General features: G+C 49.6%; 42 protein-coding genes, 1 tRNA gene and 1 riboswitch (1 of these 44 running past the window's edge). Of the genes, 25 read left to right on the top strand and 18 right to left on the bottom strand.

Translation table 11 applies throughout. From position 1 onward, the window contains the following. The 4 genes from uvrC to deoC all read left to right on the top strand — a co-directional run. Positions 1–350 carry the 3' portion of an excinuclease ABC subunit UvrC gene (gene uvrC, locus ABLA33_RS01370; protein ID WP_347718942.1) on the top strand. It extends 1,492 nt beyond the left edge of the window, so 350 of the gene's 1,842 nt are visible here — the last part of the coding sequence; the start codon falls outside the window, past its left edge; the stop codon is at positions 348–350. Positions 351–374: 24 nt separating this feature from the next. Then, a complete protein-coding gene (gene dtd / locus ABLA33_RS01365) occupies positions 375–827 on the top strand; it encodes a D-aminoacyl-tRNA deacylase (RefSeq protein ID WP_347718941.1) in 453 nt (150 codons plus the stop codon). Between the two features lie 90 nt (positions 828–917). Then, positions 918–1,250: a nucleotide pyrophosphohydrolase gene (locus tag ABLA33_RS01360; protein WP_347718940.1), complete on the top strand. Its 333-nt coding sequence runs from the start codon at positions 918–920 to the stop codon at positions 1,248–1,250. Between the two features lie 12 nt (positions 1,251–1,262). Next, positions 1,263–2,195 carry a deoxyribose-phosphate aldolase gene (gene deoC / locus ABLA33_RS01355; protein ID WP_311489827.1) on the top strand — a complete coding sequence of 311 codons (933 nt, stop codon included), beginning with the start codon at positions 1,263–1,265 and terminating at the stop codon, positions 2,193–2,195. A gap of 337 nt (positions 2,196–2,532) precedes the next feature. Here the strand turns inward: deoC and ABLA33_RS01350 are convergent, their stop codons facing one another. Continuing rightward, positions 2,533–3,507: a polyprenyl synthetase family protein gene (locus ABLA33_RS01350; RefSeq protein ID WP_347718939.1), complete on the bottom strand. Its 975-nt coding sequence runs from the start codon at positions 3,505–3,507 to the stop codon at positions 2,533–2,535. A 231-nt stretch (positions 3,508–3,738) separates the two neighbouring features. On the opposite strand from ABLA33_RS01350, the gene polA reads away from it, so the two are divergent. Continuing rightward, positions 3,739–6,504: a DNA polymerase I gene (gene polA / locus ABLA33_RS01345; protein ID WP_347718938.1), complete on the top strand. Its 2,766-nt coding sequence runs from the start codon at positions 3,739–3,741 to the stop codon at positions 6,502–6,504. A gap of 135 nt (positions 6,505–6,639) precedes the next feature. On the opposite strand, the gene ABLA33_RS01340 is transcribed toward polA, so the two are convergent. Beyond that, the gene (locus ABLA33_RS01340) at positions 6,640–7,821 is read right to left on the bottom strand and encodes an FprA family A-type flavoprotein (RefSeq protein WP_347718937.1); all 1,182 of its coding nucleotides are present in this window, start codon (positions 7,819–7,821) and stop codon (positions 6,640–6,642) included. A gap of 260 nt (positions 7,822–8,081) precedes the next feature. Between ABLA33_RS01340 and ABLA33_RS01335 the strand changes: the two genes are divergently transcribed. The 6 genes from ABLA33_RS01335 (at position 8,082) to ABLA33_RS01310 (ending at position 16,643) form a co-directional block, all read left to right on the top strand. Next, positions 8,082–8,216 (top strand): hypothetical protein, encoded by a 135-nt coding sequence (locus ABLA33_RS01335; RefSeq protein WP_347718936.1) that lies wholly within the window; start codon positions 8,082–8,084, stop codon positions 8,214–8,216. 348 nt (positions 8,217–8,564) lie between these two features. After that, on the top strand, positions 8,565–10,178 hold the full coding sequence (locus ABLA33_RS01330; protein ID WP_347718935.1) for a DNA/RNA non-specific endonuclease: 1,614 nt from the start codon (positions 8,565–8,567) through the stop codon (positions 10,176–10,178). Between the two features lie 33 nt (positions 10,179–10,211). Then, positions 10,212–11,609: a fimbrillin family protein gene (locus ABLA33_RS01325; protein WP_347718934.1), complete on the top strand. Its 1,398-nt coding sequence runs from the start codon at positions 10,212–10,214 to the stop codon at positions 11,607–11,609. Between the two features lie 11 nt (positions 11,610–11,620). After that, positions 11,621–14,170, top strand: a complete 2,550-nt coding sequence (locus ABLA33_RS01320; protein ID WP_347718933.1) for a TonB-dependent receptor — start codon at positions 11,621–11,623, stop codon at positions 14,168–14,170. 31 nt (positions 14,171–14,201) lie between these two features. Beyond that, on the top strand, positions 14,202–15,539 hold the full coding sequence (locus tag ABLA33_RS01315; RefSeq protein ID WP_347718932.1) for a DUF5689 domain-containing protein: 1,338 nt from the start codon (positions 14,202–14,204) through the stop codon (positions 15,537–15,539). A 69-nt stretch (positions 15,540–15,608) separates the two neighbouring features. Next, positions 15,609–16,643: an endonuclease/exonuclease/phosphatase family protein gene (locus ABLA33_RS01310; protein ID WP_311489818.1), complete on the top strand. Its 1,035-nt coding sequence runs from the start codon at positions 15,609–15,611 to the stop codon at positions 16,641–16,643. A gap of 684 nt (positions 16,644–17,327) precedes the next feature. Here the strand turns inward: ABLA33_RS01310 and ABLA33_RS01305 are convergent. Continuing rightward, positions 17,328–17,402: transfer RNA gene (locus ABLA33_RS01305), tRNA-Arg, on the bottom strand. A gap of 125 nt (positions 17,403–17,527) precedes the next feature. Between ABLA33_RS01305 and nhaD the strand changes: the two genes are divergently transcribed. From nhaD to ABLA33_RS01285, 4 genes are all read left to right on the top strand, one after another. Further along, positions 17,528–18,889 (top strand): sodium:proton antiporter NhaD, encoded by a 1,362-nt coding sequence (nhaD, locus tag ABLA33_RS01300; protein ID WP_347718931.1) that lies wholly within the window; start codon positions 17,528–17,530, stop codon positions 18,887–18,889. 18 nt (positions 18,890–18,907) lie between these two features. Next, on the top strand, positions 18,908–19,540 hold the full coding sequence (locus ABLA33_RS01295; protein WP_347718930.1) for a porin family protein: 633 nt from the start codon (positions 18,908–18,910) through the stop codon (positions 19,538–19,540). 81 nt (positions 19,541–19,621) lie between these two features. Further along, entirely contained in the window at positions 19,622–19,897 is a 276-nt protein-coding gene (locus tag ABLA33_RS01290; protein WP_311489815.1) for a putative quinol monooxygenase, read from the top strand. 225 nt (positions 19,898–20,122) lie between these two features. Next, positions 20,123–20,539, top strand: coding sequence for a hypothetical protein (locus ABLA33_RS01285; protein ID WP_347718929.1), 417 nt, complete (start codon positions 20,123–20,125; stop codon positions 20,537–20,539). A 243-nt stretch (positions 20,540–20,782) separates the two neighbouring features. On the opposite strand, the gene ABLA33_RS01280 is transcribed toward ABLA33_RS01285, so the two are convergent. After that, positions 20,783–21,490 carry a YetF domain-containing protein gene (locus ABLA33_RS01280; protein WP_315090419.1) on the bottom strand — a complete coding sequence of 236 codons (708 nt, stop codon included), beginning with the start codon at positions 21,488–21,490 and terminating at the stop codon, positions 20,783–20,785. Positions 21,491–21,741: 251 nt separating this feature from the next. On the opposite strand from ABLA33_RS01280, the gene ABLA33_RS01275 reads away from it, so the two are divergent. The 7 genes from ABLA33_RS01275 to rnc all read left to right on the top strand — a co-directional run bounded on the left by ABLA33_RS01275 (position 21,742) and on the right by rnc (position 32,347). Next, positions 21,742–22,680: a rhomboid family intramembrane serine protease gene (locus ABLA33_RS01275; protein ID WP_347718928.1), complete on the top strand. Its 939-nt coding sequence runs from the start codon at positions 21,742–21,744 to the stop codon at positions 22,678–22,680. Between the two features lie 8 nt (positions 22,681–22,688). Next, complete coding sequence (locus tag ABLA33_RS01270; RefSeq protein ID WP_347718927.1) at positions 22,689–23,789, top strand: endonuclease/exonuclease/phosphatase family protein; 1,101 nt, start codon at positions 22,689–22,691, stop codon at positions 23,787–23,789. A 174-nt stretch (positions 23,790–23,963) separates the two neighbouring features. After that, positions 23,964–26,030, top strand: a complete 2,067-nt coding sequence (locus tag ABLA33_RS01265; RefSeq protein WP_347718926.1) for a cytochrome c biogenesis protein CcdA — start codon at positions 23,964–23,966, stop codon at positions 26,028–26,030. Between the two features lie 854 nt (positions 26,031–26,884). Next, positions 26,885–29,368 (top strand): DUF4982 domain-containing protein, encoded by a 2,484-nt coding sequence (locus ABLA33_RS01260; RefSeq protein WP_347718925.1) that lies wholly within the window; start codon positions 26,885–26,887, stop codon positions 29,366–29,368. Positions 29,369–29,721: 353 nt separating this feature from the next. Next, complete coding sequence (locus ABLA33_RS01255; RefSeq protein ID WP_009347569.1) at positions 29,722–29,958, top strand: acyl carrier protein; 237 nt, start codon at positions 29,722–29,724, stop codon at positions 29,956–29,958. A gap of 119 nt (positions 29,959–30,077) precedes the next feature. Further along, positions 30,078–31,337 (top strand): beta-ketoacyl-ACP synthase II, encoded by a 1,260-nt coding sequence (gene fabF, locus ABLA33_RS01250; protein WP_311489807.1) that lies wholly within the window; start codon positions 30,078–30,080, stop codon positions 31,335–31,337. A 155-nt stretch (positions 31,338–31,492) separates the two neighbouring features. After that, entirely contained in the window at positions 31,493–32,347 is an 855-nt protein-coding gene (gene rnc / locus ABLA33_RS01245) for a ribonuclease III (protein WP_311489806.1), read from the top strand. A 115-nt stretch (positions 32,348–32,462) separates the two neighbouring features. Here the strand turns inward: rnc and ABLA33_RS01240 are convergent, their stop codons facing one another. Further along, positions 32,463–33,137 (bottom strand): hypothetical protein, encoded by a 675-nt coding sequence (locus ABLA33_RS01240; RefSeq protein ID WP_347718924.1) that lies wholly within the window; start codon positions 33,135–33,137, stop codon positions 32,463–32,465. Positions 33,138–33,344: 207 nt separating this feature from the next. After that, complete coding sequence (gene floA, locus ABLA33_RS01235; RefSeq protein WP_311489804.1) at positions 33,345–34,367, bottom strand: flotillin-like protein FloA; 1,023 nt, start codon at positions 34,365–34,367, stop codon at positions 33,345–33,347. 398 nt (positions 34,368–34,765) lie between these two features. On the opposite strand from floA, the gene ABLA33_RS01230 reads away from it, so the two are divergent. After that, a complete protein-coding gene (locus ABLA33_RS01230) occupies positions 34,766–34,984 on the top strand; it encodes a hypothetical protein (protein ID WP_347718923.1) in 219 nt (72 codons plus the stop codon). Positions 34,985–35,246: 262 nt separating this feature from the next. On the opposite strand, the gene ABLA33_RS01225 is transcribed toward ABLA33_RS01230, so the two are convergent. Further along, complete coding sequence (locus ABLA33_RS01225; protein ID WP_347718922.1) at positions 35,247–39,326, bottom strand: glycoside hydrolase family 2 TIM barrel-domain containing protein; 4,080 nt, start codon at positions 39,324–39,326, stop codon at positions 35,247–35,249. A 248-nt stretch (positions 39,327–39,574) separates the two neighbouring features. Between ABLA33_RS01225 and ABLA33_RS01220 the strand changes: the two genes are divergently transcribed. Next, the gene (locus tag ABLA33_RS01220; RefSeq protein ID WP_347718921.1) at positions 39,575–40,285 is read left to right on the top strand and encodes a glycosyltransferase family 2 protein; all 711 of its coding nucleotides are present in this window, start codon (positions 39,575–39,577) and stop codon (positions 40,283–40,285) included. Between the two features lie 151 nt (positions 40,286–40,436). Here ABLA33_RS01220 and ABLA33_RS01215 read toward each other — a convergent pair whose 3' ends face one another. The 11 genes from ABLA33_RS01215 to rpoN form a co-directional block, all read right to left on the bottom strand. Further along, positions 40,437–42,002: a YifB family Mg chelatase-like AAA ATPase gene (locus tag ABLA33_RS01215; protein WP_311489800.1), complete on the bottom strand. Its 1,566-nt coding sequence runs from the start codon at positions 42,000–42,002 to the stop codon at positions 40,437–40,439. A 71-nt stretch (positions 42,003–42,073) separates the two neighbouring features. Further along, a complete protein-coding gene (locus ABLA33_RS01210) occupies positions 42,074–43,087 on the bottom strand; it encodes a TlpA disulfide reductase family protein (protein WP_347718920.1) in 1,014 nt (337 codons plus the stop codon). After that, positions 43,088–44,788 (bottom strand): hypothetical protein, encoded by a 1,701-nt coding sequence (locus ABLA33_RS01205; RefSeq protein WP_347718966.1) that lies wholly within the window; start codon positions 44,786–44,788, stop codon positions 43,088–43,090. A gap of 561 nt (positions 44,789–45,349) precedes the next feature. After that, a complete protein-coding gene (gene lgt, locus ABLA33_RS01200) occupies positions 45,350–46,252 on the bottom strand; it encodes a prolipoprotein diacylglyceryl transferase (protein ID WP_347718965.1) in 903 nt (300 codons plus the stop codon). A 131-nt stretch (positions 46,253–46,383) separates the two neighbouring features. Then, complete coding sequence (gene ychF, locus ABLA33_RS01195; RefSeq protein WP_311489797.1) at positions 46,384–47,487, bottom strand: redox-regulated ATPase YchF; 1,104 nt, start codon at positions 47,485–47,487, stop codon at positions 46,384–46,386. A gap of 195 nt (positions 47,488–47,682) precedes the next feature. Then, on the bottom strand, positions 47,683–48,798 hold the full coding sequence (locus ABLA33_RS01190; RefSeq protein ID WP_347718919.1) for a hypothetical protein: 1,116 nt from the start codon (positions 48,796–48,798) through the stop codon (positions 47,683–47,685). A gap of 39 nt (positions 48,799–48,837) precedes the next feature. Beyond that, entirely contained in the window at positions 48,838–50,790 is a 1,953-nt protein-coding gene (locus tag ABLA33_RS01185; protein ID WP_347718918.1) for a TonB-dependent receptor plug domain-containing protein, read from the bottom strand. A gap of 91 nt (positions 50,791–50,881) precedes the next feature. After that, positions 50,882–51,079, bottom strand: a riboswitch (cobalamin riboswitch). Between the two features lie 166 nt (positions 51,080–51,245). Continuing rightward, positions 51,246–53,123, bottom strand: coding sequence for a 4-hydroxy-3-methylbut-2-en-1-yl diphosphate synthase (locus tag ABLA33_RS01180; protein WP_347718917.1), 1,878 nt, complete (start codon positions 53,121–53,123; stop codon positions 51,246–51,248). A 74-nt stretch (positions 53,124–53,197) separates the two neighbouring features. Beyond that, entirely contained in the window at positions 53,198–53,704 is a 507-nt protein-coding gene (purE, locus tag ABLA33_RS01175) for a 5-(carboxyamino)imidazole ribonucleotide mutase (RefSeq protein ID WP_315090379.1), read from the bottom strand. A gap of 35 nt (positions 53,705–53,739) precedes the next feature. After that, positions 53,740–54,357, bottom strand: coding sequence for a phosphatase PAP2 family protein (locus ABLA33_RS01170; protein ID WP_315090377.1), 618 nt, complete (start codon positions 54,355–54,357; stop codon positions 53,740–53,742). Positions 54,358–54,370: 13 nt separating this feature from the next. Further along, entirely contained in the window at positions 54,371–55,855 is a 1,485-nt protein-coding gene (gene rpoN / locus ABLA33_RS01165) for an RNA polymerase factor sigma-54 (RefSeq protein WP_347718916.1), read from the bottom strand. A 347-nt stretch (positions 55,856–56,202) separates the two neighbouring features. Here rpoN and ABLA33_RS01160 point away from each other — a divergent pair, with 347 nt between their 5' ends. Further along, a complete protein-coding gene (locus tag ABLA33_RS01160) occupies positions 56,203–57,327 on the top strand; it encodes a BspA family leucine-rich repeat surface protein (RefSeq protein ID WP_347718915.1) in 1,125 nt (374 codons plus the stop codon). Positions 57,328–57,671: the final 344 nt, after the last annotated feature.

The following is a 57,671-nucleotide window of genomic DNA, read 5'->3' as shown; positions in this document are numbered from 1 at the left end:
CCAAAGACAATCACCACCGCACGCGCGAGCTCCTTTTTGGATTTCCTCCCAAGAGCGTAGGGATGAAAGCCAATAGCGAGCTTTTCCGCCTGCTCACACGCATGCAGGATGAAGTACACCGCTTTGCCATCACCTTCCATAGGCAAAAACGCTCGAAACGTCAAACAAAATCAGAACTTGATACTATCCCAGGAGTAGGTGCAAAGACCAAAGAGCTCCTCATCAAGACTTTCGGCTCTGTAAAACGTATCAAAGAAGCCAGCTTGCAGCAACTGCAAGTGGTTGTAGGGCGCGCAAAAGGGCAGAAACTATTTGAAAACCTCCACTCCAATAAGGAAAATCACGAATAAGTTTGTACATTTGCTAACAGTATTATGCGAACAGTTATTCAAAGAGTTTCTCACGCCTCCGTAACCATAGATGGTTGCGTACACGGTAGCATCCAACAAGGATTTCTTATACTCCTCGGCATTGAGCCTTCAGACACCGAAGCAGACGCCGACTGGTTGACGAAAAAAGCAGCAGGGTTGCGCATCTTCGATGATGAGGAAGGCGTCATGAACCGCGACATCGTCAGCATCGGAGGTAACGCGCTCGTTGTGAGCCAGTTCACACTGATGGCAAGCTACAAGAAAGGCAACCGTCCCTCCTATCTGCGCGCTGCTGGCCATGATATCGCCGTGCCTCTCTACGAATATTTCTGTCAACGCCTTTCGGAAGCCATTGGAAATCAAGTAGAAACAGGAGTTTTTGGGGCAGATATGAAAGTAGAACTCCTAAATGATGGGCCAGTAACTATTTGTATGGATTCAAAGAACAAAGAATAAAACAGAAGAAAAGAATCTAAAATAAGAGAAAATCACTCTCAACAATCTGTTAATCAAACTCTTTTCTAAACATCTCCAAGCAAAGAATATATGACATTAGAAGAAGCACAGGCAACTGTGGACAAATGGATCAAAGAGTATGGCGTGTGCTATTTCTCCGAACTTACGAATATGGCATGCCTTACGGAAGAAGTGGGTGAACTGGCTCGCATCATCAGCCGCAAGTATGGCGATCAAAGTTTCAAAGAAGGCGAATCACAAGACCCTGCCGATGAGATGGCCGATGTCCTATGGGTATTGCTCTGCTTAGCCAATCAGACAGGGGTGAACCTCACAGAGGCTTTTGAGCGCAATATGGAAAAGAAAACACGCCGCGATGCTACGCGACACAAGAATAATCCCAAACTAACATCTAATCATTAAAATCAAAAAAATATGCCCGAAAAAAATTTGCATATCCAGAAAGATGCAAGCCAAACTGCAAACATGAGCAAGTACGAACAAGCATTTCAGAAATACGACCTACAGCTCAACGACGATGCGGTAAAAGCTGCCGTAGAGAAGCTCCTCGAGGAGAAATCAGCTCAGTACAACACCCCAGAAGTGCTCCGCTATTTGTTGAGCACTATTGAGCTAACCACGCTCACCTGCAACGACTCCGACGAGAGCGTACTGGCCATGGTAGAGAAGTATAATAAAGTGGCCGAAAACCACCCTGACCTCCCACCCTTCTCTGCACTCGTCACCTATCCTCGCTTTGTGGACATCGTGTCCAAGAGTCTTGAAGTGGAAGGCACCAAAGCAGCCTGCGTTGTAGGCGGTTTCCCATCCTCACAAACGTTTATAGAAATCAAGACCACCGAAACTGCTCTCTCTATCAAAGACGGTGCAGAAGAGTGCGACATGGTGCTCTCTGTAGGTCCCTTCCTTCAAGGCGACTACGAGACTTGTGTCGACGAGATTGAAGAAATCAAGGCCGTGTGCGGCGAAGTGCCTCTCAAGGTTATCCTTGAGACGGGCGAACTCAAAACAGCTGCCAACATCAAGCGCGCAAGCATCCTGTCCATGTACGCTGGTGCAGACCTCATCAAGACCAGCACGGGCAAGACTCCCGTATCGGCAACTCCCGAGGCAGCTTACGTTATGTGTCAAGCCATTAAGGAATACTATAATGAAACAGGCCGTATGGTCGGTTTTAAGGCTTCTGGCGGCGTTTCTACCCCTAAAGATGCAGTTCTCTACTATACCATCGTTCGTGAGGTCTTAGGCGAAGAATGGATAAAGGCCGGCCTTTTCCGCATCGGAACAAGCTCTCTGGCATCACGCCTATTAACGGCTGTAACGGGTGAAGAATTCGAGAAATTCTAAACTTCTGTCAAAATTATAGCTTAAAAAGTATCCGCAACCTCCTAAAGGAGAGGTTGCGGATACTTTATTTTTGCGAGAATCAAAGCCTGCCACCACGTAGCAAAACAAGGAAAGACACACATTGCAAAAGGCTATATTTCAACATCTTAAAGATGGGAAAAAATATCCTTATTGTGTCAGCTGACGCAATAAGGATGCCAGTTCACACAATAAGGATGTCAGCTGACATCCTTATTGTATTTTTAGAGAGTATAAGAGTATTGTAGAGGAGAATGGAGCAAGGTTGTGGCAAAGCTTTTTGCCGCCTTACAAGTCCTTTAAAAAGTCAAGAAATAACTTATAAATCGCGACCTATTGTAAAGTCGAGATAGCGCAGAAGGGCTTCGCGAACCTCCACATTCTGAAAATTGTCCAAGATACCCAAGGCTTCTGTGCGCATACGTTCCATAGTGTCCCGCGCATAGTCGATGCCGCCAGCTTGCTTGGTATATTCCACGAGATTCGATATTTCTTCGCGCGTGGCTGTCCCCGCCTTCACCTTTGCGGCCCAATCGCGAACATCTTGACGCTCGGTGTGATTGACAGCATAAATAGCCGGTAGTGTGAGCTTCCCCTCGGCCATGTCATTTCCCGTAGGTTTCCCTATATTAGAATCCTCGTAATAGTCGAAAATATCGTCGCGGATTTGGAAACAAACGCCCACGATTTCAGCAAATTTGGAAATCTCCTCGGCAAGCGATTCGGGTGCTCCGGCACTCAGTGCTCCCAGGCGCGCACAAGCCGTAAAGAGAGCCGCTGTCTTGCGCTGAATAATATGAAAATAAGCTTCTTCCGTGCTCACCTCGCTGCGGATATTGGCCAACTGGCGCACTTCTCCCTCGGAGAGCGTCCCGCCCAAGAGAGCTATAATATCCACAATGCGCACATCCTTTGTCAGTGCAGCTTGATGAAGCGTTGCGGCCAAGATATAGTCGCCCACTAACACTGCCACTTTGTTGCCATAAATGGCATTCGCACTGGCGTGTCCGCGGCGTTTACCGCTTTCATCAACAACATCATCGTGAATCAAACTGGAAGTGTGTAGCAACTCAAGGGCTACGGCCGAACGAAGTGTAGCTTCACGAACAGGACCAAATTCGCGGGCTACAAGCAAAACGAGAATGGGACGCATCATCTTCCCCTGCCTACTGCCTACATACTGCAAGGCGGCGTTAAGATATTCGTCCTCGTGAGTGAAACAGCTGTCAAATAAAGCTTTATATTCCTTCAGCTCGTTTTCAATCGGTTTGCGGATAAGTGATAGTTGGTCCATTAGTATGCACATTTTGAATCGCAAAAATACTAATTTAATCGTGATTGCGAACGATATTATATCTGCAATCGGCACAGATACGTTAAATTAAAAACTTTTTATGATAAAGAAAAAGAAACAAAAAGCGTGCGGGGAAAGCTATAAAGCAGAGAGGGAGGTGTGATTTAGGCAGGTGGGAAAAGAGGTGAGTAGGGCCGAAATTGCTATATTTGCAACAAACAAAGCACAGCAATGAAGAAATTCTATCTCCTCGACGCCTACGCGCTGATTTATCGCGCCTACTATGGTCTCATCCGTAGTCCGCGCATCAATTCCAAAGGCCAAAACACGAGTGCCATCTTCGGATTCCTGACCACCCTCAACGAGGTGCTGCAAAAGGAGCAACCCGATCTCTTGGCCATCGGTTTCGACCCCGCAGGACATACGTTCCGCCACGAACTCTTCCCCGAATACAAGGCACAACGTGAGGCCACGCCGGAGGACATCAAAAAGGCTGTACCCATCATCAAGGACCTCATCAAGGCCTACCGTATTCCCATCTTGGAAGTGCCTGGTTTCGAAGCCGACGACGTCATCGGAACGATGGCGAAAGCCGCAGTGCGGGAGGGCTACGAGGTGCGCATGATTACGCCCGATAAGGACTATGCCCAACTTGTAGAACCCAACTTGCTGATGCAACGCCCGGGCCACGGCAATGCTCCGTGGGAAATTCTTGGCCCTCAAGAGGTCTGTGAGAAATATGGCTTGCAGTCGCCACTACAAGTCATCGACTATCTCGCACTAATGGGTGATGCTGCCGACAACATACCGGGCTGCCCTGGCGTTGGCCCAAAAACAGCCACTACCCTACTCCAGCAATTCGGATCTTGCGAGGACATCATCGCACATAGTTCGGAACTGAAAGGAGCAGTAAGAAAAAAAATAGAAGAACACGTCGACGAAATCAAACTCTCGAAAGTTCTGACGACAATCAAGACCGACGTACCACTCCAATACGACTTTGAACAATTCAAAATAGAAGAGCCGGACAAAGAGGCCTTGCGCCAAATTTTTACTGAGCTCGAATTTCGCTCTTTCCTCACAAAACTCGACGGACCTCAAAAATCCTCAAAATCTGCTCCCGTTGAGCTCTCTCTCTTTGGCTCAGAATCGACCGAAGATAAAGGAGATGATTCTGAACGCCTCTTTTCGCGATTAGAAAACCTATCTTACGAATACAAACTAGTTGATAATGAAACGGAAGCAAAGGAATTAGCCAACTTTTTATTGACAAATGAAATTTTTAGTCTAGACACGGAGACCACTTCCATAGAGGCATTGGACGCCAAATTAGTGGGATTGAGCTTTTCAACAGAGGATTTCCGCGCTTGGTACGTTCCCGTTTCACGTGAAACAGAGAAAGCTAAAAAAATCCTTGATATTTTCCGTCCGGTGTATGAGAACCCGAAAATTTTGAAAGTCGGGCAAAACCTCAAGTATGATCTTACGGTACTAGCCAATTATGGCATCCACCTCTCCGGCCCTCTTTTCGACACGATGCTGGCTCACTATCTCATACAGCCCGAACTTCGCCACAATATGGATTATCTGGCTGAGATATACCTCAACTATAAAACCATACACATTGAAGAACTGATTGGCCCTAAAGGGCGCAGTCAGAAAAACATGGGAGACCTCGAGCCGAAGGATATTTATAAATACGCCTGCGAGGACGCTGACGTAACACTACGCTTGATGAAACCATTGGCGGAAGAGTTGCGCAAAAATAGCCTTGAGGAAGTGTTCCAGAACATAGAGATGCCACTGATGCCCGTCTTAGCGCGAATGGAGCGCAACGGGGTTGTGCTCGACACCGATACCTTGAAGGAAGTGGAAAATGACTTTACGGCGCGCCTTCAGACTTTAGAAAAAGACATCTACGAATTAGCGGGACACGAATTCACTATCAACTCTCCACGACAGGTGGGAGAAGTGCTTTTCGGCGAACTGAAACTCTCTGAAAAGGTCAAGAAAACCAAGAGCGGGCAGTATTCCACCAGTGAGGAGGTGCTGCGCGATCTCCATTCGAAGCATCCTATCGTGCAGAAGATACTGGATTATCGCGGACTCAAGAAGCTTCTTTCCACCTATGTTGAAGCCCTTCCAAAACTCATCAATTCTGCCACAGGACACATTCATACCTCTTTCAATCAGGCCGTTACGGCCACGGGGCGCCTCAGTTCTTCCAATCCGAACTTGCAGAATATCCCTGTGCGCGGCGAAGATGGCCGCGAAATTCGTAAGGCCTTTATCCCCGAGGCGGGAGAAATCTTTTTCTCTGCCGACTACTCCCAGATAGAGCTTAGAATTATGGCTCATTTGAGTGGAGATGAGCACATGATTGAGGCTTTCAATGCTGGCCATGACGTACATGCAGCCACGGCCGCCCGTATCTTCCACAAGGACATTAAAGACATCAGCAAAGACGAACGCCGGAAGGCCAAAACAGCTAATTTTGGTATCATCTACGGTATTAGTGCTTTCGGTTTGGCTGAACGTATGGACGTATCGCGTACAGAGGCCAAGGAACTCATCGACTCCTATTTTGAGATGTATCCGAAGATAAAGGACTATATCTCAAAGGCCGTGGACACTGCACGGGAGAAAGGCTACATCGAGACAGAGTTCGGCCGTCGCCGCTACCTCCCCGACATCAATAGCCGCAATGCCGTGGTGCGCGGCTACGCGGAGCGAAACGCCGTGAATGCACCCATCCAAGGGACAGCTGCAGACATCATCAAAATTGCTATGATTCGCGTGCAGCAGCGTTTAGATGCCGAAGGCTGCAAGGCACGCATGATGTTGCAGGTGCATGACGAATTGAACTTCAGCGTTCCTACCGATGAGTTTGATAAGGTGAAACGCATCGTCATTGAAGAAATGCAAGGAGCTTATAAGATGAGCGTTCCCCTCGAGGCGGATTGCGGCGAGGGCAAGAATTGGCTCGAAGCCCACTAACAGACACAACGAAGCGCGGAAGGATGCTACTGGCTGGTCCAGTACTCCCCTTCCGCGCTTTGCCTATAAAAGCAACTGCCACCTATAAGGAAAACCTCCATAGGTGGCAGTTGTTATTATATAGAAATAGTTCGTTTATGCCTTAACAGCAGCTGCCAAACGGCGGCCCAATTCGCGTGCGCGCTCCAATACGTCGGGGTTTGCGCCCTGCTTCCATTCCACAGGCGCATCCACCATCTCCATTTTCATACGTTCGTTGTATTTCTCCAGAATCTTAACGGCCTGACCAGCCCAAGAGAAACCGCCGAAAGCCGCCAGCACATGATTGCTGACTTTACGGCCGCAGAGACGTTCCATCATATCGTTGACAACGGGGAAAAGTTCGCCGTTGTAAGTAGGTCCGCCAATGGCCAAACCTTTATAGCGGAAGATGTCGCGGAGAACATAGGAAGGCTGCGACACACTCAGATTGTGAACCACAATCTTGCGTACGCCTGCTTCCGCTGCTCCTTCGGCAATAGCCTCAGCCACGCGTTGCGTGTTGCCATACATAGACCCATAAGCCACCACGATACCTTCTTCGGTCTCGCCAGCCCCCAGACGGCGGTACAGCTCAATGATAGTGGAGATATGCTCCGTCCAAACTGGGCCGTGAGTAGAGCAAATCATCTCTATCTCCAGAGGTGCCAGTTTCTTGAGTCCTGCCAACACTTGTGTGCCATATTTTCCCAAGATAGCAGCATAGTAGCGTTCCATTTCTGGAAGGTAGGATTCCGTGTCCATATTGCGATCGACAATGTTTCCATTCAGCGCACCGAAGCAACCGAATACATCGCCAGAGAACAGCACCTTATCTTCCTTCAGATAACTTACCATGGTTTCCGGCCAGTGCAGCATCGGCACAAGATGGAACTGGAGCGTCGTGCTTCCCAAGCTCAATTCTGTTCCCTCTGTTACCACTACATCATCGGCTGTCGGTACACCGTAGAAACCTTCCACCATATCGAACGTCTTTTTATTGCCCACTAATTTGACATCGGGGTAATACTTTTTAAGAAGACTGATGGAGCCGCTATGGTCTGGTTCCATGTGATTGATGACAAGGTAATCGATCTTACGGTCGCCAAGGACAGCGTGCAGCTTATCAAGGAACTCGAGGAAGAAATCGGCCTCAACGGTATCTATGAGGGCAACTTTTTCGTCGACAACTAAATAGCTATTATAGGACACGCCTTGTGGTAAATGCCACTGGCCTTCGAAGCGATGTTTTGTGCGGTCGTTCACACCAACATAGTAAATCTTATCTGTGAGTTGCATATCTTTGGATAATTTCTAACATATATCTTTTTCTCAGAAAGAAGACTTTAGAAATTCGCAAGAGGTTAGAAATCAACGACATATCACTCTTGCCGTCCCCTATCCCATTTGGTTCGTTTTCCGTCTCTTTCTTACAGTGTGCAAAGATACAAAGAAAACAAGTATGCAACAAGATAGTAACTGCAAGATACCAAGAACGAGGTAGGAGCTTAAGGAAAACACAGAACAACTCAAACCTATACTTCACCAACTCCCAGAAAATGAGCTATACAGCTTATTCTGTCTACTCCAAAGACTACCAAATCGCCTCCTCTCATAAGGGTATTCATCTATGCAATAAGGATACCCATGGATACAATAAGGCTATCAGCCGACAGAATAAGGATGTCAGCTGACAGAATAAGGCTATCAGCTGACACAATAAGGAAAACCACGCACGCAATAAGGAAGCCTACGCGCCGAGAATGGCGTATTTCGGGCCGGCGGTAGGCACGATGGATTTCAAGCCATTCTCAGGGCTACAGACTGCGAATTATGTTTACAAAACATACTCTTATCAAACCATAAAAGAAGGAAGAAAAACGAGAAAAAAGGAAATAGAGAAAGATAAAATTGCTATGTCGAAGTGTTAAATCTCACCCATTGAGCCGCTTTTTAATGGCTTTCGATGGGCAGATATTCTAAAAAATCCTTTACCTTTGAATCCCTTTACACTGATTACTAACTGTTTTTCTGACTTAAGGATGAAAATAAGACATATAGGTTTGCTTCTCTTGCTCGCTGCTGGAATGCTGATTGCGGGGTGCTCTCCATCGGAAAATGTGGTCGATGTAAGTACCGATGCGCTTAGTTTCAACTCCGAATATGCAGGCAACACAAGCAGCCTGACTTGGGCACAGAACAGCAAGATAGGAATCTTCGAGAAAAAGAGTGGACAAACGCTCTCGGAAAGCAGCATAGTTGATGGTTTTTCCAACATTCCGTACCAAACCATCGGTAACGGCATTTTCACACACACCACGCGCCCGCTGACCTATCCGCAAGATGGGTCGGCCGTCGACTTCATAGCTTATGCGCCCTTTAGCGACACGCTGCGGAGCTACCAAATCAGCGTGGATGTGAGCCAGCAAGCGGACAATCCGTGGCTCAACCTGCTCGCCTCCAACAACCTCGTGGCGCGCACAAACACAAAACACCCCACGCTGCGCTTCAAACGCGCACTGGGTAAGGTGACGCTCACCATCAACTCCACCGACGGCGGCGACATTAGTGGCTTGACGGCCACACTCTTTGATATGCCCACAAGCGGCACTTTCGACCTCCGCAACAACACGATGACGGTTACAGCTCCACGCAACGGCACTATCCCCATGACCATGACGGGTAGCAAATTCACCCGTACGGCCACGGCCTATGTCCTACCTCAGCAACTGCAAGCCTTGAAGGTACGCTTCACAGCTGCCAACGGACTGGTGCGCGAAGTGACGCTATCGCCCAGCGTGACCGTGAACAGCGACAACGCCTTGAAGCAAGACGTCACCATCTCGGGCTTAGGCTCTACCACCACCGTTGTGGCGGGCAAACAGCACTGGACGGAAACGCCTCTCATCACTTCCCAACAGAGCAGTAATGTGAGCCTGCGCTACATAGAGCACTTCTTCGCTCGCAATGGCCAGAACTATCGCAACTACGCTATGCTCTACGATACGGACCTCAAGATGGCTTATTGGGTGGCTTATCCGCTCTGCACTTTCTATACGCAGCGCAACACAGGGCGTACGGATGCTTGGGACTACGATCCCTTGCTCTCAACGGAACAACAGCCCACGATGAAAAACGCAATAGAGCGGTATCAGCGTGGCCACCAGATACCGAGCGCCGACCGCTATGTGACGAAAGAAGCCAATAAGCAAACGTTCTACTACTCCAATATGACGCCGCAAGCAGGTGCTTTGAACGGAGAGGTATGGGCGCGGTTGGAAAGCGCGGTCCGCGGTTGGTCGTCAAACATCGATACGCTGTACGTCGTTACGGGGGCTATGCCCACCACGGCAAGTAACAGTTCCGTGACTTACGTTAGCGACAATAGCGGCAAAAAGATTGCCGTGCCCAAATACTACTTCAAAGCTCTCTGCCGCATTGATCGCTCAACGGGTGCGGCCTACACGATTGCCTTCAAGTTTGACCAAGGTAGCCGCGGCACTACAAATGCGGGAACTTCCGTGAGCTACTATTCGGCCAATTATATGGACTTCGCGCTCAGCGTGAGCGAGCTGGAAGAGCTCACGGGCTTCACTTTCTTCCCCAGCATCCGACAGCAGTACAAACTGACCTATGATGCAGGAAAATGGCAATAAGACAATAAAATTATAAACTAAATATCTACAAAAATGAGATTAAAGACCTTTATCCTGACAACAGGTGCAATGGCTCTGACTCTGGCTTCTTGTACGGAAATAGAGGATCATAGCAATTGGGGTTATGGCACTGAGCCTAACTTTACTGCCTACGTGAGTGGAGGCACCTCTATCGGTAAGGCCGATTCCTGGACTACGGGAATCACCGCTGGCGTATTTATGAAAGCAGCCGGCAGCAAACTCTCCGAAGCCACTTCATGCAACCGCGAATACCAACTTTCCGATCGCGGAAAACTGACTGCTGCCAACACAGATGCTACCATCCATTTCCCATTAGATGGTTCAAAGGTGGACTTTATTGCCTATGCGCCCTACAACGCATCGGCTGCAACGGGCGCTTTCTCTGTGTCGCTCAACGATCAGCAGGATCAATCGAAGCTCTACCTCATCCAATCGGATGATGCCACCAACTGTAGCGGTTTGAACACCGACCTAAAACTCGGCTTTAAGCACAAACTTGCCAAAGTATTTGTAGTGGCAACGGCCGACAACGGTGTGACACTTAACAACATGTCAGTGACGCTGACAAATGCAGCTGTGGAAGGCACATACAACTTAGCCAACGGGGCTTTCAAGAGCGTTTCAAAGACGGCCGATATTACGATGCCTGTCACTGGCAACCGTGCAGAGGGCACCGTGATACCCATGTCGACGACGAAGAGTAAGATTGTTGTCAATGTGAACGGAATGACAAAGGAATTCTCTATCAACAAAACGGCTTTCCTTGCTGGCAAGACCTACGCCCTCCCCGTAAAGGTGACGGCAAGCAATCTCACTGCTGATACCATACTATCAGGCAACTGGACAGAGAACCCAGGCGCCACTGTGGCTACTCCAACGCCCAACGTAGACGTACATTTTCAGAATGAGAAGGTGCTGTTCGAAGAAAACTTTGGCACAGCAGCCGTCACAAAAGTGGACAACAGATGGCCGTTTGTGAGCAGCTTCACTGCATGGTCTAACCCAACGCTCACCTTTAAGGATGCCAATAACACTCTCTCACTGCGTAACCACAGCAATACAAATGTGATTTGGTTCCCCAGTGGTAAGGATTCCGACTTCAGCATCAGCGGATTCGACACACAAGGCTATAAAAAGTTAATATTGACCTACGAGCTCAATGCTAACCTCTACAACGCGGGAGAAGAGATGGACCTCGCGGCCATGACGGGAACGTTCAACGGTCAAGCCTTTGCTACACCATCGAAGATAGTAAAGAATCCCGATGACAAGAACACATTCACCACGATTACTATCGAACTCCCCGTTAGTGCTGCAAATGCTACCTCAGAACTGCATTTCCTCAGCTCGGCAAATGCCAACACAAAGGGACTCCGCTTAGCAAAGATCAAACTTGTTGGAACAAAATAAAAAAAGATATTATGAATAGACGGAATATCCTTATTGGCGCACTGCTTTTCCCGTGTCTTATCTACGCACAGAAACCTGCGGAGAAAGCAGACTCCACCACTCAGGAAGACCTATCCTTAGTGGGAGTGGTCGACGCGAGTGTCTTCGACGCTGATGGAGAGGACGGCTCCAACGATGCCTCACAGGACATCAACACGACAGTACTCACCGCGCACGACATCTACCTCAATACCGCGGCTTACCAGCTCTCGCCCATGCGCTTCCGCAACAGAGGCTACAGCAACATCTATGAAGAGACATACATCAATGGTATGCCGTTCAACGATCAGCTCCGAGGCGTGTTCAACTACGCTTCAATCGGTGCGATGAATATCCTGACGCGCTATGGAGACCAGACAAACAACGCTATGCCTGGTGCGTTCACCTTCGGAACTATCGGTGGTGCGAATAACATTCTGATGCGCGCTGGCGACTTTGGTCGAGGTGGCCAAGCTACAGCTTCATTCACCAATCGCAACTACTACTGGCGCGGCATGGCACAGCTATCCACCGGCATGATGAACAACGGCTGGGCTGTGACAGGACTCATCGGCGGACGCTATTCGGGCGAAGGAAACATACAAGGAACTTTCTATCGCAACATTGCCTATGCGCTGCTCATCGAGAAGCAGTTGGCCGGCGGTCGTCACCGTTTCAACTTCACCACAATGGGTTCGCCCGTGGTTCGTGGCCAGCAAAGCGGTTCTCTGCAAGAGGTGTACGACCTCACAGGTAACAACCTCTACAACGCAAACTGGGGCTACCAGAATGGAAAGAAGCGCAACGCGAAAGTCGTTAAGGCTTTCGATCCCACGGCCATACTTAGCTACGAAGGTAAGCTATCCGACAAACTCACACTCAATACTGGCTTGAGCTTCCACTTTGGGAAGTACGGCAACACAGCCCTCAACTGGTTTGACGGAGCCGATCCTCGCCCCGACTATTACCGCTATCTTCCTTCTTACTTTGCCGCTAATGGCAACACAGAAGCAGCAGCGTACTACGAGCAACTATGGAGAAGCGGCGACACAAGCTTTACGCAGGTGAATTGGGACCACATGATTGCGGCCAACCGCCAGAACGTGATGAACGGAGACGGACAGGCCATTTATTTAGTGAATGAGCACCGCAGCGACCTTTATGAGACCACGCTCAACGCTACGCTCACTGCTCAGCTCACTAAGCACAACAAACTGACGGCGGGCTTGCTCGGTCGAAACACCGTGAGCCACCAGTTTGTGAAAGTGGACGACTTGCTCGGTGCAAACTATGTGCTCGACATTGATAAGTACTCCGACACAGATTATCCAGGTGATAACGACCAACGTCAGAAGGACCTCCGCCACCCGAATCGTCGTGTTTACGAAGGCGGTATTATCGACTACGACTTCAAACTTCATGTCAACAGCCTTCGCGGTTGGATCAACAATCAGTATTCAAAAGGCCATTGGGATGCTTATTATGGCGTTCAGCTGACTTATACGGATTTCTTCCGCGACGGTAAGATGCAGAACGGCCACCATGCTAACAATTCCTACGGCGTAGGTGCTCGTCACAACTTTACTGATATTATGCTGAAAGGTGGTCTGACTTACAAACTCAACGGACGTCACCTCTTCCAGGTCAATACAATGTACGGAACCATTGCTCCTCTGGCCAACGACGCTTATATCTCTGCTCGCTACAGCGATGAAACGCCACAAGGTCTCAAGAGTAGCCGTATCTTCCATATTGATGCCAGCTATCTTTTCTCAACGTCGAAAGTACAGGGCCGTATTAGCGTGTTCAACACAAGCTTCTTCGACCTGACAGAACGCTCCACTTACTACTACGATGGGGTTACGATGGTCAACCAAGTACTGACGGGCGTCCACAAAGTACACCGCGGCGTAGAAGCAGCAGCTTCTTACAAGCTCGACGACCATTGGACGCTGAGTGCAGCAGGAACTGTTTCTCAGTACTACTATGCTAACAATCCAGAAGGCCAGTTCTCCACCGACAACGGTAAGAGCCTTTCCGACTACGCCGTATCTGAGACCGAAAAGGTCTATATGCGCCACGTCATGGTGGGAGGTGTTCCTCAGTTGGCAGGAACTATCGGTGCACGCTACTTCATCAATTATTGGTTCCTCGGCGCAAACATCAATATGTTTGGGCGCAACTTTATCAGCGCAAGCCCCGCGCGCCGCGTTTCCTCTCGTTACAATGGTAACTCGCAGGCAAATACGCCCGCAGTGACGCCTAACAATCAATACTATGATGCCTACCGCCAATTCACACATCAGGAGATGTTCGACGGTGGCTGTACTGTAGATCTCTCTATCGGTAAGATGATTTATGTGGGTCGGTCTAAATCGATCAACGTGAACCTCTCGTTCAACAACATCTTCAACAAGAAAGACGTGAAGACTGGTGGATTCGAGCAGGGACGTATCAACCTGACGAAACCCTCCCTCTTCGCCAACAAGTACTTCTACATGCAAGGCTTCAACTGCTTCTTCAACGTGAGCTACAAGTTCTAAATCAGTAACAACAATAAAACAACAAAAGAATATGAAACTTATTAGCAAACTTTTGTGCCTCTCGGCAATGCTCTTCGCCTTTGCGTCCTGCGACAAAGACTATGAGCTCCCCCCTCTCTCTGAGCCGACATACACTCTGCCCGCTGACGCTAAGACCGTCACTATTGCAGAATTGCGCACCCTTACGAAGGCTGCCACCAAAGACGCTCCCGTGACCATCACAGATAGTCTCTGGCTGAAAGCCCGCGTGAGCGCGGACGACCGTTCAGGCAACGTCTACAAGCAGATCCTGCTGCAGGACGAAACGGGCGGCATCAGCTTCCTCGTAGACCAAAGTAGCGTTTACACAGACTATGCTGCCGGACAGGAAGTATATGTATCGCTCAAGGGCCTTTGCGTAAGCGTTTACGGCGATGAGCAGCAAATCGGTCATCCCTCAGGCTATCTCTATCGCACGCCTTATGAAGCCTTCAAGAAGCACGTCTTCAAGAATGGCTGGGCCGATGAAAGCCTCATCAACATCAAGGATTTCTCTGATTTCTCCAAACTCTCCGATAACGCCGAAGCAAACAAGTTCACGCTTGTTCGTCTGACGGGCGTACACTTCGCAGATGGCGGTAAACTCAACTATGCTGAGGCCAGCGGCTACGGCTCTCGCAACCTCGTAGATGCCAAGGGCAACACCATCGTTGTGCGCACATCCAACTTCGCCGACTTTGCAGCCACGAAGCTCCCCGTTGGAACAGGCACTGTTGTAGCTATCTTGGGCCGCTTCAACGGTGCATGGCAGCTCACAATTAGCAACATCAAGGACGTTTATGGCTTTGATGGTGTTCAACCCAGCACCACTCCAGGCACGGGCGGCACTACTGGCGGCGGCGGTACTACACAGCCGGCTGGCACAGAGACAACAGCGTTCACCGAGACCTTTGCACAGAGCCAAGGCCAGTTCACAATCGAGGACAAGGTTACAGACCCTGCCGTTAGCAATGTTTGGCAGTGGAGCGACAAGTATGGCATGAAAGCTACTGCCTATATCAGCGGCAACAACCATGCTGTAGAGAGCTGGCTTATCTCTCCTGTCATCGACTTGACGGGCTACCAGAACGCAAAACTTACTTTCGATCACGCAGGCAAGTATTTCGGCACTGTTGCTGACGAAGCTATGGTAATGGTGAAAGGAACGAGCGGTGCTTGGACGAAAGTTGCCATCGACCAATATCCCTCTGGTTGGGACTACATCACAGCCACCGCAGATCTCACGGCATATAAAGGTCAGAAGATTCAGGTTGCCTTTGCTTACAAGAGCACAGCTACTAAAGCCGGTACATGGGAGCTGAAGAATGTAAAAGTTTCTGGTGCGAAATAATCAATAATGCTTACAGCTCCTCAGTTCGTCCCACGCGGCACGACTGAGGAGCTTAACACTCTATAGTTTATGACACGGAAAATTCTGTTCATACTCCTCGCCCTCTTCACGGCAACGAGCATCACGGCACAGAAGCGCTACGGTATCTACTCCGTTGCCTTCTACAACCTTGAGAACCTCTTCGACACAGAGGACGATCCCAACAATCCAGGCGATAACGATTTTCTGCCAACAGGGCCCTATCAGTGGACACCTGAGAAATATCAGCAGAAGCTCCACAACATCGCCAAGGTCATCGGAGAGATGGCGCGCGAGCACTGCCCCGGAGGCCCCGCCCTCATAGGGGTGGCCGAGGTGGAGAACACACGCGTTCTCGAAGACCTTTGTAACACCGAGCCGGTGAAGGCTATGGGACTGAAAGTGGTGCATTATGAAAGTCCCGACCATCGAGGTATTGACACGGGCCTCCTTTACAATCCTCGCTTGTTCCGTCTCACAGGCAGCAATGCCCATCACACAATGCGCGAAGGCCGTGTGAGCCACACGCGCGATATTCTGGAAGTGGACGGCATCTTAGCTGGCGAACCCGTAAGTATTCTTGTCAACCACTGGCCCTCAAAATATGGTGGAGCAGCTGTATCTGTGCCGCTCCGCGCCAATTCTGCTCGCCAAACTCTGGCCGTTGCCGACAGCATTCGCAAGGCGAATCCGATGGCAAAAGTTATCGTAGTGGGCGACCTCAACGACAACCCCAACGACAAGAGCTGTGCGGAGGTTTTTGGAGCGAAGCGCACGCAGAAAGAAACGCCTACTGACGGTTATTTCAATGCTACTTGGCCGCTCTTCGATAAAGGTATTGGTACACTCTGCTATCAAGATGTTTGGGGCCTCTACGACCAGCAAATCATTTCGGGCAACTTCCTCGGAAAAGACTACTCCTCACTGAAGTTCTGGAAGGCACAAGTGTTCAACCCCTCCTATATGATTACGCCCACAGGTAAGAAGAAGGGTTATCCGCTACGTTCGTTCGACGGCTCCCGCTGGCAGAATGGTTTTGCGGACCACTTCCCCACCATTACCTACTACATGAAGGAGCTCAAATAAGAGACTTCCTCCTGAAGATTAAAAGCACCCGCCAACGTGGGTGCTTTTTTGTTGGGTGGAAAGCTTCCGCAGACCAAGGGGAAGCCCCTTCCATCTCCCCCATGAGGGGGAGTGCTCGGCTGCCACTTGAGATTCTTGAGAGGCTTTATTGGAGCTCGGAAGAGTCCGACGGGTCGGACCAGTCCGATAAGCAGATCTCTCAACAGAATCTCGGACTTGTCCGACCAGTCCGACTTGTCCGAGAACACCTAAAACCTCCTGAAAAATTGACAGGAGCTTTTCTTCTAAAAGATGGAGAAATTCTTTGGGTTGTGCTTTCTGCCAAAATCTCTGCGGTATTTTTTCTCTTTCGAGAAAGGAAAATCAGTCGAAATCCTGCGGAAAGTGAATCTTTCGAGGGATTTTCTCACTTTTTTGGTCTATTTCGATGAATTTTCTCCCTATCCTCTTCGTTAGTCTCCTTATTGTGTCGGCGGACGCAATAAGGATGTCAGCCGACAGCCTTATTGTGCTGACAAATACAATAAGGAAAACCGCGCACAGGAAGGGAATCTTTTTCGCTCTCTCCATTGAACGCGCAGTTTCGAGCCATTCTCAGAGGCGGAAAATAAGAATTGTATTGACAAAGAACAAAGAAAGCGACCAGCCAGAAGCAGAAGGTGCTCGATGGCTGGTCGCTACGCGTGGTACCCCCACTGAGAATCGAACTCAGATCTAATCTTTAGGAGAGATTTGTTCTATCCATTGAACTATGAAGGCAGAGCTTTTGTGTTTCGAGCGCGAAGTTAAGGAATTTCAATTATAATATTTGTCGTAATGCTTTTTTTTTCTTTTCTTTGCCCCCGCAAAAATCATATTATAAACCATCTAAACACATTTACAGTATGTCAACTCTGACACTTGTCATTGTTATCACTTTCGTACTGGGCTATCTCGGCATCGCCCTCGAAAGCTCGCTCAAAGTGAATAAGGCAGCCCTCGCACTCCTCATGTGTGTGCTCTGCTGGACACTCTTCTCTCTCGCTCCCGAAACGTTTATCAGTGGTTTCCACGGGCTCGACTTCTTGAAAGAAGCAGGCAGCGCCACGGCAGCTATGGGCAACCTGCTGAAAGAACATCTTGGCGAAACGAGCGAAACGCTCTTTTTCTTGATGGGTGCTATGACCATTGTGGAAATCGTTGATACCAACGGCGGTTTCAACTTTGTGCGCGACACGCTCAGTACGCGTTCTAAACACAAACTACTCTGGCGCATCGCTCTGATGACTTTTGTGCTGAGTGCCATACTCGACAATCTGACCACGAGCATTGTAATGGTGATGGTATTACGCAAACTGGTCAACGATCCAAAGGACCGTTTGATTTACGCTTCGCTCATCATCATTGCAGCCAATTCGGGTGGCGCCTTCTCCCCTATCGGCGATGTCACCACTATCATGCTCTGGGTGGGCAACTACATCACCACAGCTGGTGTTATGAAGGAAATCTTCATCTGCTCACTCACTTCGATGGTTGTCCCTGCTCTCATCTTGCAGTTCCGCTTGAAAGGCGAATTGGCGCCTGCTGAATATGCCACAGAAGGCGACACGCTCGATTTCAGCCATACAGAGCGCAAGATTGTGTTCTTCTTGGGTGTGGGCGGACTTATGTTTGTTCCCGTGTTCCGCTATCTGACAGATTTGCCTCCCTATATGGGTATTTTCCTCGTACTGAGCTTGCTATGGTTCACAACAGAGATGTTCTACCGCTCTAAGCACCACATCGAAGACAACATGAAGAAACGCGTGACCAAATTGCTCACAAAAATCGACTTCGCCACAATCCTTTTCTTCCTCGGTATCTTGATGGCCGTTAGCTGCTTGCAAGAAGTGGGCGTCTTAACGGGCTTGGGACAGTGGCTCAACGACGCGAGTGGCAACAACCACTACTTGGTGACGGGCGTTATCGGCGTGATCAGTTCGATTGTCGACAACGTGCCTCTCGTGGCTGGCTGTATGCACATGTACCCCATCGCGCCAACTGGAGATATGGCGGTGGACGGCATCTTCTGGCAACTTCTGGCCTACTGCGCTGGCGTGGGTGGTTCGATGCTCATCATCGGGTCGGCAGCAGGCGTAGTGGTGATGGGATTAGAGAAAATCAGCTTTGGCTGGTATCTGAAGAACATCACCTGGATTGCCTTCGTGGGCTACCTTGCTGGTATCCTCGAATACTGGGTGGAGCGCACCTTCATCTTTGTGAACTAACACAAACACAACAACGTTATGAAAAAAAGTTTCTTTTCGCTCGTTCTGCTCCTTTTGATGGCAGCAGCACCCGCCAAGGCCGGTATCGAATTTGGTGTGCTGACAGGCATGAACATGAGTAAGGTAAACTTCCATAACTTCAACAAGAACTTCGATTCGGCCAATCGCTATGGTTGGTTCTTCGGTCCGAAGATCAACTTCTGCCAGTTGGGCTTCGGCGGCGATGCAGCTGTTGTTTATAGTCAGCTTCGCATGAACTTGGACGATAACTACAGCAAAACTTTCTGCTCGATCGAGATTCCAATAAATGCCCGCTACACCGTTGGTTTAGGCCATCTGGCCAGCATTTATGTGGCTTCAGGTCCTCAGCTTGGCTTTAATGTTGGCGGCAAAGAATGGAATTGGAAAAGCTTTACTACGCCCGAGAACAACGTGCTGAGTAGCACATTCACCCGCAAGAATATGAACGTGAGCTGGAACTTTGGTGCAGGCGTGAAAGTCTTCAAACATCTCGAAGCAGGCCTCAACTACAACCTCATGTTGTCCAGATATGCCAACCCTATCAAGGAGATAACGGGGCAAAACGTTAATGCTTCAGACTATCATTTCCACACCAACACAATCTCTTTTCGCGTGGCCTATCTCTTTTGATAATAATAACGCCGGCTCGGAGAATTGCCATCACCGCTCGCAGTGGTAGTAAAGCTCCGCGCCTCTTATATGAAAAAAAATATGATACGAGTAAACTGTTTCTTCAAGGCTAATGAGGGAAAATACAACGATGCCCTCGAAGCCGCTATTGCTCTTGTTGCCGCATCGCAACAAGATGAAGGCGTAGTGTCTTACGACTGTTTCGAAAGTGCCACACGTGGCGAAATCTTTCTGATTTGTGAAACATGGAAAGACAAAGCTGCTCTCGAAGCCCATATGCAAACTCCTCACTTCAAGGAATATGTGGGTCAGCTGGAGGCAGCTGGTATGCTGAAAATCGAACAATTCGAATTCTAAGTACTGCCGAGCCAGCAACCAGCAGGTTGCAGTGGCCAGCCAGTATAAACAAAGAAGAGCGCGCGTCCATTGTGGCGTTCGCTCTCTTTTTTATACAATCTCACGTCCCAAGGCTGTACACTCGCAGCTCTATAAAGTAGACTTTTATCATAAAAAAAGCAAAAGCTTTGCATATCATTATCTTATTCACTACTTTTGCCGCACAATTTTTAAACAATCATAGATATGAAAAAGATTTTAGTATTTTGTCTCATGGTACTCTCTACCATGACAGTCTTTGCTCAAACCGCAACTAAAGTAGAAGATCTGAAACAAAAGCAAAAGGTATTAGCACTGACAGCTAAACTGAATAAAATGCAGATCGATTATGCGAAAGAACAAGCTCGTTATGCTGACATCAGCAATAAAGCTAACACTATCAACAGTTCAGCAAACACCATGACAACCGACTTTAATACTTCAAATGCTTCAAGCACCGTTAAAGATGCCAAGAAGGTTGTTAAGGTTCTCAAAGAAACAAAAGCAATCAATAAGAAGCTCGCTAAGAGCCAAAAGACTTTGCAGAAAATGGAAAAGAAGATTGCAAAGATGAAGGCTCGTCTGGAAAAAATGAATAAGAAAATACGTTTTGTAAATCAGTAAGATTTTCTTCAAGAACTATTAAAAGGGAGGCCAGAACAGAGCTGCTGCGCAGCATGTGGGCCTCCCTTTCTCTTTTCTCTATGGGATGTAACGACCGCTTAATATAAGCCCCTCGGAGAAAAGTGATGGATAAAAGCAGAACCAGCCTACACAAAAACAGACGCTACAATACCTATCGTTAAGTACTGTAGCGTCTGTCTTTAGATGTAAACGCAGCAATTTAGAAATCCTGCCTATCAGAAATCAAGAGCGCACTACGGTTTCAATTTCATCAGCCGCAACTTCCTCAGTTCCTCTCTTGACATCGCCTTCGTAGGTCACAAAATAGAATCCCTTGCTCGGAGTCCACTCCATACAAAAGAGCTCAGCAGGACTCTCAAAGCCGTTGTTTTTTATGTTACGAATCACCCATGCACGAGTCTTACCGCACTGACCAAGAGTATGCTCCACGATTTCGCCGTTATTAACAAGCAGATGAGAGAGATCGGTCTTGCTGGGAGAACTAACAGTGACAGCACCATTGGTCTCAAACAAAACGTTCTCCACATCAAACATCGAGAAAACTCCCTTCTGACGGAGCATCAAACGGAATTGTTCCATCTCAAGACTGTTGCGCTTGAATGTTTTGAAATTTATAATGCCGTCCTTCACTAAGTATACACTTTCACCCTTGATAAGGTGACGTAGGCGAGCAGAGCGCATAGCAAATCGTACAAGCATATTGAATACTGTCCAGACCACCAAAGCAAAGAGAATGTGCCATAAGGTCATGTCAGGATTGTAGAGCACACCGCCGACAAGCGCACCTATCACAAATGCGCTCACAGTATCAAGCGGCGTGACTTGTGCCATCTGCGCCTTGCCCGTTATGCGCAAAAACGCCAAAATGCCAATCATACCCGTGATTAGTTTCAGAGCAATTCCAATGTAGGGTTCGATAAATTCTATCATAGGTTCTATTCTAAAAATTGATATTTATTTTGCGGCGCAAAAATACCTTAAAGAACGGAGATACACAAAAGAGACAGGGACAAACGCGCTTATAGGAGGAAAGAAAAGAGAAAAGGAATAGGACAACATCTTGGACGTTTTGTTCACTACATATAGTGGCAAAGATGGTCAAAACTGCACTAAGACAAGCAACGGACCATACTTGTTGGCACTTTAATTGTATCTTTGCAGCGAAAAAATAAGAAACGATTATGGCAAACCCTATGAGCGCGATGCCGCCCGCTACTAAAAACTTGCTCATCATCAATTGTATCGTTCTGCTGGCGCAGACGGTGCTTCAACAGGCAGGAATTGTCGATCTCTCCAATTGGTTCGGCCTTCATTTTGTGCTGGCTGATAATTTCTACCTTTGGCAGCCTCTCACTTATATGTTCCTCCACGGCGGACTGAGCCACCTTTTCTTCAATATGTTTGCACTCTGGATGTTTGGTGGCATTATCGAACGCACCATTGGCACCCGCCGATTCCTCACCTACTACTTCGTGTGCGGTCTTGGAGCGGCTTTGAGCCAAGAAGTGTGGCAGCTGGCGCAGTATTTCATTGAGGGAATGCAAAATCATCACTTTGTAGAGGTCGGCGGAACACTCATACCCATGGGACAACTACTGAACGCGTGGACCACCATTGGTGCATCGGGTGCAATCTATGGCATACTGCTCGCCTTCGGCTATCTCTACCCCAACGAACGTATCATGCTGCTCATCCCGCCTATCCCGCTCAAGGCCAAGTACCTCGTGATGGGTTACATTGTCATAGAAGCTCTCTCGCTCGGTATGTCCGACAATATCGCACACTTTGCGCATCTCGGCGGAATGCTATTCGGCTGGTTGCTACTCCTATACTGGCGCAAGCAGAGCAACCGTACGAGCAATTTTAGAGGCTGGGACAATTACACGCCTGCCAAACCTACGCTTTGGCAACGTCTGAAGAAACGATTCGGGAAACAACCGGACATACATATTAGTGGTGGGCGAGCGTTCAACAGTCATACATCTGACTACGACTACAACCTACGAAAAAAACAACAAGAGGCAGAAATCGACCGCATTCTTGATAAAATCAATCGGTCGGGGTATGATAGTCTGACACGCGAAGAAAAAGATTTCCTCTTCCGTAATTCTCAATCGTAATAACTCCCATGGCCAGAAAGACACAAAAAGGAAAAGAAACGGGCACCTTTGCTAAAATCATCATCGGTGCTTCATGGACGAGCGTACTCTTATTGTGGGCATGCTCAGCCTCGGTCATGGTCAACCCTACTCACTTTCGGCTACTCAGCATTCTTGGACTTGCCTTTCCCTTTCTGCTGGGTGGCACGCTTTTCATGGCTTTCCTTTCGCTGATTTTCACGCCGCGCCAACTCTGGATTACGCTCTTGGGGTTGCTCGTCTGTATTGTGCCCATCCGCACCTACTGCCCGTTCAACCTCAGCTCCCCTGCACCTAAGGGTAGCCTAAAGGTGATCTCTTACAACACCGCTGGCTGGGGCGGCGCAACAAACGACACCATCAACGGAATAACTGGCAACCGCATCGCTCACTATCTGGCCAACGAAAATCCTGATATTGTCTGTGTGCAAGAAGGCTTTGCACGTGAAGAACATTATCAAAACTATATCTACCCTATTTTTCGCGAACAACGCTACCATCAAGAGGATACTTTCAACGATAGTAAGCTCGTCTTGTTCAGCAAATATCCGATTGTCCGCAGCAAGCGCATCTGCCAAATAGGCAACAACGGAACAATGGCCTACTGGCTCAAACTATCGGATAAGGACACGCTCCTCGTCATCAATAACCACTTGCGCAGCATGGGCCTCACGCAGGACGACAGGAACGAGTTCCACAACAGCGTGCGAGGGCCAAGTGAGAACAACAATGAGAAAGCCGTCCGCACCATCATATCTAAGATTAGTCGGGCCAGCATCGGGCGAGCAGCCATGGTGGACACAATCACGGCTTTCATAGCGCAGCAGAAAGGCCAGAGCATGATTGTTTGCGGCGACTTCAATGATAGCCCCATTTCTAATACTTACTACCGAATGAGCAAAGGCTTACGCGATGCCTATGTGCGCACTGGCAACGGATTGGGACGGTCTTTCAACCGCGATGCCATTATTGTGCGCATCGACTATCTTTTCTGTTCCGACGATTGGCGGCCTTTCTCCGCTTACATAGACAACCGAGTCAATTTTTCAGACCACTACCCCATCATTGGCTACTTCAAACGAGAGCGTTGAGCCTACATGATGGGGCTTTTCTTTGAGCCTTTGTCGTAAAAAACAAAGCTATTTATCCCCACATTTATAGAAAAGTCTTCCTTAAATACTTGAAGAAACACATTTCCATAGGAATAGAATAAAAATAATTAGGTACTTTTGTCGCTATAAACCTCAAATTTCCTAGAATAATTTATGAAGAAATGTCTCTCTTTGCTTTTGCTGACAATAGCAGGACTCCTCAACACGCTACAAGCGCAGGTGTCGTTCAGCGTGTCGCAGAAGCGTGTTTCCCCAACAGAGATAGACGTCACTTTCAAGGCTAAAATAGCCAAAGGGTGGCATGTCTACAGTACTAATATCCCTGACGGCGGCCCAACGGCGGCTCGCTTTGGTGTGGACAAGGCGGATGGTGCTGAGCCGCTTGGCGCTCTCAAGCCAGGGCCTGGTGTGAAGAGTATGCACGATGATGTTTTCGAGATGCAACTATCCTTCTTTGAAAACACAGCCACATTCACGCAGCGCATCAAACTAACAAAAAAGGACTACAAACTAAAGGCCTACTTGGAGTGGGGCGCATGTAACGATCAGAATTGCCTGCCGCCTTCCACAACAGAGGTTACTGTCAGTGGCTCTGACGGCCCTACCGGTGAGGCAGCCAAAGCGGCGGCAGCCGAAATGGCTCATAAGACTGAACCGGATCCAACAATGCGCACCGCAGGATGGGCCCCCCCCACAATCGATACAACTGCATTGGCCAATGCCATAGACACGGCTGCAGTTCCCACCACAGTGGCCCCTGCCGACTCCTCAGATATTGCTCAATGGTATCAGTCTTCTATCGACCAACTCAAGCACTGGGGCGAAGACGGCGGCACGCACAACCGCACACTGTGGTACATCTTCCTCATGGGCTTTGTTGGCGGACTCATCACCATCCTCACGCCCTGTGTTTGGCCTATCATTCCGATGACCGTCAGCTTCTTCCTCCACCGCAACGACGACCGGCGGAAAGCTATCCGCGATGCCATCATCTACGGCATAAGCATCGTGGTCATCTACGTATCTCTGGGCCTCATCGTCACCTCTCTGTCGAGTGCCAACACCTTGAACGATTTGAGCACAAACGCTGTGTTCAATATCTTCCTATTCCTCTTGCTCGTTGTCTTTGCTGCCAGTTTCTTGGGAGGCTTCGAAATCACGCTGCCCTCCAGTTGGAACAACAAGGTGAACGCTCGAGCCAGCAGCGCATCAGGTTTCATGGGACTTTTCTTAATGGCGTTCACACTCACCCTGGTGAGCTTCTCCTGCACAGGCCCTATCATCGGCTTCCTGCTGGTTGAAGTGTCCACTGCGGGCGGTTCAATCCTCAACCCCACTATCGGAATGTTGGGTTTTGCCATTGCTCTGGCTCTTCCCTTTACGCTCTTTGCGCTCTTCCCCACCATGCTGAAGAAAGCCCCAAAGAGTGGTGGCTGGATGAACGTGGTGAAGGTGGTTCTGGGCTTCATCGAACTGGCTTTCGCCTTGAAGTTCCTCAGCGTGGCCGATTTGGCTTACGGTTGGCATATTCTGGACCGCGAAACCTTCCTTGCCCTGTGGATTGCCATCTTTGGTCTCTTGGGCGCCTACCTCTTCGGCTGGATTAAGTTCCCCAGCGACGACGACGATACCCACACCAGCGTACCGCGCTTCTTCTTAGGCCTCGGCAGCTTGGCTTTCGCCATCTATATGATTCCAGGACTCTGGGGCGCGCCCTGCAAAGCTATCAGCGCCTTTGCTCCGCCGATGTACACGCAGGACTTCAATCTCGACCAAGTCAAGGTGGAAGCAAAATTCCGCGACTACGAGGAAGGAATGGCCTATGCCAAGAAGGCAGGAAAACCGGTTCTGCTCGACTTCACAGGCTTCGGCTGCGTGAACTGCCGCAAGATGGAGCTGGCCGTGTGGCATGATGCCAAGGTGCGCGATATTATGAACAAAGACTATGTGCTCATCTCGCTCTATGTGGACGATAAGACGCGCTTGCCCGAGAATATCGAAGTGAAGCAGGCAGACGGCACCACCAAGATTCTCCGCACTGTGGGCGACAAATGGAGCTACTTGGAGAGCACCAAGTTCGGTGCGCAGACCCAGCCGTTCTATGTACCTGTCGACAACGAAGGAAAGGCGCTCAACCACAGCTTCTCTTACAAAGAGGACATCCCTGGCTACGTTAAATTCCTCGAAGAAGGCCTCAAGCACTACCGCGAGAAGAAATAAGTAAGATTAAGCTTATCTTTCATATTCCCCACGTGCCTCACAGCGCGTGGGGATTTTTGTTGAGAAAAGATAGAGCCCAGCCCAAGAGGAATAAGCCCCCTCCATCTCCCCCATAAGGGGGAGTGCTCAGCTTGGGTTCTCAGACTGGTCGGATTAGTCGGACTTGTCGGACCAGTCTGACCCGTCCGAGAGCCCATGCTGATTCGTGCTCCTTCGCTTCTTTCGTGAATATTCGTGGGCTAAAAACATCAATAGAATTCTTATTTTTCTCCTCCCACGAAGCCCACAAATCCACGCACGAAAGGGAGAGGGCGAACATTTCCGCCTTCCTGCGCGTGGACTTCCTTATTGCGTCAGCCAGCACAATAAGGCTGTCGGCCGACAGCATAAGGAAGCCAGCTGACACAATAAGGAAAATGACGAAGAGGATAAGGAAGATTTTCATCAAAAGCAGCCAAAAAAATACGAAAATCCCTCAAAATCTCCACTTTCCGCAAGATTTCGCCCGATTTTACCCTCCTGCAAAATCAAAAATGCCGCAAAGATTTTGGCAGAAAGCGAAGAGGAGAGCTTTTCTCAATTTTTCAGAAGAAGGCCTATTGTCAATTTTGGGGGAAGTTTTTAGAAGTCATCGGACAAGTCGGACTGGTCGGACCAGTCGGAAAGGTTGTTAAAAGAGCTGCTTATCGGCCCAGCAAGACTCATCGTCCCCGTCCGACCTGTCAGACTTGTCCAACCAGTCAGAAAGTGGCAGCCGAGCACTCCCCCTTATGGGGGAGATGGAGGGGGCTTTTCCTTGTACAGATTTCACAGTTTTTTCCTATTTTTGTCAGCAGAAACAAAAACCACACAATATGAAAATGCTCCATTCTCTCCTCATTGCCGGACTGCTCTGCACCACGGCGGCATCGGCACAACGCTCGGAAACATTGCTCAAAACCCACTGGCAGTTCCACAGAGGGGAGGCACTGGGCGCAGAAGCCACAGGATACAACAGCAAAGCGTGGCAAGCCGTGAGCATCCCCCACGACTGGGCCATCACAGGGCCTTTCTCCCGCAACAACGACTTGCAGCGCGTGGCTGTTACGCAGAATGGCGAGACGGAAGCTTCAGAAAAGACAGGACGCACGGGCGGATTGCCGTATGCGGGAGTAGGATGGTACAGAACAACTTTCGCGGCCGACACCACAGGATGCACCACGCTGCTCTTCGATGGGGCTATGAGCGAGGCTCAAATATTTGTGAACGGACAGAAAGCGGCTTTCTGGCCTTACGGCTACAACAGTTTCTTCGTCGACATTACGCCCTATCTGAATCCTAACGGCCAAGCCAACGTTTTGGCTGTCCGATTGGAGAACCGCCCACAGTCGGCGCGCTGGTATCCTGGTGCAGGACTTTACCGCAATGTCCGACTCATCCACACAAACCGCATCCATGTGCCTGTATGGGGCACACAGGTGCTCACGCCGCACGTGGCAGCCGACTACGCCTCTGTAGAGCTTCGCCTCAATGTGGAAGGAGGGGAGGGAAAGCCCTTGCGCGTGGAGACCACTATCCTCGACAATGACAACCATATCGTACTCACACGCGAGAACACACAAACCACGATGCACGGCCAGCCTTTCGTGCAGCATTTCACGATAGAACACCCGCGCCTATGGTCGCCCGAAACACCGCAGCAATACCGCGCCGTGAGCCGCATCTATACGGCCGACGGACAATTACAAGATACTTACACGACGCGCTTTGGTATCCGTTCCTTAGAGTTTGTGCCCGATAAAGGGTTCTTTCTCAACGGTCAGCACCGTAAGTTTCAGGGAGTTTGCAACCATCACGACTTAGGACCACTCGGTGCGGCCGTCAACCGAAGTGCACTCATCCATCAGCTTCGCCTACTCAAGGACATGGGTTGCGATGCTATCCGCACGAGCCACAATATGCCCGCGCCCGAACTCGTAGAGCTGTGCGACTCGCTGGGCTTCATGATGATGATTGAACCCTTCGACGAGTGGGACGTAGCAAAGTGCGAAAACGGCTACCACCGTTTCTTCGCCGATTGGGCTGAGAAAGACATCGTCAACATGGTGCGTCACTATCGCAACAACCCGAGCGTTGTACTCTGGAGCATTGGTAACGAAGTGCCCACGCAGTGTTCGCCCAACGGATATGCCGTGGCGCGCCGCCTGCAAGATATTTGCCACCGCGAAGATCCCACGCGCAAAGTGACTTGCGGCATGGATCAGTGGGACTGTGTACTGACAAATGGGTTTGCGGCTATGATAGACATCCCTGGGTATAACTATCGCGCCCATCGCTATCAAGAAGGCTACGAGGGTCTGCCGCAAGGCTATGTCCTCGGTTCGGAAACGGCATCAACGGTCAGTTCGCGCGGTGTTTATAAGTTTCCTGTTGTCAAAGCGGATGGGAAGATGTATCCCGACAAGCAATCCAGTTCGTACGACTTAGAGGCCTGCTGGTGGTCGAACATACCCGACTGGGATTTTGCCAACGCCGACGACCAGCCCTGGACTTTGGGGCAATTTGTCTGGACGGGCTTCGATTATCTGGGTGAGCCTACGCCCTACGACACCAATGCTTGGCCATCGCATAGTTCCTACTTCGGCATCATCGATCTGGCTTCGCTGCCCAAGGATCGCTATTATCTCTATCGGAGCGTTTGGAATAAGCAGGCGTCCACGCTGCACGTTCTGCCGCATTGGACGTGGCCGGGACGAGAGGGGCAGACTACGCCCGTGTTTGTTTATACGAATTATCCCGAGGCCGAACTTTTCGTGAATGGGAAAAGTCAGGGACGTCTGCGCAAGGCTGATGCACCGAAATCTGCACCGCGCCGCACTCAGCCCGAGGACTACAAGGATGTGGAGAAACGCTACCGCCTGATGTGGAACGAGGTTGTCTACGAACCCGGCGAACTTCGTGTGGTGGCCTATAATGATAGGGGAGAGCAGGTGGCAGAAAAGGTGGTGCGCACAGCAGGTAAGCCCCACCATCTGGAACTTGTGCGTGCCGACAATGAAGCCCTCCGTGCCAATGCAGAAGATGTGGCTTATTATACAGTACGTGCCGTTGATAAGGACGGTAATCTCTGTCCCGCCGATAACCGACTGGTACGTTTCAAAGTTTCTGGCAACGCACATTTCAAAGCCACGGCCAACGGCGACCCCACTTGTCTCGACGCGTTCCAAGAACCGCAGATGCACCTCTTTAGCGGAATGTGTACCGTGATTGTTCAAACCACCAACAAAGCTGGTGCGTTCACCCTCGAAGCCGCAGCCGCTGGTTTGCAGCCCGCTCGTGCCATGGGAAAAAGCCAATAAGCACAACCGCCGTTGGAGGGATTTCGCAACGTGCTTCCAGCAGGTTGCTATCCCTCCCTACTTGTTCTACTATCGTCCTTATAATTCAAAAAAACTTCTTTATAATTCAATCTCTTTTATCTATAATTCTGACAAAATCGCCTTTTTCCTCCCTCCTTTTTCTCCCACCTACTCATCAACATAACCCTCTTTTTATCAGCCAGAAATATCAAAATTGCACAGAAATAGGAAAAAATGTGCAACAAAACAGCAGTTTTCAGCTGAAAAGTTTGGGTATATCCATAAATGTCTCTATTTTTGCAACCTACAAAAACAGAAAAATCATATTAACAACAAATTAATCATTTACAATCATGTCTGAAATCTCTGATAAAGTAAAGGCAATTATCGTTGACAAACTGAGCGTTGACGAGGCAGAAGTACAAGACGGAGCAAGCTTCGCAAACGACCTGGGCGCAGATTCACTCGATACTGTAGAGCTCATTATGGAATTTGAGAAGCAGTTCGGTATCACTATCCCCGACGACCAGTCTGAAAAAATCAGCACTGTTGGCGATGCAATCGCTTATATCGAAGAGCATACAAAATAATATTTGTATCCATAGTTCCGATACCGACGTTTAACGTTTTCAGAAACGCGCTCCTCAATGGGTGCGTGTTTCTCCTGACGTTAAACGTTGCGCTTTATTAACAGATTAGCTCTCATAAAATGGAATTACACAGAGTTGTAGTGACAGGTATGGGTGCCCTCACGCCGGTAGGTAACACCGCTCCCGAAACATGGGAGAACATCAAGAACGGCGTTAGTGGCGCAGCTCCTATTACTCATTTTGACGCAGAGAAGTTCAAGACTCACTTTGCGTGCGAAGTAAAGAATTTCAAGGTTGCGGACTTTATCGACCGCAAGCAGGCTCGTAAGATGGATCTCTACGAACAGTACGCACTCGTAGCTGCACAAGAAGCCATCAAAGACTCTGGTTTGGACCTCGACACGGTGGACAAAAACGAGATTGGCGTTATCTTAGGCGTCGGTATCGGTGGTATCCACACGTTTGAAGAAGAGGCAGGCTACTACGCACTGCATGAAGCTGAGGGCCCGAAGTTCAACCCGTTCTTCATCCCTAAGATGATTGCCGACATCGCTGCCGGACAAATCTCTATCAACTACGGCTTCCGCGGCCCGAACTACACAACGACGAGCGCCTGCGCCAGCGCAACCAACGCCTTGGCTGACGCGTTCAACCTCTTGCGTTTGGGCAAAGCCAACGCTATTGTAACAGGCGGTGCAGAAGCTGGAGTCTGGCCTTGCGGCCTTGGAGGCTTCAACGCCATGCACGCGCTCTCCACTCGCAACGATGACCCCGAGCACGCAAGCCGTCCGTTCTCTAAGAGCCGCGACGGATTCGTCATGGGAGAGGGTGCAGGTATCCTCGTGCTGGAGACGCTCGACCACGCCTTGGCTCGCGGCGCACACATCTACTGCGAAGTGGCCGGTGTTGGCATGAGTGCTGACGCACACCATATTACGGCCTCTCACCCCGAGGGTCTTGGCGCAAAACTTGTTATGCAGCGCGCACTGAAAGATGCTGAAATGCAGCCCGAAGATATTGATTATATCAACGTACACGGTACTTCTACTCCCGTGGGCGATATCTCCGAAGCAAAAGCAATTAAGGACGTATTCGGCGACGCAGCTTACAAACTCAACATTAGCTCAACGAAATCGATGACGGGCCACCTTCTGGGTGCTGCCGGAGGTATTGAAGCACTCTTCTGCGTGCTCTCAGTGGTCAACGACATTGTTCCGCCAACGATCAATCATGAAGATGGCGATGAAGATCCCGAGATCGACTATTCGCTGAACTTCACTTTCAACAAGGCGCAACAACGCGAAGTACGCGCAGCTCTGAGCAACACGTTCGGATTTGGTGGACACAACGCGTGCGTCATTATGAAGAAGTACAAGTAAACAAAGCTACGAGGGACGAGGCACAAGACAGCGTTCAGTAGCTGGCACTTCGTGTCCCGTCCCTTGTCTTTAACGTTGCATATCTCCTACATCGTCATTCATACGAGGGGTATTGTGCTTCGCAGCTTGTACCTCGCAACTCGTAACTTAATAGAATGAACACGAATTTACTTGATAGGATGAAGCTCCTCTTCCGCAAGGACAAGGAGCTTTATTTTCAAATTTACGACATCTTAGGGTTCTATCCGCACAATATAGAGCTCTATCAGATTGCTTTAGCTCATCGCAGCAAGATGTATAAGAATCATTCCGGCCGCGCCGTCAATAACGAGCGACTGGAATACCTAGGCGATGCTGTGCTTGAGACCATCGTCAGCGACATTGTTTTCAAGAAATTTCCGCGCAGGCGAGAAGGTTTTCTGACCAATGTGCGTAGCAAGGTGGTACAGCGCTCCACGCTCAACCTGCTGGCGGAGAAGATGGGACTTAGCAAACTCATCAGTCTCAATACGCGTCCCACAACGAAGCGCAATAACATTGGTGGAAATGCCTTTGAAGCCTTCATCGGGGCGGTATATCTCGACCGAGGCTTTAAGAAATGCTACGAATTTGTGGACAAGCGCATTCTGGGACAATACATTAATCTTGAAGCACTTTCGAAAAAGGAAGAAAACTTCAAGTCGCGCTTGTTAGAATGGAGCCAGAAGAATAAGCTACGTGCCGAGTTCAAACTGGAAAATACGGAAGGGGAGAACAGCAACTCTCCCGTGTTCAACACCGTCATAATCCTGGAAGGCAAAAAGGCAGGAAAGGGGCGTGGCTACTCTAAGAAAGAGAGTCAGCAGAACGCCGCACGCCAAGCACTCGAAACGCTCAACAAGGACACCAAGTTTAAGGATAGCATCTTTGCAGCGAAGGAAAGCCGCACCGCCATGGAGGCGCAGGAATTTGCTGCCCTTCCACCCACTGAAGTATCTCCTTTGCTTCCCGACAAAACCGCAAAAAAGTAAGGCTACAATAAGCCGCATCATAACTACAAACGCCCGACCTGTAGAGGTTGGGCGTTTTTCTGTGAGGACAAGCTCTCAAAGAAGCTGCATCCTCAATATATCGAAGCGAAAAGCTTTAGAGGCCGAGTTTCTTCAAACCCTTGTTCACCTCTTCTGAAGTCTTTGCTTTGGCTTTCTCTGCCGATTCTTTCACTGCCTTTTCGGCTTTCTCAGCACCTTTTTTCACTTCTTCTTTCGCCTTATTGGTTGCTGTTTCTTTTGCAGCATCCACAGCTTTATTAGCCACCGTGCTTGCAGCTTCCTGAGCTTCCTGGGTAGCAGTCTTTGTCACCTTCTCCATAGCACCATCAGAAGTTGTAGCAACATTGGTAATTCCGTTCAGAGTTTCATAGAGATTTGTAGCAACATCCACTTTAGCTGCAGCAGCATCCTTCGAAAGGCTCACTTCCGCCTTTGTGAGGGCTTCTTTTACCGCTGCGTCGGTATTGATATAGTTCTGAACTACCTTCGCATACTTTGCAGCGGCTTCCTTGTCACCATTAGCCAAATATTGCTGAAGCGTAGCCTGCACAGCAGTAACAGCTGCCTGCAACTTCTCGGGATCGTTCACACTCGCCTTTAACTGCTCCGTAACGCCCTGAGCCGCAGCGGCCACGGGATCATTCGTAGTATCAGCCACTACAGTTGTACTGTCAGAATCGTTTACTCCGCCTTTCTCTGTTTTGTTTCCGCCGCAAGAAGCGAAGCTAAAGGCAGCTACTGCTGCCAATGTAAATACAATCTTCTTCATACTTGTTTTTTCTTCTGTTATTATTACATTCGGCGACAAATGTAAAGAGTTCCAACAACAATATGTAAGCAAACGACCTCTTTTAACAAAACATTAGTATTTCTTATACTCTTGTGGCATCTTTGGCTTCTGGGAAACGAAAAATGCCAATGGTCACCCTGTATGACAGGACAACGCATTGGCACGGTATCTTAGTTTTCCGCTTTCTTAATCGCGGCGTTTAGGCGCTGGGGGAGGAGTATTGCCTTGTCCAAAGGAGGAGAGGCCGTTCTTTGCCAGGCCAGCAATCTCTTCGCGCATCTCTGTATCGCCCAAAAGGTTTTTGAGTCGGTAGTAGTCCATCGCGCCCATATTGCCATCGTTGAGGGCTTTGGCCAGAGCCAGTGGCACTTGTGCTTCTGCCCGAATCACTTCTGCGCGGGCTTCCTGCGCCTTGGCTTTCATTTCCTGCTCTGTGGCCACAGCCATAGCGCGACGCTCTTCCGCCTTGGCCTGAGCGATGTTCTTATCGGCATTGGCCTGATCCATTTGCAAAGTAGCACCGATGTTCTTACCCACATCGATGTCAGCAATATCAATGGAGAGAATCTCAAAGGCCGTACCAGCATCGAGGCCTTTGCGGAGCACGAGCTTCGAGATGCTATCGGGGTTCTCCAACACAGTTTCATGGCTCTCTGCCGAACCGATGCTCGACACGATACCTTCGCCCACGCGGGCCAAGATGGTTTCTTCGCCAGCACCACCCACGAGTTGCTGGATATTGGCGCGCACCGTGACACGAGCCTTGGCGATAAGCTGAATACCATTCTTTGCAACGGCAGCAACGGGCGGCGTATCAATCACCTTAGGATTTACACTGGTCTGCACAGCCTCGAAAACATCGCGACCTGCCAAGTCGATGGCGGTAGCCTTCTCAAAGGTGAGGTCTATATTGGCTTTATTGGCCGATACAAGGGCATGGACCACACGCTGCACGTGGCCACCAGTCATATAATGTGCCTCGAGTTTATCACGCGTAATATTCTGCAATCCTGCCTTGTGCGCCTCAATCATACTGGGCACAATAATACCTGGCGGGACGTTACGAATACGCATCAAAAAGAGCTGAATCAACGAGATATGTACGCCAGAAACTTTCGCGCTCAACCAGAGGAAGAAAGGCACGAAATAGAAAAAGATGCTTAGGGCAACGATGATGCCGAAAGTCATAAACACGGATACCATTTCCATAGTGTGATGTTTTTTATGTTTGGTGTTTGCTGCAAATATAAGGATTTTTTTTAGATGCAAGGAGAATGGGGAGGAAAAAGAGAAAAGGGAAAAGCCCCCTCCATCTCCCCCATAAGGGGGAGTGCTCGGCTGCCACTCTCGGACTCGTCCGATAACGGTTCGGATTCTTCGGACTGGTCGGACTGGTCCGATAAGCAGATTTCTCAATAGCATCTCGGACTTGTCCGACCAGTCAGACTCGTCCGATAACTTCTAAAAACTTTCCCAAAAATTGACAATAAGCCTTCTTCTGAAAAATTGAGAAAAGCTCTCCTCTTCGCTTTCTGCTAAAATTTTCGTAGTATTTTTGATTTTGCAGGCAGGAAAAGTCGGGTGAAATCCTTCGGAAAGTGGAGATTTTGAGGGATTTTCTTGCTTTTCAGTCCATTTTTGATGAAAATCTTCCTTATCCTCTTCGTCATTTTTCTTATTGTGTCAGCTGGCTTCCTTATGCTGTCGGCCGACTCAATAAGGAAATCAGCCAGCAGCCTTATTGTATCGGCGCGCAGGAAGGCGGGATGGATCGCTCTCTCCCTTTTGTGCGTGGATTGAAGAGCCTCGTGGGAGGAGAAAAATAAGAATTCTATTGATATTTTTAGCCCACGAAAGGGCACGAAAGGAGCGAAGGAGCACGAATCAGTATTGGGTCTCTGACGGGTCGGACTGGTCAGACAAGTCCGACAAGTCTGAGAACCAATACTGAGCACTCCCCCTTATGGGGGAGATGGAGGGGGCTTTTTCCTTCTGGGCTGTGGGGCTCTCCCTTTCCTCACAAAAAAGCAAGCAGGGGATTTGCATCCTCTGCTTGCTCGTTAATAGATATATATCTGTGCTTAAATCTTATTCGCCAATCACGGAGAATTCGGCACCGCTGGCGTACTCTGCGCCGTTCTGCTCACTGAGAGCACGGAAGCGGATGTAGCGTGCCTTTGTGGGCTGAGAGAAGAGAACGCGCTGCGGTTTTGCTGAGTTCGGGAATTCGCCTTCAGCCACCTTGCGCCACGTTTTGTTATCATTGGAAACGTAGATCTCATAAGCCTTCACACGACCATTGACATTGTCCTGACGCGGAGTGTAAACAAAGCCGCGCATCGTGCCTAAAACGCCTGAATCAAAGTCTACCCAGTGGGGGAACTTCGTAAGCGTAACGCCATATTGCGTATGCCAATAGGTGTCGAGCTTATTGTCGGTGAGGTGGGTAGCCTCTCCTTCGTTCGGCTCCATACTGCTGGCATAGATTGCTTCCAAAGGTATTTCGTCGATTTTCCCGAACGACATGCTCGTAGTACTGCTCTTGTTGCCCTTATACTGTACTGTAACTACACCTCCTCGGCGCAGGTTGAAAGGTTTAGTGTATACTTGCTGCTTACCGCCATTGATAGAGTAGAGAATCTGAAGGCCGTGTTCTTTTGTTGAAAGAGTTACTTCACCGGCACGATCACGTGAGAAAGCAATGGGGCTTTCGCCACTGGTCTGCACCTTACCTTGTTCATCTTCGTTGTTCTTTGTAACGGGGCGGATAAGGAAGCCAAACATACGGCTTGTGGACTTCACTTGATCTTCCAGCAATGGGCCTGGGCCGCAGCTTGCACCTCCAAGACCGCGCACCTGCGCATCGAGATGAACATGAACCGCGGAGCTCTTCGGGAGTTTATAGGCATGCGAAGCGCCCATAAGTTCGAGCTGACTCCAAGGCAGAGCGGAACAGCTGAAAGTACTGTCGGCACGGAAAAGAACGCCATCGCCGGCATTGTCCGTCAGCGACATCCAGCGCACATCCTCGCGGTTGCCCATAGCTTGCGGCTTCGGCAGAACGATATAGCTATCGTCGAGTTTCTGATTGTATTTCTCAATAAATTGACCTGTCTTGCGATCGGAATAGTTGTTCACAGGGCCGCGGCCGTAATAAGTGTAGTTGTCGTACTGCTTAGGCAGCTGGAGGGCATATCCTATGCGGGGGAGATCCACACCCGTATTATCGGCTGTCACAGCACTCTGCAATTCGATAGAACCATCGGGATAGATCGTATAAACTTGCTGTTGAGTGAAAGTAAGATTGCCCGGTTCGGTAGACTTTTCATTGATGCGGTAAACATCGTCGGGATTACGGTCGGTATTACTATAGGTGTTTTGACATCCCGGAGCGGTCTGACTTTCCACGGTAAAGGAAATAACGCAATTGCCCCGTTGGTCAGTAGTAACCGTAGAACTCTTCACCTTATGTGTCAATCTATAAAGACCATTACGGAACCAACCGCCAATCTGCCAATTATCATTGTCGATAGGGGCGCGGAACACATCCAGCTTAGGGCCTTGACCCTTTTCTATTATCTGCTTACCAGCATAAGTAAGCTCACTGATAGCTCCCTGTTGTGTGTCGAACACTGCTTTGAAGTTCTTACCGCTCACTTCTATACCTCCGTTCACGGTCTTTATTTTAGGCTGCTGTGTTCTATCCTGAGACATTTCCACCTCGGGCAAACAATTGGGTGTCTGGAGCAAGAGCTGTTCGTTCATCTGCTCATAGCCTGCCTTTGCCCAAGGTTGGTCGGTGCGGGTAAAGAACTGCGCTTTGAGGAAATACTCGGAATTGGCGTCAAGTTCGGCCATCTTATAGTTAGGAACCGTCACCACGCGCTTTTCGCGGGCGGGGATGGCAACGTTATAGTTCCAACCCGAACCAGCTACCTGCTGACCGTCCTTCCAAAGGGTGAAATGGATGGTATAGTCGAGGGGCTCGAAATAGTTTTTATTGAAGATTTCCACCTGATTGGTCGCGGCATCAACCCACTTAACGCCGACGTTCTGGTAAACCTTCTTCACTTCAAAATATTGAGCCTTCGGCGTGAGATCTGGGCGCATCACACCGTTCATACAGAACATTCCGTCGTTGGGCTTATCGCCAAAGTCGCCACCATACGCCCAGTAGTAGGTTGTAGAGGGAAGACCTTTGACAGTATTCTTGCCGTCCACCTTATATTGCGCGTCCTGCACCTTATTCATAGCCTGGTCCACCCAGTCCCAAATGGCGCCACCCATCACATAATTGGTGCTTTCGATAGCATCCCAATAGTGCTGGAGATCGCCCACGGCGTTACCCATAGAATGGGCATACTCGGAGATATGGAAAGGATATTTGGCTTTCGTCTTACCGGAAGCCAAAGCCTGAACACCGCCCACGCTGGGATATTGGTTAGAGCCCATGTCAACTATATCGTTGTTGCGCTCATACTGCACGGGGCGAGAGGTATCAAAGGCCTTGATGGCGGCATAAGCCTTCTTGAAATTGTCGCCTGGGCCGGCCTCGTTGCCAAGACTCCAGATAGCCACAGAGGGATGGTTCACATCAGCGTGTACCATCTCCATGTTGCGCGCAACATGCTGATTCTGGAATTCGGGCACATGGGAAAGCGAGGGAGCTTCATAATAATATTCATGGCTCTCTAAGTTGGCCTCATCCTCAAGATAGATGCCATATTTGTCGCAGAGATAGTACCAATAGGGATCATTGGTGTAGTGGGAGTTACGAACGTGGTTGATGTTGGCACGCTTCATGAGCATGACTTCGTGTTCCATCTGTTCGTGGGTAATAGCATGACCGCGGTCGGGATTTGTTTCGTGGCGGTTCACACCCTTAAACTTGATGGGCTTACCATTATAGAGATAGTAGCGACCTGCCAAACCGAACTCGTCTTGACTTGCGGGGACGTCCTTAATCTCAATCTGTCGGAAACCAACATAAGTGGAGTAGGTGTCGATAGTACGGCCTTTCTCGTCTTTCAGTTCGCCCACGAGAACATAACGCTGCGGGCGCTCAGCCGACCAAGGACGCACGGCCTTACCTACCGCAATCTGCGCGGTGGCCAGCATCTCGCTGCCTTTCTTCACCAGCGAGACGGGAACAGTTCCCTCCACGCCGCTGACAGGCTTAGTGGCATCACCGTAAAGTTCCACCTCGAGCAGCTTATAAGCCAGCTGGAACTTCTGATCCTTTTTGCCGAGATTGGAAACATAGGTCTTCACGTTGAGCACTGCATCCGTGTAGTTGGCATCCTTATAAGAGGGAATGGCCACTACATCGCGCACCTGCACTTGTGGCTTCGACGTGAGATAAACATTGCGGTTGATGCCCGGCAGGCGGAACATGTCCTGACTTTCGAGGAACGAACCGTCGCTGTTGCGGTACACTTCCAGCGCCACAACGTTCTCGCCCTTCTTGTTGAGGTAGGGAGTGATGTCGAATTGCGCTAACGTGCGTGAGTTCTTCGAGAAGCCCACATATTTTCCATTGATCCAGAGATAGAAGAAAGAGTCCACGCCGTCGAAGTTAATATACACCTGACGACCTTTCCAATCGGCCGGCACGGAGAATGTACGACGGTAGGAGCCTACCTCATTGGGATATTTCGCTGTGAGCCAGCTGCTGGGAGCTTTGCGCATAACGCCGCCTTTCCAGTCGCCCACTGCCACATGATGGGCAAAGATGACGCGCTGATTAGAATAGATGGGCAAACCATACTTCCAAGAGCCGTCGGCCTGGCGCCCTGCCAAGTTCCAGGACATGGGTACTTCAATGTTGTCCCAACTGCTTGCGTTGAAATCGGGGCGGTAGAAATCTTTTGGTCGCTCAGAAGGTTGCTTCACCCAGTTGAACTTCCACTGACCGTTCAGACTTTCGTAGTATTTAGACGCTGTAGGTTGCACGCGAGCAGCTTCGCTCTCGTTGGCAAACGAGAAGAAGAAAGCGTGTGGCATCTGCTTGTTGTACGCCACAGAGTCTGGGCTTTGCCACTCCCAACCTGTTGGAGCTGCATCTTGCCCATAGTGATAGCCTCGCAACTGCGTTATAGCCGATGTTTGAGCTATTGCGCCCAACGGCAGAGTCAGTCCGAGGAACACCCAAAGGTTTCTTTTTTTCATTAGATAGTATATTGATTAGTTATATATTCTTTCGGTAAATCGAAACAATGTTTGCCTTTGTCAATAATTATAAGGGCAAAGATAGCACAAAGTATCTATAATTTTCTCACAGCCTTATAAGATTTTCTCTAAAGGAGCTGCTCTCGTGTCTGTGGGACAAGTTTTTCAAAGCAAAGGGGCAGCACGCCAACAAGATATAGTAACTTTGCACTCCATAAACTTTGAAAAAGAATCCCTCACAACTATTTATGACTCCCCCTAAAGTATCCGTCGTTACAGTTTGTTACAACTGCGATAAACTACTGCAAAAAACCATCACAAACGTGCTGCGCCAGACTTACAAGAATCTGGAGTACATCATCATTGACGGAGCGTCCACCGACTCTACTGCGCAGGTGATTGAAACTTTCCGCCCGCACCTCACAACAGTTGTATCGGAACCCGACCGCGGTATCTACGACGCAATGAATAAGGGGGTTCGCCTGGCCACGGGAGAATGGGTCATTTTTATGAATGCGGGCGATGGCTTTGCGGCAGACGATGTGTTGCAGAGAGTTTTTGCCGAAGAACGCGCGGCAGATGTTATCTACGGCGATGTAGTGAAACGCGGCGTCATCAAGAAAGCTGAAGCGCCGCATAATGGGCACCGTATGTTCTTCTGTCATCAGAGTGCACTGACCCATACGACTTGTTTGCGCGAGTATCCTTTCGATATACGCCACCGTATGTCGGCCGATTTTAAGTTGTTCAAACAGCTCTTTCTTGCCGGCAAACGATTTCTGCAATTAGACTTCCCGATTGCCGACTTCGATGTGACGGGCGTTAGCAACAGTCTGCGCTCGGCAGGACTCAAGGACAATATCCGCGTGATAAGCGAAGTGGACAGTCTCAAGGATCGGTTGCGCCTTTTGCCCCGCCTCTATTTCGTCTACTTTATGTGCCGCCTGCGCGGTCGCTAACTCGCTTTTTCAAACCTACAAGAAAAGAGCAGATAGAATCAGTAAGTTATCCATCTTCCTCATTCTATCCGCTCTTTTCTTTTTCTGAGCCACCAACAAGTTCGCACCTTTTTTTGTCGCGCACAGAGCCAGCAGCAAATATCTTTATCCTTTAGAACGTTTCGCCCCAGTCGGAGCGGTCCAGATTGCGATAGCCCACGGCTTCGGATATGGCATCGAAGCCCACCTCCTCTTGACCAGCCAAATCGGCTATTGTGCGCGCCATTTTGAGTATTCGCTCGTAGGCTCGAGCACTGAGATCCATCTTCTTCATAGTCATGGCCAACGCTTCTCGCCCAGCTGCATCGGGTTGCGCAAAGCGTTCGATTTCGCGTGCGCCCATCTGTGCATTACAATGAATACCGGGCAAATGGGCAAAGCGTTCGGTCTGCACGGCGCGCGCCTTGGCCACGCGCTCACGTATGGCAGAACTACTCTCACCCTTGGGCGCACATTGTAGTTCTTCAAGCGGCACGGGCGTTACTTCGATCTGCAAATCGATACGGTCCATCAGCGGACCGCTAATCTTAGACATATAACGCTGAATCATACCCTGATTACAACTGCACTTATGCGTTGGGTCGTTATAATAACCACAGGGACAAGGATTCATAGCGGCCACGAGCATAAAAGAGCAGGGCAGATTGGCGCTATACTTGGCGCGATTGATATTGATAACTCTGTCCTCCAGCGGCTGGCGGAGCGTCTCGAGCGCACTGCGTGAAAATTCGGGCAACTCATCAAGGAAAAGTACGCCGTTATGGGCCAACGAAATCTCACCAGGCTGAAGATTGACGCCACCTCCTATCAAAGCCACGTCGGAAATAGTGTGGTGAGGACTGCGAAAAGGACGTCGAGCGATGAGTGAGGTGTTTTCCGGCAATTGGCCTGCAATGCTGTAGATTTGCGTGGTTTCGAGCGATTCGGCCAACGTGAGTTGCGGAAGAATGCCTGGGATGCGCTTAGCCATCATACTCTTGCCGCAACCGGGCGAACCGATGAGCAGCAGATTATGTCCTCCGGCGGCCGCCACTTCAAAAGCTCGCTTAGCGCGCTCTTGGCCCTTCACTTCGGCAAAGTCGAGGGGATAGTCGCTCTGTGCTTGGTAGAACTCCTCCCGCGTATTGACCTCAACGGGTTGCAGGAGCGACTGACCGTTGAGATGGTCTACGAGTTCGCTGAGTGTACTCACACCGATCACTTTCAGCTGATTGACCACGCCAGCCTCCCGCTCGTTCTCGCGGGGAACAAAGAGCGTGTCGTACCCCAGGCTGCGAGCTTCGATGGCAATAGGCAGTGCACCGCGCACAGCTCGCACGGAGCCGTCGAGGCCTAACTCGCCTACGAACATCATACGCTCGAGCGTGGGACACTTAATGAGGTCGCACACTGTGAGCATGGCGATGGCCAGCGGGAGGTCGAAACCTGAGCCTACCTTGCGGATATCGGCGGGGGCAAAATTGATAGTGATATTGAGGCGGGGGAGGCACAAGGACGAATTGATGAGCGCGCTCTGCACGCGCTGCCGACTCTCCTTTACAGCGTTGTCGGGCAAGCCGACCATAAAGAAAGGCGTTTCTCCAATAGCATCGTGCTTGGCTGGAGAGGCGTTGATTTCGACCATCACGCGGATGGCCTTCAATCCGTTTACTACGGCACTGTGAATTTGGGTAAACAAGGAAAAATAATTTTAGGATAATGAAAAGAGAAAGAGCATTAGCAGACCACACAAAGGGCCTGCTGATGCTCTCACTCCATAAGTTTTGAAACGCGGCTTTCCAAATCGGCAGCCGGAATATCGCGTGCTACGACACGTCCCGCGGCATCAACGAAGATATTACCAGGGACATAGCGCACTCCCAATCTCTCGGCCACAGGCGAACGAAAGGCCTCACCGTCACAAAGTGTCGGAAAAGTGAGCGTATCGGTCTGCACGCGGTGTCGGCAATCGGGGATGCTGGTGTCCATCGAAACGGCCACTATCTGCAGCTTCTTCCCAAAGGCTCGCTGCAATCGCTTCACATGGTTGAGCATCTCGGTGCTTTCGGACGACCAATTTGCCCAGAACACAACGAGAGCAGGCTTGCCCTTTAAGGTGGCGTTCGACACAACAGAACCATTGAGGGCGGTGGCGGAGAAAGTCTGCAACGGCATACGCGCGGAATTGGACAATATCGGTCGCAGTCGCGCATCGAGAGGAGCTATCAACGCCTTGTTAGGTTGTTTCTGTTTGAGCAAGTCGAGCAGTTGCAACGTGGTGGGAGCATCGAAATCCTTTTCCCCTGCAAAATATTCGAGAAAAAGTACCAAACCATCGGGCGTTGCGGCATTGTCGCGGACATACTGGGCTGCAGCCATCCGCACATTGGAGGCGGGTTTGCTCTGGTTGGTGTGGCGAAACTTTGAGAGACGTTCGTTGCTCTCCGTTCCACTCACATCCACATCGCTCAACTTCCCAGCATCGCCCGTAATATGGATAGTGGTTCCTGGTTCGGCAACCACCAGCGTGCGCGAGAAGTTGGGATAGAGCAGTGTGAGGACTTCCGTGCCCTCCAAGGCTTTCTCATAGCGAAACTTACCGTCCTCGATGCGAACTGTATCGAAGCCTGCAAACTTTTCTCCGTCATTGTAAACGTAGAACTCGGCGTTGTCGAGATTTTTGAACTCTCCAGTAATGCGCACATGGTGTTTGTCTGGGCCGCAAGCGGTCAGAAGCACCAACGCGAGCAGGAGTAAGCTGCAAAGGGAACGGCGTGTAAGCATTTATTTCGTGATGTTTTGGAAATCAGCAGTATTAAAGTAGTTGGCAAACTCCAGATCCTTAGCGGCACGAGCCTTGAGCGTGCTGTCGAGCTTAAAGGCTTGCTCGAGATTCGGCACTACATCGGCAGCTTGATGCGTGCGGGCAGCGAGGATAGCCTTCAGATAGGCCGTTGTGGCATCAGGTTGAGGAATACGAGAGAGCGTTGTGCGCGCCTCTGTATAGTTTTTATTCAGTAGCTGAGCCAGCGCGGCGGAGTTGGTATTCACGCCCTGCAACTGGCGGGCTGCTTGCGCGTACTGTCCACGAGCCAATGCCAGATTGCCCAGCACTTCGCCGTAGTTGTGTGCCGCAGCAGCTTGTCCCAGATAGTCCTCCGATGTTTTAGAGTCGCCTTCGGCCAACGCCACAAGGGCGAGGTTCGCTTTGGGCTCTGCTGCCTGCTCGTTTTTCTTTGCGGCTTTGGAGAAATAGTCCTTTGCAGCGGCGAGGTTGCCCTGCCCGTAAGCCAGTACACCGAGGTTGTTCGCAGCGCGATAGTCAGCGGGGAAAAGTCGGTCAGCTGTTGTGTATATCTTCTCTTTTTCGGCCACATTGTCCGTCAGTGTGGCAGCGTAGAGCAGTTCTTCGATACTGAGTTTTGAAGCATCGGCCTGCAACTGCTGTTGTATCTCGTCGTCGGTTCGTCCCACTATCAGATAATTGACAGTAAGGCGTGAGCGGCGAAGTTCGGGCAACACCTCATCAGCCAGTTCGCGGAAACCAACAGATAGGTTTTTGATTTGCTGTTCACGCTGTTCGGGGTCTTGATACATGGAGAGCACGCGCAGAATCACCTCTTTGTCCTGAATGTTGCTCTCACTCACGAGTTGCTGGAAGCCTTCCCAGTCCTGCGCGGTATAATGGGAATTGACCTCACCTTCGAGTTTTATTTTCTTCAGCTGATTCTTCACATAGCTACCTGAAGCATCGTCGCGACTCTGTGCCAACTTGGTGTTGAGCTTCTCACCGCCGTCGGGCGATGCGTAGGAACTCACCTCCACGTTTTCCAATTCCAGGCGTTTGCCATCGGCCTTGATATTGCGGAGAGTCTGCACAAAATCTTTCACAGAAGTAGATTGCAGTTCACTGGTGCGGATGCGGGCTTGCTGGATGAGGTATTTGATTTGTGCTTCCTGCTTTTGCTCGATGGCGTACTGGAATTTGTCCTCGCCCAAAGCGGCAGTTGCTGAAGCGGCAGTGCGGCGAAGCAGTGTGCTGGTGGCCAGTACGCCGTCGGCAATTTTCACTGCAGGGATGTCTACCTTCTTCTTTCCAACAGTGGCATCAAAGGTAACGTAGAGTTCGGAGCGCAGCATTTCGTCGCGGTAGGGGAAAGTGGTGCGCAACTTATAATTGCCGCCCAACAAGTACGAAATTTCTTGATGATTTCCTTGCACCTTCTCGCCCTGGAAAATATCGCCAGTAGCAGTAGACTGCCCGCCTTGGAAATGCAATACGGGAGTGATCTTGACCACAGCGTTCTTTTTCATATACTTCTCAGGGAAACGCCCAGAGATGACCACGGGCACCTGATTGTCCATGGCTTCGAGCGGTGAGGGATCTACTGCAAAATTCTCAGGACCCAAAGGGCCCATCTTGGAGCAGGAGGTCAGACCGAGAGTGGTGGCCAGTGCCAGAAAAACAAGAGGTTTGCTTTGCATGATTTTTCTATATTGGATGTTGTACGCAGCAAAGATAATGATTTTTTTCGTTCGTTGTTCGCGATGAAGAATGCCTACCATTGATTGCCACATGTTTCATGCACTCAGGCGGAGCTAAACCATAGGTTTTCATCCTTCTTCTTCTCGTTGAAACAAGGCGGTGGAGCATCTTCGGCCTTATGAGAAGAATCACTCCCTTCAAGCTACTCAAAAATACAATAAGGATGTCGGCTGACAGAATAAGGCTGTCAGCCGACGCAATAAGGAAGCCAACCAACAGCCTTATTGTATCCACGAATAGGCTTATGAGGTTTCTCTGTGTGGAGGGGCAAGGGAGCGGCTTCCTTATTGTGCTAATCGACTCTCCTTGCGTTCTTTCAGTCCGAAGTATCGCGCGCTGGATTTCAAGCCATTCTCAGCGCGTTAGTTTTACGTTATTTCTTGACAGTATACGGATGTTTCGAGAAGGCATAAAAAAATCCATTCGCCAAAAGCGGGCATCCCAAGAGGGGTGGCTTTTGGCAAATGGAAGAATAGGGAAGGGAATGGGTGAATATGCGCTTAAGGTTTCTTCTGCGTGGACTGTTCGCCCAACTTCTTGCAGTATTTACCGCCCAACCAGCAATAGAGGCCGAGCACCACAAAGGGGATGCTCAACATCTGTCCTTGATTCAGTCCGATGGTCTCAACCATCGACAGTTCCCAAGGCTCTTGCACTTCCTTGAGGAACTCTACGAAGAAACGGAAGGCGAAGATACACGTCAAGACCCAGCCAAAGAAATAGCCCGTGCCTACTTTCGTTTTGTAGCGTTTGTAGAGCCACAAACCGATGGGGAAGAGGAACAGATAGAACAGGGCTTCGTAGAGCTGTCCTGGATGTCGCGCAAAATTTTCATGGTTCTGCACGAAGATAAAGCCCAGCGCAGAATCAGTGGGTTTGCCCACAATCTCGGAGTTCATCAAGTTGCCCAAACGGATGAAGCAGGCCGTGATGGGCGTGGCGATGGCGATGTTGTCGAGCACACGCATCAGATTGACTTTGTACTTTCTCACGTAGAACCAAAGGGCTATCATGAGGCCCAGCGTACCGCCGTGACTCGCCAAACCTGCATAGCCCGTAAACTTCCAACTGCCATCGGCAAGGTGCTTCATGGGGAGAAACATTTCGAGAGGGTTAGCCATGAAATAAGCCCGCTCATAGAAAAGGCAGTGGCCCAGACGCGCGCCCAACAAGATACCTATGAAACAATAGATGAAAAGAGGGTCAAACTTTTCATCAGGCAGGTGTTGGTCCTTATAGAGCTTCATAACAACCAGATAGGCCAAAGCGAGGCCTACAACCCACATGATGGCGTACCACACTATGGGGTGACCAAACACCGTGAAGGCCACTTTGTCTGGATTCCAGACGATGGACAACAGAGTCGTGCTGTCGATTCCTTTCCCAAAGGAAAGCGGAACCATAAGAGCTTGCAGCTGCACGAGAATATGGGATAAGAAATGAATCATAATGAGATGATTTTAAGGGGAAGGGATGGGTTGAAAAAAAGACAAGTCGAACTGACCGTCCAGTCCGACTTGCCCGAAAATATCTTTTATACGTTGAAGCGGAAATACACGATGTCGCCGTCTTGCATAACATACTCCTTACCTTCGATATGGAGCTTGCCAGCTTCGCGCACACCTGCTTCCGAACCGTAGCTGATGTAGTCGTCGTACTTAATGATTTCAGCACGAATAAAGCCACGCTCGAAATCGGTATGTATAACACCAGCGCATTGCGGAGCTTTCCAACCCTTGTGGAAAGTCCAGGCTTTCACCTCCATCTCGCCTGCGGTGATGAACGTTTCCAACTGTAGCATTTTGTAGGCAGCTTTGATGAGTCGGTTCACGCCCGACTCTTCCAAACCGGCCTCTTGCAAAAATTCCTGGCGTTCCTCGTAGGTTTCGAGTTCTGCAATGTCGGCTTCAGTCTGAGCCGCCACCACGAGGATTTCTGCCTCCTCTTCCTTGACAGCTTCGCGCACCTGTTCCACGTAAGCATTGCCACTGGCCGCACTTCCTTCGTCGACGTTGCAAACATAAAGCACGGGTTTCGACGTCAGCAGAAAGAGATTGCGCGCTGCCTGCTGTTCTTCCTTAGATTCGAAGCTAACGGCGCGGGCATTCTTGCCTTGCTCAAGTACCTCCTTGTAGGCCTTCAGCACATTATACTCAATCTTGGCGTCCTTGTTTCCGCCCATCGTTGCGAGCTTCTCCACCTTCGGCAGGCGGCTCTCAACGGTCTCCAGGTCCTTGAGCTGTAGCTCTGTATCTATAACAGCCTTGTCTCTCACAGGGTCGACAGTGCCGTCAACATGGACAACGTTGTCGTCGTCAAAGCAACGGAGCACGTGGATAATGGCGTCGGTCTCTCGGATATTACCCAAAAACTGGTTGCCTAAGCCCTCGCCCTTTGAAGCTCCTTTCACCAAGCCCGCAATATCAACAATCTCCACCGTAGTAGGGACAATGCGACCGGGATGGACTATTTCGGCCAATTTATTAAGGCGTTCGTCGGGCACAGTGATGACACCGACGTTGGGCTCTATCGTGCAGAAAGGGAAGTTTGCGCTCTGAGCCTTCGCATTACTCAGGCAGTTGAATAACGTTGATTTACCCACATTTGGTAAGCCAACGATACCACATTGTAAACTCATATTGTTTTATTTCATTATATTTCTGCCGCAAAGTTAGTAATTATTCGGTGATATAAGGCATTTGGGCATGGCTCTCATAAGGTTACAGGCGAGAAGAATCCTTCTTTCCCAACACAAAAAGGAGTGCTCAATTCCTTTTGCAAGGCAACTGAGCACTCCCTTTATTGGAAGAACTAAAGAATAGTTCCTATGTTTTTAGATTGTTACTGTAGTCTGAATTCCGGGGAAGAGAACGAAATAGGGGTGTATACCTACGTTGAATTTCTTCACGAAAGAACCATCCTTCTTGTAGACATAAACAAAACCTGGCTTATTGTAGCTCTTGGCATCTGCGTCGGAAGTGATGATAACATAGTTCTTGTTGAGATCCGTAAAGACACCCGTAGGAGCAGGAGCCATCTCGCGCTCCTCAAAGCGGTTCACTGATTGTCCTTGCAGGCTTGAGCCATCGAAGATCTTAACAGAAGTGTTCACCTTTCCCGTTGCCCAGTCGCTTTTTACGTTGAAGACATAGAGAAGATTGTTCAAGCAAACGATATTATTACCCTCTGCCACTTTTTTCACCTCGTCTGAAGCGGAAATACGTTGTACTTCAGCAGCAACATCAGCATAGTTACCGTTACATACTACGAACACGTTGCCAGCATTGTCCACGTCCATACGGCCGGGGTTCATACCTACAGCGATGTCTTTTGTTTTCGTGAAGGTCTTAAGGTCGATCTTTGCTACCTTCTTTCCGTTTGCATATCCGTTTGCATAATTGTAGCCGTCGGATATAGAAGCGTAGAGATAGTTCTTAGCTACAACGAGACACGCGGGATTTGGACCTACCTGGATGGAATCCTTTGCATAGGTAGCAGTATCGATACGAGTGACATAGCCGTTATTGTTGGCCACATAAACGTTCTTACCGTCAGTAGTTACCCATTCTGGATCAGTTGTTGAGATAGACTTGATAATCTTCTTAGTGGAGGGATTGAGCACCCAAACCAGTTTACTTGCATAAACTGAAACGTAGAGTTTAGAACCGCACATCACAGCATTCTGAGGCGTATCGCCAAGACTCTGTCCATTGGCAGCCTTGAACACGTTTGATGTAATTGTTCCGTTCCAAAAGTCGTTTGTAGTCATACCCAGTTCTAAACGATCCAATGTACCTTCTACACCTCCATAGTAGTTACCTTGGTTGAGGACAAGCATTTCCTTCTGAACCGTCACCACTTTCTGGGTCGGTCCATCATTCTCAGAACAAGAAGCCAGTGTGAGACCAGCGAACAGCGCAAGGGCTGCAATTTTGAATGTTTTCTTCATAATTTTATGTGATAATATTAAGTTGATTTCTCTGAGGCATCACCACCGCAGCAGTGCCGAGAAGCGATAGGCTCGCCCTGGCATTGGATAGCGGCGGATGACTTCGTATTGATGATTAAAAAGGTTGGTCAAATCAGCACGTGCCTCCAACTGGAAGCTACGAAAGCGAAAAGTGCGATAAAGTCCGAGATTGACATCGGCATAAGCCGGCACGCTGGTGGTGACAGTATGCTCGTTAGTGGCCCAACGCTTGGAGGCAGCGGTCATACTAACAACGGCATTGACCCACGGATTTTCCCACGCCATAGATACCGCGCCGGAATGAAGTGGCGTATAGGCCAGTTGCTTACCATAGTCCTCCGAAGTCTTATCTGTACGATCCGTGACACGCTGATAAGTGTAAGTACCATTACCTATGAGCTGTTGCCCATTGCGCAGCGTCCATGTGCTATGCAAAGCCACATCCATCCCCGCAGCCCTCACCTTGCCGAGATTGACAGTGCGCCAAACGAAGAGGTTGTAGGGGATGCTGGAGATTTTGTCCCACACGCGGTTCACGTAACCATCGGCAGTGAGCTGCACCTGCCAGCGAGCGGACAGCATCCCTGCGAAGGTGACGCCTGCGCCCAACTGCTGGGTGCGTTCGGGCTTCAAGTGGGTATTTCCGAGGTGGTAATAATAGTTTTCCGTAAAGGTGGGCACACGGAAGAACTCTTTATAGTGAGCGCGCACAAACAAGTGGGCGCGCTGATCGGATATCAGTTTCCACGAAGCCGAGAGGCTCGGCGAGAGTTGGCTGGCATTCTTTGCTGCCTCTGTTCCTGCTGTGGCGTGATTGCGGAAGATGGAGCTTACAAGGCGGCCCGTCAGTTCAAAGTGGCGGGGAGCGTAGCGCAGTGTCATACTTGTGAGCCAAGAGGTGCGCCACACGTCGTTGTCAACTTTGAGATTGGAGGTCAAATCATTACGAAACCAATCCGTAGCCACTGCTGCTGTGAGCGCTTGCCAAGCATACGATGCGCCTGCCGAAGCGTAGATTTCGCCTTGCTTATAACGTTGGTCGAGACGCCCGCCGGGGTATCGCCCAGCAATATCGAGGTATTTACTTTCTCGCCAATCCGCTTTGCCAGCCCCAAAGAAATTCCAGCGACCATACTGCTGTTCCCACTTCAACTGCGCAAAAGCATTCTGCTCCGTAAGGTGTTCGTTATTGCCACTGACATAGAGCGTGACAGGCCCCGGAAGATAACGATGATTCGTGACATAAAACACTTTCCCCGAAAGCTGTCCGCGGCGCAAAAGGTGATGGACATTGGCTTCCAGCGTCCAGTCGTTCATCTGGGAGTTTAAACGTTTCTCACGATGCGTGGCCACACCATTTTTCACCGTGAAGGGATAGGCGTTATTACCATGGTAGTAGTCGGCACTGACATTTACGGCCGTATGTCCGTTCCAATTTTGGGAGAGCAGCACACTCGGATTCCAAACTCCGAAACTTCCGTGACGGAGGGCCACCGCGCCGTGCATACCTCGGTTCTGCGCACTGGGCTGCCAAGAGCGGAGCACGACTGTTGCCGCGCCCAATTGCCGCACAGGCACAAGGAGGCTGCCTTCATCGGCCGTGTGAAGCTCAATTCCCGCCAAGCGATCGAGAGAAAAGCGCCCTAAATCGATTTGTCCTTGCTGGGCATTGGAAACCGTCACTCCGTCGTAGACCACTGCCGTGTGTTGTGCGCCAAGTCCGCGCACGCTCACAGTTTTCAAGCCACCCGCTCCGCCATAGTCGCGCAAATTGACGCCCGCAAAGCGGCGCAGCGCATCGGCAGTAGAGGTGACACCCATACGTCGGATAGACGCCGTGTCAAGTTTCTGCACCGGAGCAGCCGAAGCCACAGAAGCATCGGCCCGAACGCCTAAGACTTCAGCGGACGAGAGATGGCGGTCTTTCCGACTTTGCGCCGTAAGCACAAAAGGCAGAAAGGCAAATGCCAAAAAGCTAAGACGAAGAAAAAACTTGTTTTCCAAGTTGGCAAGTAGTATTTATGCTCTGTTTTGCTGCGGCTGTCCCTCCTCGGGGAGCAGATGCAACCATGATAGATACGGCAGGTCTTCTGACTTACCTCTATGTGCCTCGTCTTCCCGAATAAATTTTACAACTTATGCAGTGACGCGTGTTGAGACACACAAGAAAGAGGCTTACAGCAGCGGGACTGTACGGGACTCTCACCCGTTTCCCTTTTGAGCTCTTCTCTTTATGAGCACCGTTCTGCCTGCGAAAGTACAAAGAAATTAAGAAAGATAAAAATTTTACATAAAAGAAACAGAGAAAGAGAAAGCTCTCTTTCTCTCCCTCATGAGGGGGGGGGAAGTTCAGTTTTTTGATCTCAGACTGGTCGGACAAGTCAGACTTCTCGGACGAGTCAGAGCCATCCGACCAGTCAAAGAAGCTATTGCCGTTTCTGTTTATCGGACTCGATGAGGGCTAAGAGCTTGTCGACGGCTTCTTCCTCAGCAATATTTTTCTCCACGCATACTTTGCCGCGATAGAGGCTCACCTTGCCGCGAGCAGCACCCACATAGCCGTAGTCGGCATCGGCCATTTCGCCGGGCCCATTCACGATGCATCCCATGATGCCTATCTTGAGCCCCGCGAGGTGGCTGGTGGCTGCTTTGATGCGGGCGATGGTGGTTTGCAGGTTATAGAGCGTTCGGCCACAACCAGGACAACTGATGTATTCGGTGCGGGTGGTGCGCTGGCGTGTGGCTTGCAGAATTCCAAAAGCCGTGGCATCGATGTCGGCATAAGTCATGCGTTGCGCCTTGCCCTGATAGTTGTTGAACAGGAAGATACCATCTGTCAGTCCGTCGAACAGCAATGCGCCGAGATCGGCCGCTGTCTCGATTTGGAAATCTTCTTTCTCGTCGGCACTGTGAGCACTCTGCTCGAAGAATACTACAGGATTCTGGAGGTTTTCTGTCCACATCTCGTGTACCAAAGCTCGCAGTTCGCCCAGTCGGTTCTGGTGATTGCTCTGCGCAATAACGACCATCTCGGGGTGGAGGCGGAGACACACTTTCACTTCCTCATTGAGGGCAGGATAGGTGAGGAAGAGAAATTTGAGCGGACAAGGATTCATACCGATGAACGGCAGCGTTTGGTCAGTATAGGCAGGGTACACTCCCTCCTCTGGCTTCCACACGTTGGCATCCACGATGTAGGCCGTTTTCACGCGTTTGTCGAGCGGCGGAAGTTGGTGGCCCGCATAGATATAGTCGGGCAAGAGTTCGCCAACTTCGGTAGAGCCGTTGAGGCGTTCGCTGATAACTACGGGTGCATTTGTTCCGCCGATGTTGAGCACAGGGCAAGTGGCGCGGCGCTCAGGCCGAACGTAGTCGAAGCCTGGAAAAGCCATACCCGGAATAAAGGTGTGGCCCGCACGGCGTACCACATGGGAGGCCAACTTATAGGCCACGGGGATTTCGTTCTCGGGAGCTTCGCTCAGACTAACGCGAATGGTGTCGCCAATACCGTCGGCGAGAAGTGCTCCGATACCTGCTGCACTCTTGATGCGGCCGTCCTCACCTTCGCCTGCTTCCGTCACGCCGAGATGAAGCGGAAAATCCATCCCCTCCGCCTGCATGATGGAGCACAGAAGGCGCATACTGCGCACCATGACTACTGTGTTGGACGCTTTGATGGAGATGACAACGTCCTTAAAGTTTTCTTTTTGACAAACGCGCAGAAACTCCATGCAACTCTCCACAATGCCCTCGGGCGTATCTCCATAGCGCGACATGATACGGTCGCTCAACGAACCGTGGTTTACGCCAATGCGGATGGCTGTGTGGTTAGCGCGGCAAATGTCGAGTAGTTGGTGGAAGCGCGCTTCGAGACGTTTCAGCTCGTCGGCATATTCCTCATCGGTGTACTCTAAATGTCGGAAAGTACGCGCAGGGTCGATGTAATTGCCCGGATTGATGCGGACTTTTTCCACAATGGTAGCGGCCACGTCGGCCACGTTCGGATTGAAGTGAATATCGGCCACGAGGGGCGTGGTGTAGCCCAAGCGCGTGAGTTCGGCTTTGATATTGCGCAGGTTCTCAGCTTCACGCGTGCCTTGCGTAGTGAGGCGCACATAGTCGCTGCCTGCATCCACAATGGCCTTTATCTGGCGCACACATCCCTCGGTGTCGGTAGTTGCTGCCGTGGTCATGCTCTGGAGGCGGATAGGGTTGTCGCCGCCCAACGGCTTATTGCCCACGCGCACCTCGTGAGAATCACGCGGCGTATAGTTGAATAGTTCTGAACCGGAATGGTATTTCATATAGATATAATAATGAGCCACGGCCCTACTTATGAGGACCTGGCTCGGTTAGAGTAAGACCATAGAGGGTCTTATTAGTTGGTCTTAAATTCGTATTGCACATCGGCCAAATCAGCATTGGCCTTGATGATTTTTTGCTTTAAGCCTTCCTTATACTTAGTAAGCTTTTCAGCAATTTCGGGGTCGGCGAGGGCAAGCATCTCAACGGCCAGGATGGCGGCATTCTGCGCACCGTTCACGCCCACTGTGGCAACAGGGATTCCGGGAGGCATCTGCACGATGCTGAGCAGGGCATCAAGTCCGTCGAGCATTCCCTTGATGGGCACACCAATGACGGGAACCGTTGTGGAGGCTGCAATCACACCGGGAAGGGCTGCCGCCATACCGGCACCAGCGATGATGACTTGCAAACCGCGCGCAGAGGCATTTTGTGCAAACTCTTCCACCTCTTGCGGAGTGCGGTGGGCGCTCAGAGCCGTCATCTCGAAGGGGATCTCCATTTCGTTGAGAAATTTAGCGGCTTTTTCCATAACGGGCAGGTCGCTGGTGCTGCCCATAATAATACTGACTAAAGGTTCCATATCATAATGAGTTTGAAATTCTAATGTTTGAACGACTACACCAAGAGAACACAGAAGAATCCGCAGAGGATTCCGAGGAGTGTGCCCAAGCCGATGTCGATAAGTTTGTGCTGGCGAAGGATGAGACGAGCCGTACCCACCAGTCCGCATAAGAGAATGCAGAGACAGAGCCAGCTGAGAGGGTTGAAGTTAAACCAAAGCGAGTAGGCACAAAGTGCGCCGACCACGCCACCTGCTGCCGCCGCATGAGTGCTTACCTTGATCCAGTTGTTGAGTACGGCGCAGATGATTTGCAATGTCAGAGCTCCCACGATGATGGCCAGCGTGAAGTGTGGCATATGGAGAACTATCATCAGATACAGAAGTCCGACGTAGCACGTTATAGAAAGAAAATAGGGGATGTATCTATTGACACGCCGACTCAAATGATGGCGCGACCAACCATTGAGGCGGCGATAGATGTAGATAGACAAAGTGGGGAGCAGCACTGTGAAAAAATAAACCATCAGCAGAATGACCATTTTATAGCGCAAGGGAAACTGGTTCAGATAACTGAACATAAAAAGCGCTATAAAAGCCACCACGGGCATGTAGAAAGGCGAAAAAATCAGCGAAACTACCTGCGCTGTCAGGATGAGTATGCGATTGTTCATTTTCGTTCGTGTGTCAACTCTTTCTTAGGCCACTCTTGGGGATTCCCAGAAGTTCTCGATATTTCACTACTGTGCGGCGCGAAATGGGAAGACCTTTTTCTGCCATCAGCTTAGAGAGATGTTCATCGGAATAGGGTTTGTGCTTGTTCTCTCCATCTATAATCTCGCGCAAGACTATCTTTGCTTGTCGCGAGGATAGTTCTTCGCCGCTCTCCGTGGTGAATTGCGAGGAGAAGAAAAACTTTAGCGGATAAACGCCATAGGCTGTTCGCACGTATTTGCTACCTGTCACTCGACTGACGGTGGAAAAATCCACGCCTGCCCGCTGTGCCACATCTTTCAGCGTCATCGGCACGAGAAAAGATTCGTCGTCTTCGTTGCGGAAAAAGTCTTGCTGAATATGAGCAATACTCTCCATCACATTGCGCAGCGTTTGCTTGCGGCGATTCACCAGCTCGATAAAAAGTTGTGCATCGCCCACCTTCTTGCGTGCATAGATGTAGGCCTCTTTCTGCGCACGACTCAATTGGTTTCCTTTTCCGGAAAATTCGCGCACGGTATCTTTGTAGGAACGGCTCACACGCAAATCGGGCGCATCGCCGTTGTTCAAACTAATTTGTATGTTACCGTCTTCATCTATGCTCAAGTAGAAGTCGGGTATCACCGTTGGAGCGATTTGTGAAGCAGACTCGTTGAGCCCGCTGCCCGGTTTCGGATTCAGATGAAGCAACACCTGCATGGCAGCTTCCATTTCTTCCTGACTGATGCCCAAACGTTGGCGGATATGTGCCCAATGGCGCAGACTGAAATCCTTATAATAATCGTTGATGATGCGCAGAGCGATGGACTTCGCAGGTGATTTCAGCTCAGGGTCTTCCAATTGTATGCGCAAACACTCCTGCAAATCCTTGGCACCAATACCGCGCGGCTCGAACGTTTGGAGCAGGCGTACCATACGCTCCACGTCCTCATCTTCAGCATCGATATTATGATAGATGGCCATTTCGTCCGTCAGGGTGTAGACATCTTTACGTAAATAGCCGTCATCATCAAGACTACCGATGAGATATTCCATAATGGCACGCTCACGTTCGCTGAGATCTTGTTCGCCAATCTGGCGATACAGCTCGTCGTAGGCATTGCTCTGCTCGCTAATTTGGATCTCGCGCTCTTCTTGCGCATTGTTCTGACGCACAAGATAGTCGGGGACATCGTCCGCACTCAGATAGTCGGCCGTTTGATCATCCATCTCGGGCAGTTCCATATCGCCCAGCTCACCGTCTGTTTCTTCCTCGTGGTTGTCAGTATCGGGCTGAACATCTTCGGGTTCTTCGTCACCACCAGCTTCTTCGAGAGCTTCGTTGTCGTCCATCTCATTGCGAACACGCTCCTCAAGGTCCATAACAGGAAGCTCCAGCAGTCGAGCAAAAGCCACCTGAACGGCACTTAGCTGCTGCGTCTGTTCCTCTTTCTGTGTTTGTACGAGCTTCTGCGACATAATCCTGAATCTTTTCTGCAAAAATACAGATTTTTTTGTGAACCTTACAATCTTCCACCCTTTCCGCTCTGAAACTTGCAGCTACCTGCTCTTCCTCCACATCAATAGGGCGACACATTCCTCTCTGTGCCACAGAAAAAAATATGTTTTTTGTGTTATTTAAAAGTTTCCTTATATTCGCAGACATATAACTATTAATACTTGTAATACTTACAGCTTTACTTTCTAAAGAATCGACAAGTGAGCAAGATATTCTTTAACAGATTCTATTTACCGGCCCGACTTCCCGACACGGCACTCCTAAAAAGCAGAAAAACGAGGAGACAAAAAGGGGAAGAAAAAAATTTATGAGCAAAAAATTACTCAAGAATATCTGTGCTGTGTTCCTTGCAGGATTCATGGCTTTGTTACTCCTCCCGCAGTCCGCTCAAGCACAGAAGAAGGATGCCTACGTTGTGAAAAGCAGCGACAAGAAAACGCTGACGTTCTACTATGATGCTCAGAAATCCTCTCGCACGGGAACTGTGTGGGGAATTGACGAGACGAAGGAGGAAGATCAAGAAACTTTTCCTGCTTGGGCGGGAACGATGTATACAGCAGTACCAGAGGTTACTACTATAGTCTTTGATAATTCTTTCAAAAACTTTCGCCCGAAAACGACTAAGAACTGGTTCTTCAACTTCACGAATCTGGAAGAAATAAAGGGATTGGAAAATCTTAATTCATCTGAAGTAACTATAATGTCTGGTATGTTTGTCGATTGCGAGAAACTCTCTCAACTCAATCTTTCCAGTTTCAATACGGAGATGGTGCAAGACATGAGTGGAATGTTTGATGGCTGCTCATGTTTAACTTCTCTCAATCTCTCCAACTTCAATACCGAGAAGGTACAAGACATGAGTAACATGTTTTATGGTTGTAAGAGTTTAAGTTCCCTCAATCTTTCCAGTTTCAATACCGAGAAGGTGCAAGACATGTGTGCAATGTTTTTTGGCTGCTCGAGTTTAACTTTTCTCAATCTCTCCAACTTCAATACCGAGAGAGTGGAAAATATGCATGGAATGTTTTATGGTTGTAAGAGTTTAAGTTCCCTTAATATTTCCAGTTTCAATACCGAGAAGGTGCAATACATGAGTGGAATGTTTTCTGGTTGCTCGAGTTTAACTTTTCTCAATCTCTCCAACTTCAATACGGAGAAAGTGGAAAATATGCATGAAATGTTTTGTGCCTGCTCGAGTTTAAGTTCTCTTGATCTTTCCAACTTCTATACCGAGAAGGTACAAGACATGAGTGGAATGTTTGGTAATAACACCTCTTTACGAACCATCTATTGCAATAATACTTGGACTTGCGCACTATCTAATGAAATGTTCTATAATTGTACAAGTCTCAAGGGTGCAGTGAAATACAATGCAAACAAGGAGGATGTTTCAATGGCTAATCCTAATACAGGATATTTCACGAAGAAATAACAAAGTGGAAGTTGCCAGCGACCGTCAACAGCGAGACAAGCACCACGGCAGTTTATTCTTCCCCATAACATAGCCTCAACAAACTTGTAGCGCGGGCTAAACATCGTCCGCATGAACAACGGAACTACGCAGAAGGTTCTGCACAAATAGAGTTCTCCCTACAATAAAACTTTCCCCACAAACTGCTCGCTAGGAGTAAGTTTGTGGGGAATTTTCTTTTAGTATTATTGCTGTCCGGTAAAAGTTTTACACGGCAAAAAAATAAGGCTGAACCCCTCTTGTAGGATTCCAGCCTCTTTTGTTACTTTGCTTGTTGCAAAAAAACAGTAGTAACATGAGCAAAA

The sequence above is a fragment of the uncultured Alloprevotella sp. genome (assembly GCF_963536905.1).
In the GTDB taxonomy this organism is placed as follows: Bacteria; Bacteroidota; Bacteroidia; order Bacteroidales; family Bacteroidaceae; genus Alloprevotella.
This window is presented reverse-complemented; position numbering and strand designations above follow the sequence as displayed.

Excerpts from the sequence above, each read along its gene's own strand:
- dtd (WP_347718941.1), top strand. The coding sequence starts at position 375 with ATGCGAACAGTTATTCAAAGAGTTTCTCACGCCTCCGTAACCATAGAT.
- ABLA33_RS01360 (WP_347718940.1), top strand. The coding sequence starts at position 918 with ATGACATTAGAAGAAGCACAGGCAACTGTGGACAAATGGATCAAAGAG.
- deoC (WP_311489827.1), top strand. The coding sequence starts at position 1,263 with ATGCCCGAAAAAAATTTGCATATCCAGAAAGATGCAAGCCAAACTGCA.
- ABLA33_RS01350 (WP_347718939.1), bottom strand. The coding sequence starts at position 3,507 with ATGGACCAACTATCACTTATCCGCAAACCGATTGAAAACGAGCTGAAG.
- polA (WP_347718938.1), top strand. The coding sequence starts at position 3,739 with ATGAAGAAATTCTATCTCCTCGACGCCTACGCGCTGATTTATCGCGCC.
- ABLA33_RS01340 (WP_347718937.1), bottom strand. The coding sequence starts at position 7,821 with ATGCAACTCACAGATAAGATTTACTATGTTGGTGTGAACGACCGCACA.
- ABLA33_RS01335 (WP_347718936.1), top strand. The coding sequence starts at position 8,082 with ATGAGCTATACAGCTTATTCTGTCTACTCCAAAGACTACCAAATCGCC.
- ABLA33_RS01330 (WP_347718935.1), top strand. The coding sequence starts at position 8,565 with ATGAAAATAAGACATATAGGTTTGCTTCTCTTGCTCGCTGCTGGAATG.
- ABLA33_RS01325 (WP_347718934.1), top strand. The coding sequence starts at position 10,212 with ATGAGATTAAAGACCTTTATCCTGACAACAGGTGCAATGGCTCTGACT.
- ABLA33_RS01320 (WP_347718933.1), top strand. The coding sequence starts at position 11,621 with ATGAATAGACGGAATATCCTTATTGGCGCACTGCTTTTCCCGTGTCTT.
- ABLA33_RS01315 (WP_347718932.1), top strand. The coding sequence starts at position 14,202 with ATGAAACTTATTAGCAAACTTTTGTGCCTCTCGGCAATGCTCTTCGCC.
- ABLA33_RS01310 (WP_311489818.1), top strand. The coding sequence starts at position 15,609 with ATGACACGGAAAATTCTGTTCATACTCCTCGCCCTCTTCACGGCAACG.
- nhaD (WP_347718931.1), top strand. The coding sequence starts at position 17,528 with ATGTCAACTCTGACACTTGTCATTGTTATCACTTTCGTACTGGGCTAT.
- ABLA33_RS01295 (WP_347718930.1), top strand. The coding sequence starts at position 18,908 with ATGAAAAAAAGTTTCTTTTCGCTCGTTCTGCTCCTTTTGATGGCAGCA.
- ABLA33_RS01290 (WP_311489815.1), top strand. The coding sequence starts at position 19,622 with ATGATACGAGTAAACTGTTTCTTCAAGGCTAATGAGGGAAAATACAAC.
- ABLA33_RS01285 (WP_347718929.1), top strand. The coding sequence starts at position 20,123 with ATGAAAAAGATTTTAGTATTTTGTCTCATGGTACTCTCTACCATGACA.
- ABLA33_RS01280 (WP_315090419.1), bottom strand. The coding sequence starts at position 21,490 with ATGATAGAATTTATCGAACCCTACATTGGAATTGCTCTGAAACTAATC.
- ABLA33_RS01275 (WP_347718928.1), top strand. The coding sequence starts at position 21,742 with ATGGCAAACCCTATGAGCGCGATGCCGCCCGCTACTAAAAACTTGCTC.
- ABLA33_RS01270 (WP_347718927.1), top strand. The coding sequence starts at position 22,689 with ATGGCCAGAAAGACACAAAAAGGAAAAGAAACGGGCACCTTTGCTAAA.
- ABLA33_RS01265 (WP_347718926.1), top strand. The coding sequence starts at position 23,964 with ATGAAGAAATGTCTCTCTTTGCTTTTGCTGACAATAGCAGGACTCCTC.
- ABLA33_RS01260 (WP_347718925.1), top strand. The coding sequence starts at position 26,885 with ATGAAAATGCTCCATTCTCTCCTCATTGCCGGACTGCTCTGCACCACG.
- ABLA33_RS01255 (WP_009347569.1), top strand. The coding sequence starts at position 29,722 with ATGTCTGAAATCTCTGATAAAGTAAAGGCAATTATCGTTGACAAACTG.
- fabF (WP_311489807.1), top strand. The coding sequence starts at position 30,078 with ATGGAATTACACAGAGTTGTAGTGACAGGTATGGGTGCCCTCACGCCG.
- rnc (WP_311489806.1), top strand. The coding sequence starts at position 31,493 with ATGAACACGAATTTACTTGATAGGATGAAGCTCCTCTTCCGCAAGGAC.
- ABLA33_RS01240 (WP_347718924.1), bottom strand. The coding sequence starts at position 33,137 with ATGAAGAAGATTGTATTTACATTGGCAGCAGTAGCTGCCTTTAGCTTC.
- floA (WP_311489804.1), bottom strand. The coding sequence starts at position 34,367 with ATGGAAATGGTATCCGTGTTTATGACTTTCGGCATCATCGTTGCCCTA.
- ABLA33_RS01225 (WP_347718922.1), bottom strand. The coding sequence starts at position 39,326 with ATGAAAAAAAGAAACCTTTGGGTGTTCCTCGGACTGACTCTGCCGTTG.
- ABLA33_RS01220 (WP_347718921.1), top strand. The coding sequence starts at position 39,575 with ATGACTCCCCCTAAAGTATCCGTCGTTACAGTTTGTTACAACTGCGAT.
- ABLA33_RS01210 (WP_347718920.1), bottom strand. The coding sequence starts at position 43,087 with ATGCTTACACGCCGTTCCCTTTGCAGCTTACTCCTGCTCGCGTTGGTG.
- ABLA33_RS01205 (WP_347718966.1), bottom strand. The coding sequence starts at position 44,788 with ATGCAAAGCAAACCTCTTGTTTTTCTGGCACTGGCCACCACTCTCGGT.
- lgt (WP_347718965.1), bottom strand. The coding sequence starts at position 46,252 with ATGGTTCCGCTTTCCTTTGGGAAAGGAATCGACAGCACGACTCTGTTG.
- ychF (WP_311489797.1), bottom strand. The coding sequence starts at position 47,487 with ATGAGTTTACAATGTGGTATCGTTGGCTTACCAAATGTGGGTAAATCA.
- ABLA33_RS01190 (WP_347718919.1), bottom strand. The coding sequence starts at position 48,798 with ATGAAGAAAACATTCAAAATTGCAGCCCTTGCGCTGTTCGCTGGTCTC.
- ABLA33_RS01180 (WP_347718917.1), bottom strand. The coding sequence starts at position 53,123 with ATGAAATACCATTCCGGTTCAGAACTATTCAACTATACGCCGCGTGAT.
- purE (WP_315090379.1), bottom strand. The coding sequence starts at position 53,704 with ATGGAACCTTTAGTCAGTATTATTATGGGCAGCACCAGCGACCTGCCC.
- ABLA33_RS01170 (WP_315090377.1), bottom strand. The coding sequence starts at position 54,357 with ATGAACAATCGCATACTCATCCTGACAGCGCAGGTAGTTTCGCTGATT.
- rpoN (WP_347718916.1), bottom strand. The coding sequence starts at position 55,855 with ATGTCGCAGAAGCTCGTACAAACACAGAAAGAGGAACAGACGCAGCAG.
- ABLA33_RS01160 (WP_347718915.1), top strand. The coding sequence starts at position 56,203 with ATGAGCAAAAAATTACTCAAGAATATCTGTGCTGTGTTCCTTGCAGGA.